Genomic DNA, 56,299 nt, shown 5'->3' with positions numbered 1-56,299 from the left:
GATCGCGCCGCCGTTCACGTTGACCCTGTCCATGTCGGCGTCGAACGCCCGCGCCCAGGACAGCACGACCGAGGCGAACGCCTCGTTGACCTCGACGAGGTCGATGTCCGGCAGCTTCATGCCTGCCTTGCGCAGCACGTGCCGGGTCGCGTCGATGGGCCCGTCGAGGTGATAGCAGGGATCGGAGCCGACCACGCCGGAGGCGACGATGCGCGCCCGCGGGCGCAGCCCGAGGTCGCGCGCCCGGCCCGCGCTCATCAGCAGCACCCCGGCCGCGCCGTCGCTGATCTGCGAGGAGTTGCCCGCGGTGTGGATGCCGCCCGGTATCACCGGCCGCAGGCTCGCCAGTGCCTCCCTGCCGGTGTCGCGCAGCCCCTGGTCCCTGGTGACGACGGCGGTCTCCCCCGTCGGCCCCTCCGGTCCCGTCACTGGCGCCTCCACCGCGAGGACCTGGCCGTCGAACCTGCCTTCCGCCCACGCCCGCGCGGCGCGCCGCTGGGAGCGCAGGCCGAGCGCGTCGGCGTCCTCACGGGTGATGCCGCGCCGCTGCGCGATCCGCTCGGCCGCGGTGAACTGGTCGGGCAGGTCCAGCGACCAGGACGGCGGGAACGGGCTGCCAGGGCCCGCGGTGACCGCGGCGCCGAGGAAGACCCGGCTCATCGACTCGATCCCGCAGCCGATGCCGACGTCGATCGCCCCGGCCGCGATCAGCCCGGCGACCAGGTGGACGGCCTGCTGGCCGGAGCCGCAGGCACAGTCGATCGACGTGCAGGCCGTGGTGTACGGCAGGCCCGCGTGCAGCCATGCCTGGCGGGTGACGTTGTTGGCCTGCTCCCCCGCCTGGGTGACGCAGCCGCCGATCACCTGCTCGACCGTCTCGGCGGCGAGGCCGTTGCGCTCGATCAGTGCCCGGTGCACCACGCCGAGCAGCTCGGCCGGGTGCAGCCCGGACAGGGCGCCGTACCGCTTGCCGACCGGTGTGCGCACCGCGTCGACGATGACGGCCTCGAACGGGGATGCCACCTTCAGCGTCATGAGGAGAGGCTAGAAATCTTCTCCGGTGCGGACACGTCCAGGTCCCGCTCAGTGGTGCGTGCCCGCGATCGCGAAACAGGGACCGGAGTCAGGCATGAGCGGACACCTCCACCATCGCGAGCACGTCGACGGTCACGCCGACGCGGGCGGCCGCCTGGGTGGCCTGTGCGATGTGGTCCTTGAACGCGCGTGCGTGCGGCTCGGTGTCGAAGACCGCGACCGTGTGCATCTTGCCGGTCTGCGCGTCCCGCATCCAATAGCCGCTGACGAAGCCCGGCCGCGCGGCGGTCTCGGGCACCACGGCGGCGCGCAGCGCCTGTTCCTGCTCGGCCCGCCGGCTCTCGTCGGCGGACCAGATCCCTACAACCGCGTGCATGGCCCGCACGCTATGGCCGGGACCGGCGCCGGGCATCCGTGCGACCACTCATCCGCGGTACCTATCCGTGTGCCCTATCGTGTGCCCTCTCCGTGTGCCCTCTCCGTGTGCCAGGAGGCGATCCGGGCCCGCGACTCGAAGCCGAGCTTCACCAGGATGTGCGCGACGTGGTTCTCGACCGTGCGCACGGACAGGTAGAGCCGCTCGGCGATCTGCCGGTTGGACAGCCCTTCGGCCACCAGGGCGGCGATCTGCCCCTCGCGCGGGGTCAGCGGGCCGGCCGGCGGCGTGACCACCACTTCGGCCACCACTTCTGCCGCCCTTTCGGCCACCGCTTCGACCGCCGCCTGGAGCGTCGCCAGCCCCAGCCGCCGCGCCAGGTCACCGGCGGCGTCGAGGTGCTCGCGGGCGGCGGCCCGGTCACCCTGGTCAAGCGCCGCGCGGGCCAGTTCGAGGTGGACGTGTCCGGTGGCCGGCGCGAACCCCAGTGCGAGGCTCGTGGCCAGCGCGACGCGCAGGTGCTCCCCGGCGGCCTCCGCGTCGCCGAGAAGCCGGGCGAGCCGGCCCAGCCGCAGTGCCACCGGACCAAGCCCGGGGCCCAGCGGATCGGCGATCACCTGCCGGTCGGCGAACGTCAGCAACTGCGTGTAGACCCACGCACCGGTCTCCCGGTCGCCGAGCGCGACGCACACGTCCGTCATCCCGGACATCGCGACGACCCACTCCCGGGCGTGCCGCGGGAACGCGCCGAGGTGCGGGACCAGCGACGGCCACATCGCCCGCACCTCGTCGATGCGGCCCATGTGCGTCAGCACGTTCACGTGCCAGGCGCGGGACAGGAACGGGCCCTGCTCGGTGAACGCGCGCACCGCCCGCTCCACCGGCTCGTATCCCTCGCCGGTGAGCTGCGCGAGCGCATCGGCATAGATGAGGTGGAAGAATTCGGCCCCCTCGTGCCCGGCGCGCCGGCCCCGCGCCTGCCCCTCCGCCATCAGCTCGGCGGCCAGGGCCAGCCGGCCCTCGCTGAACGCGACGGACGCACGCACCAGGGTCAGCCGCCACGTCCACAGCGGCTCGCGCAGCTGGTCGACGGCGCCCGCGAACTCGGCCAGCTCGGTGTCGAAGGGCACCCGGCGGCCCAGCTCGGCGAACGCGCCCAGCCGCCACAGATGGCCCCAGGCCGCGTACTCCGGGCGGCCGACCTCGCGGCCCAGCCGCACCGCGCGCTCGCCGAGCGAGAGCCGCTCCAGCACGTGCCCCGCCCCGGTCAGCTCGGTGCCGCGCGCCTGCAACGCGAGGAACACCGCGTCCGGGTCGCCGCCGTACGTCGCCTCCGGGCCGGGGCCGAACGGGTCGGCGGTGACGACCAGTTGGGCGAGGACCCGGGCGCGGCGCACCGGCTCGGTGTCGCCGAGCAGCGGCAGCGCCGCCCGGCACAAGGCGTGGATCCGCGGGGTGACCGAGGAGTCGGTGACCCCGCGCAGGACCGTTGCCGCGTCCGCGAGCACGGCCGCGTCGCCCGCGGCCCGGCCCAGGTCGGCGGCCTCCTGGCAGCAGCGCCAGGCGGCGTCCACCGCCCCGGCGCGGAACTCGCAGCCGGCGAGGTCGAGCAGCAGCCGGGCCCGGGTTCCGTCGTCCGCCCGGGGAAGCAGGCCGAGGGCGGCCCGATACTGGTATGCGGCGTCCTCGTACGCGAGCCGGCCCCGGGCCCGCTCGGCGGCGCGCAACGTGACCGTCAGCGCCTCCGCCTCGCCGCCCTGGCGCAGGTGATGCGCCACGGTCTCGATCGGGCCGTCGGCGACCGCCGCAGCGGCGCGCGCGTGCAGCTCCTGCCGCCCGGCAGGCCCCAGCTCGGCGTAGAGCACCTCCTGGGTGAGCACGTGGTCGAAGCGCAGCACGGGCCCGTCGGCGACGAGCACCCCGGCGTCCAGGGCGGCGTCGAGGGCGGCGTCGAGGGCGGGGCCCAGCCGCGTGACCGTCTCGTCGCGCGTCAGGCGCACGGTCGCGGCGAGGGTGGCCGCGTCGAACTCCCGTCCGTGTACGGAGGCCCGGCGCAGCAGGAGCCGGGTATCGGCGGGAAGCGCGTCCAGCCGCCGGCCGATCGTCGCGCGGATCCCGCGTGGGAGCCGCTCGCCGGTGCCCGCCAGCCGGGCCAGCCCCACCACGAACAGCGGGTTGCCACCGGACCGTTCGCCGATCGCGCGCAGCGTCGCCGCGTCCAGCGGGCCCGCCGCGGCCCTGGTGGCCAGTTCGGTGACGTCGCCGGCGGCGAGCGCGCCGAGGCGGATCCGGTGCGCCCCGCGCTCCCGGCCCACCGCGCTGAGCACCTCGTGCCGGTCCGTGCCGGCCTGCCCGTCGCGGAACAGCGCCAGCAGCATCAGCGGCAGGTCCGCCGCCTCGGACGCGACATGCTGCAGCAGGCGTAACGAGCCGAGGTCGGCGGCGTGCAGGTCGTCCAGGACGAGCAGCAGGCCGTCACCGGTGGCCCGGTCGCGCAGCGCCTCCACGACCGCGTCGAACCGCCGATATCGGGTGACCGAGGCGTCGGCGGGCTCGTCGAGGCCGGTGGCCGGGGCCCGGAAGGCGTGCAGGATCTGCAGCCACGGCCGGAACGGCGCGCCCGGCTCGACTTCGAGACAGGACCCCCAGGCGGTGGCGTGCCCGGCGGCTCGTGCGCGCCGGGTCAGCGCGTTCGCGAACGCGGTCTTCCCGGCGCCGGCCTCGCCCTCGACCAGGACGACGGCGCCCGATCCGGCCCGCACCCCGGATAACCGGGTCTCCGCCTCGGCCAGCTCACGCCCACGCCCGACAAGCTCCGTCACACGAATACCGTACGGGCAGCCGGCCGCCGAAATGATGTGTCCAATCAGTACGTCGAATGAGTATGCCGGATGAGTGTTTTCCCGGACGACCACCCGGCTCCGTGCGACCTACGGTCCCGGCATGGATGACCGTTCCGTCGACCGGGAGCTGCCATGAACCCGACCCTCAAGTGGGGCCTCGCCCTAGCCGTACTGCTGGGCCTGCTGGACATCGCCGGCGTGTCCGGTCTGTGGGCCGACGAAGGACCCCCGGCCGCGCTCGCGATCGGCGGCGGGGTGGTCGGGGTCATCACGATCGTGGCCGCGGCGCTCGCCCGGCGGCGCGGCGCGATCCCTGTGGTGATCGGCTCCCGGGTCGTCTCCGCACTGCTCGGCCTGCCGGTCTACTGGGCGGACGACGCCCCGGACTGGTCGAAGATCGTCATCGGGATCGCGATCGCGGTCACCGTGGCCGCGATCGTTCTGCTCGCCGTCGGCCGCCGGGCACCTCAGCCGGCCTGAGTCCCGTCCAACCGCCTGATCGGAGAACCGCGTGATCGCCAGAGTCGCACGGTGGGAACCCATGCCCACCGACGACCGTGACTGGGTCGTCGAAGCCGCCGCCTCCGTCCCCGGGGTGCGCGCCACCTACCATCTGCTGGACCCGGCCACCGGCAACGGCCTGTCGATCGCCGTTTTCGACGACGACGAGGCCGCCGCCGCGGCCGGCGAAGCGATCCGGCGCCGGGCCGCCGAGATCGGCTGGAACGACCAGCCCCGGCCGCGCTTCACCTCCGAAACCTTCTACCAGGTCATTCGCGGCACGCCGAGAGCCTCACCCGCGTACGGAACGTCGTGCGCGGGCGGTGAGGACGGGAGCGGCGACGGCCGCCGCGAGCACCATCGAGCCGAGCCCGAACCCCGCGAAAAGGTACGTGAGGATCTCCGGCGCCACGTCTGCAGCGTATGTGCCCGGAGCCGATCGGTCAGGGGGAAACTGGGCCGGCCGCCGCGTTCGACCGGGGCGCGAGCAGGAGCCGGCAGGCGATCCGGATGTCGCTCTCGGTGTCGGTGACCGACGCCCTGCCGTTGAGGCTCATCTGCAGCACGCCATACCAGCACTGCATCAGCAGCCGGATCAGCGTGACGTCGGTGACGGTGGGCTCGGCGACGCCGAGCGTGCGCAGGACGATCTTCCGGAACGTCCGGTCGATCCGGCCCACGTCGGCCACCGCGGCGGCGTTGGCGGCGCTCGCCGACTGGAGCATCGCGGTGGCGAGCGCGGGGCGGCGCAGCAGCCGCCTGCTGGCGAGCACGAGCACCTCGCCGACGGCGTCCTCGGGCGTCATCCCCGGCTCGGGCCGCGGGAGGCTCTCGCCGAACCTGTCGACCTGTTCGGCCAGCACCGCGGTGAACAGATGCGTCTTCGAGGGGAAGTAGCGGTAGAGCGTGGCGATCGCCACGCCGGCCTCCTTGGCCACCTCGTGCATCTGGACGCGCTCCAGTCCCTTTTCCGCGCCCAACCGGGCGGCGGCGCGCAGGATGCGCAGGTGACGGGCGCGCTGCTCGGGTGAGCTCGGCTCGGCCGACGCCCTGACCTCGGCGATCCTCGGCACGTCTCCCCCCTGGTCCTTCGTCCGTCGCGACGACGATACACAGCGGAGCTTCCCCGGCCGCCAGTGGTCCATACCACTCAGTGGGACGTACGGGCCGGTCAGACGCCCGGGAATGCCCTCAGATCAGGTTGTCCTCGACGGTCAGGCCGAACTCGCCCCTGCCGTACATCGCGAGTGCCCGCTCGACGTCGTTGGCCACGTGGACGCTGCCCGCGTGGGCGTCGCGCCAGGCCCGCTCGATCGGGTTGCCGCGGCTGAGCGAGTTGCCCCCGGCGGTCTTGAACAGGATGTCGATGGCCTCCAGCGCCCGCTCGGTGGCGCGCACCTGGTCTCGGCGCACCCGCAGCCGCAGCTCGGCCGGGATCGTCTCGCCCCGCACCGCGTGCTCGTACACCTCCCGCACGTTGCGGTCGGTCTGCAGGATCGCCGCGTCGATCTCCGACGCCGCCCGGGCGACCGCGACCTGCGCGAACTGGTCCTCGGCGAACCGGCCGCCGCCCAGGCTGAGCCGTACGCGGTCGCGCATCGCGGTCACGTACGACCGGTAGCAGCCGACGGCCATCCCGATGACCGGGGCGGTGATCGTGGTGGTGAACACGGTGCCGAACGGGATGCGGTAGAGCGGGCCGGTGTTCACCTTCTGGCCGGGGCCGCGCAGCTGCGCCATGTCGTGGTTGCGCATCACGCGGTGGGCGGGCACGAAGGCGTCCTCGACGAGGATGTCGTTGCTGCCCGTGCCGCGCAGGCCGATGACGTCCCACACGTCCTCGATCACGTAGTCGGAGCGGGGCACCAGCACGGTCAGGAAGTCCACCGGCCTGCCCTGGTCGCCGAGGACCAGGCCGCCCAGCATCGCCCACGACGCGTGCTCGCAGCCGGAGGAGAACCGCCACCTGCCGGACAGCCGGTAGCCGCCCTCGGCGGGCACGAGCCGCCCGACCGGCGCGTACGACGAGGAGATGAGCGCGTCCTGGTCGCTCCCCCACACCTCGTCCTGGGCGGCCTCGTCGAACAGGCCGAGCTGCCAGGGGTGCACGCCGAGCACGGCGACGGTCCAGCCGGTGGACCCGCACACCGCGGAGATCTCCCTGACCACCTCGTAGAAGCTCACCGGGTCGCTCTCCGCGCCGCCGTACCTCTTGGGCTGCAGCATCCGGAACACCCCGGCCCGGGCCAGCTCCGTGATCGACTCGGCGGGGACCCGGCGGTCCTCGTCGGTGGACCGGGCCCGTTCGGCGATCTTCGGCAGCAGCGTGCGAACCGCGTCGATGACCTCGTTGCTCATGGGGGAGTTCTCCGTGTCACGCTCGTCGGTCAGTTGCCGTCCATGATGGCGGTGCCCTGTTCTCCGACGCGCAGCCGGGCGGCGATGCCGTCGAGGACGCTGTCCAGACCGAGCTCGAACTGCCAGTCGTCGTCGTCCTTCCTGACGCCCTGGCGGATGTAGCGCTCGAAGGCGGGATAGCGGCCCGAATCCAGCAGCCACCTCATCCGGGACGAGTAGAGGGTGCGCAGGTCGTCCATCTTCTCCGCGCCCTCCTTGCGCATCAGCCTGTCCATCCTGATCCGCGAGGTGGTCGCCCCGGTGACGAACGCGGTGACCGTGCCGATGACGGTCATCGCGGTGTCGGCGTCGAGGCCGAGGCCGTCCAGCGACGCGAGCAGCCGGTCGAGGCGCGCGACGAAGTTGGGGGTCAGCGGCCCGGAGCCGGCCGTGGTGTCCACCAGCCAGGGATGGCGCAGGATGAGGGCGCGCAGCCGCAGGGCGGATACGCGCAGGACCTCCCGCCAGTCGCCGCCTTCACCGCCGCCTTCACCGCCGCCCTCACCGGCTCGCGCCTCCTCGGCGTAGACCCTGTCGACCATCAGCTCGATCACGTCGTCCTTGCCGCGCACGTAGCGGTAGAGGCCCATGGTGGCGACGCCGAGCCGCTCGGCCAGGCGGCGCATGGAGACCGCGTCGAGCCCCTCGGTGTCCGCGATCTCCACGGCCGCCGCGCCGATCTGCGCGTGGGTCAGCGCCGCGCGGGGAGGCCGGGCGGGGCGCTCCATCCGCTCCCAGATGGACTCGCGGACCGCGCCGGTCACGTCGTCAACGCCGTCCGTCTTGTTCCCGGCCATCGTCGTGCTCCTCCCGCTTCGCTGTGTACATCGTACTCGGACTTGTACATCGTACGCATCTGCGCGTACGGTGTACCCGCCGCGTACGGCGTACTCACCTCGGGAGGAATCATGTCCGGAGAAGACCGGCTCAACGTGGGAATGATCATCGGCAGCGTCCGGGACGGGAGGGTCGCGCCCCTCGTCGCGAACTGGTTCGCCGCTCAGGCCGAGCGGCGCGACGACGTGGCGCTCGACGTCATCGACCTGGCCGAGACCCGGCTCCCCGACGGGCTGCGCGGGCACCTCGGCGGCGAGAAGCCGGAGGAGGTCGTCGGGCTGCGGCCCCGGGTGGAGGCGGCGGACGCCTTCGTCGTCGTGACCCCGGAGTACAACCGCAGCTTCCCCGCCGCGCTCAAACTGATGATCGACAGCTATCACCGGGAGTGGGCGGCCAAGCCCGTCGGATTCGTCTGCTACGGCGGCATGTCCAGCGGCCTGCGGGCCGTCGAGCAGCTCCGGCTTGTCTTCGCCGAGCTGCACGCGGTGACGATCCGCGACTCCGTCGCCTTCCAGAGCCCCTGGACGCTGTTCGACGCGGAGGGGAACTGGCCGAAGGACCCCGCGGGCCCGGAAGGCGCCGCCAAGGTCATGATCGACGAGCTCGTCTGGTTCGGCCGGGCCCTGCGCCAGGCGCGGGCGGCGCGGCCGTACGGGGGCTGAGATGGGTTCCCTGCTCCGCTCCGGCCTGCGCCCGCATCGCGGCGCGGTCGCCCTGATCGGCGTGCTCCAGATCGCGCAGGCGCTCGCCGCACTCCTGCTGCCCACGATCAACGCCACGCTGATCGACGACGGCGTGCTGCGCGGCGACACCGGGCTCATCCTGCGTCTGGGCGGCGTCATGGTGGCCGGGACGCTGGCCCAGGTCCTGTGCTCGGCCGTGGTGGGCGCGCTCGCGGCCAGGACCGCCGCCGCCGTCGGTCACGAGCTGCGCGCGGCCGTCTACGCGAAGGTCCAGTCGTTCTCCTCGCGGGAGGTGGGCCGCTTCGGGGTGCCGTCCCTGATCACCCGGACGATCGGCGACGTGCAGCAGGTGCAGACGCTCGTCTTCATGGGGCTGACCGGCCTGGCCGGCACGCCCATGATCTTCCTCGGCGGGGTGGTCATGGCCCTGCGCCAGGACCTGCGCCTGTCCACGCTGCTGCTGGTCGCGCTGCCCGCGCTGTCGGCCGTCCTGTGGGTGATCCTGCACCGGCTCACCCCGCTGTGGCAGGCGACCCAGCACGGCGTCGACCAGGTCAACCGGCTGATGCGCGAGCAGATCACCGGCGTCCGCGTCGTGCGGGCCTTCGCCGCCGAGGACCGCGAAAGCGCCAGGTTCGCCGAGGCCAACGACGCGCTGCTGGGCCTCGCCGTACGCGCCGCGCGGCTGGTGGCCCTGATGTTCCCCGCCGGGATGCTGATCGGCAACCTGTGCGGCGTGGCGGTGGTCTGGTTCGGCGGGCATCTCGTCGGCGACGGCGTCACCCCGGTGGGCTCGCTGGTGGCGTTCCTCAACTACCTGGCCGTGATCCTGGGCTCCGCCCTGCTCGCGACGTTCACCGTCCTGGCCGTGCCGCGCGCCCGGGTCTCCGCCGTACGGGTGCGGGAGGTGCTGGAGACCGGGACAGAGCCGGACGCGTCACCGGCTCACAGCAGCCCCGCCCGGCGGGACCGGATCTGGATGGGCGAGGTGGAGGTCCGCGACGCGCACGTGCGCTATCCGGGGGCCGAAGAGCCGGTGCTGCGGGGCGTGCGCCTCCGCGTCCGCCCCGGCGAGACCGTCGCGGTCGTCGGCTCCACCGGCTCGGGCAAGACGACCCTGCTGAACCTCGTGGCCCGGCTGGTCGGCCCGGCCGCCGGGCGGGTGCTCCTCGACGGGACGGACCTCGCGTCGCTGCCGCCCGAGGAGCCGGCCGGCGTCGTCGCGCTGGTGCCGCAACGGCCGCACCTGTTCTCCGGCACCGTCGCCGCCAACCTCAGGTACGGCAGGCCGGAGGCGACCGACGCCGAGCTGTGGCACGCGCTGGAGGTGGCGCAGGCGCGCGACGTCGTGGAGGCGCTGCCGGAGGGCCTGGAGACGCCGCTCGGCCAGGGGGGCGCCTCGCTGTCCGGCGGCCAGCGGCAGCGCCTGACGGTGGCGCGGGCCCTGGTCGCCCGTCCCCGGGTGCTGCTCCTCGACGACCCGTTCTCCGCCCTCGACCCGATCAACGAGCGCGCGCTCGCCGACGCGCTGGCACGCGAGACCAGCGACGTCGCCGTCGTCCTGGTCGCCCAGCGGATCTCCTCGGCCCGGCACGCCGACCGGGTGGTCGTGCTCGACGAGGGCCGCGTCGCCGGAGAGGGGACCCACGAGGAGCTGATGGCCTCGTGCCCCGCCTACCGCGAGATCGTCTTCTCCCAGACGGGTCAGGAGGTGGCCGCATGACGGCCCCCAGCCGTGGAACCGTCCGGCGTCTGCTGGAGACGGCCCGCCCCGAACTGCCGCTCGCCGTGGCCGCCCTGGCCTGCGCGGCCGCCGCCGTGGCCCTGAGCGTGGCGGTCCCCCGGCTGCTCGGCGCGGCCACCGACCTGGTGCTGCCGGCCGTGTCCGGGCACCGTCAGGTGGACTTCGCCGCCACCGGCCGGATCCTGCTCGCCGCCCTCGCCTGCTACCTGGCCGCGTTCCTGCTCACCCTCGCCCAGCAGCGGACGACCGCGGCCATCGCGCAGCGGCTGGTGTTCCGGCTGCGGGAGCGGACCCAGGCCAAGTTCGCCCGGCTGCCGCTGGCCTACTTCGACGAGCGGGAGCGGGGCGACCTGCTCTCCCGCGCCACCAACGACGTCGACAACGTCGGTCAGACGCTCCAGCAGGTGCTCAGCGTGGCGGTCACCGCGCTGCTCACGCTCGCCGGCGTGCTGGTGATGATGGTGTGGACCTCGCCGCTGCTCGCCCTGGTGTCGGTGCTCATGGTGCCGCTGTCCGTCGTGGCGGCCAGGGTGGTCGGCGGCCGGGCCCAGCCGCGGTTCGCCGAGCAGTTCGCGGCCACGGGCCGGCTCAACGCGCACGTCGAGGAGATCTACACCGGGCACGCCCTCGTGAAGGTCTTCGGCCGGCGGCGCGAGGCCGTGCGCGAGTTCGGCGAGCGCAACGACGCGGTGTTCCGCGCGGGGTTCCGGGCGCAGCTGCTGTCGAGCCTGATCGGCCCGTCGATGTCGCTCGTCATGAACCTCAACTACGTGCTCGTCGCGGTCATCGGCGGCCTGCGGGTGGCGGCCGGCTCGCTGTCGATCGGCGACGTGCAGGCGTTCGTCCAATACTGCCTGCAGTTCGGGCAGCCGGTGAACCAGGTCACGTCGATGTCCACCCTCCTGCAGTCGGTGCTCGCCTCTGCAGGGCGGATCTTCGAACTGCTCGACGAGGACGAGGAGGAGGAGCCCGTCGCCGACCCCGTCCACCTGCCTGCCACGGCCACCGGCCGGGTGACGTTCGAGAACGTCTCGTTCCGGTACGTGCCGGACCGGCCCCTCATCGAGGACCTGTCCCTGGTCGCGGAGTCTGGGCAGACCATCGCCATCGTCGGCCCGACCGGCGCGGGCAAGACCACGCTGGTCAACCTGCTCATGCGCTTCTACGACGTCACGGGCGGGCGGATCACGGTGGACGGGGTGGACATCGCCCGGGTGCCCAGGCAGGAGCTGCGGACGCGGATCGGCATGGTGCTCCAGGACACCTGGCTGCGGCACGGCACGATCGCCGGCAACATCGCGTACGGCGCCGGAGACGTGCCGCGCGAGCGGATCGTCGAGGTGGCCAGGGCCACGGGCGTCGACCACATCGTGCGCACACTGCCCGACGGGTACGACACGGTGGTCGACGACGACGGCGAGGGTTTGAGCGCGGGTGAGCGGCAGCTCGTCACCATCGCCCGCGCGTTCCTGGCCGATCCCCCGATCCTGGTGCTCGACGAGGCCACCAGCGCGCTCGACACCCGCACGGAGGTGCTGGTGCAGCGGGCCATGACCTCGCTGCGGGCCGGACGCACCGGGTTCGTCATCGCCCACCGCCTGTCGACCATCAGGAACGCCGACCTGATCCTCGTGATGGACGAGGGACGGATCGTCGAGCAGGGCACGCACCACGAACTGCTCGCGGCGGACGGCGCGTACGCCCGGCTGTATCGCGCGCAGCTTCCCGGGGCCCAGCTCCCCGGGGCCCAGCTCCCCGGGGCCCGGCCGGAGCGGTCAGCTGTGTGAACCGCCGTCCACGCGGACCTCCACGCCGTTGAGGTAGGCGCCGTCCGCCGAGGCGGCGTACGCGATGGTCCCGGCGATGTCCTCCGGGCGGCCCGGCCGCGGATGAGCGTCACCTGTGCTCAATCCCATCTGCGGGCCGGGAGGCCGAGCGCCGATCCCACCGTGGCAGAACCCGCGCCCGGCCGCCCCCGCCCTCCCGCTCAGTGGGAGTCCCGCCGGGTCACCGGGTCTCGTGGCGCCGCTGGCAGGCGATGCAATACCGGGCCAGGGGCCGGATCTTCAGGCGGCCGAACGGGATGGCCCCGGCGCAGTCGGCGCACCGGCCGTAGCTGCCCTCCTCGATCCGCTCCAGCGCCCTGCGCAGCTCGGCGACCGCCCGCTCGGTGGCGGCGACGTCGGCGAGCAGGGCGAGCCTCGCGGTGTCGTCGTTGCCGCCGTCGACGGCGGCCCGCAGGTCGCGCAGCTGCACCTCCCGCCACTGGAGCTGCTCTTCAAGGTCCGCGCGCATGGCCTGCGTCTGCGGCTCGCTGATCGCGGTGAACTCGTCACTGGTGGTCATCGTCGAGGTCCTTTCGAGTGTTCTCGACTGTGGGCCGTCATGCCGACAACCGGGTCTCTCCGGCGCATGACGCGCAGACCTGCACGTGCGGCATGCGCCGGAGCCGGTCGAGCGGCAGGAACGCCTCGCATCGGGTGCAGGTGCCGTAGAGGCCGCGCTCCATCCGCTCCAGAGCCGCCTCGATCTCGGCGACCTCGATCGTGGCGGCCTCGCCCACGGCGGCGTGGAGCCGCTCCTCGAGCAGCGTGCGCAGCTCGGACATCTGCGCGGAATACCGCCGGCACTCCTCCATGAGGAGACGCGGCGACCTGATCTCTGCCATAGGCGGCATCACTCCAGGTGAAAGATGATGTGGGCGCGCGGGCGCGCGCCTTCGGCGCACCGGGGCTGCCGGTACGCGAGACGAGTACGCGGGAACGGCCCGCGTACGACGGTGATGGGAAGGCTTCGCCCGTGACAGGGCGCGGCTACGCGAAATCCCGTGTCGCAGCGCTCATGTCACAGCGCTCATGTCACAGCGCTCATGTCACAGGGCGCGGATTACAGCGCTTGTCTCAGATGGCCTGTGGCGGGCTGCGCGAGCCGGCGGTGCGATGACCGGTCTGCTGGGGGCTGAGGACGATGTCCTCGTGATGCCGGGCGGGCCCCGGCGGGGTTACGGGTGCCGCGGCCACGGCGACGCGCGGCCGGAACGGGAACGGCAGGTGCTCGGCACCGGCGGCGCTCGTGGGCAGGGTCGCCGACTGCGGCGTCCACGCCCCCGGCGTCCACACCTCGGCGGCGGCCTGCGGCGCGCGCTGGGCGGGATCGCCGCCATACCAGGCGGGCGTGGAGGCGACCAGTGCGAGGGCGAGCATCAGCAGGCCCACCACCAACGTGAAGGCGGTGGACCCGCACGTGCCACGTCGCAAGGTCGCCATGTGACCGACCATAACCCACCTTCGCGAAACGGTCATCCGCGTTTCCTGCGCCCGTGTTCTGTGCCCGTTTCTGGGCCCGTTTCTGGGCCCGTTCCTGTGCCCGTTTCTGGGCCCGTCTCCCGCGGGCACGCTCGCCCGGAACCGGCTACGGTGGCCGCAAGACCGGGCGGACGCGGGAGGGGGAGACCGTCGTGCGACGTGGGCTGACCGCCGCGCTGCTGCTCCTGCTGCACGCGATCCTCCTGACCTCCGGCGGCACGCCGGCGTCAGCGTCGGCGCACGCGCCGGCGTGGGGGACGGCGTGGGGGACGGTTCATCGCCCCGCCGCCCGCCACGTCGTGGCGGCACCGGCGCGTGACGGGGCACGGCTCACGCACACACGGCTCATGGGCACGCGCGTCTGCGCCCCTGCCCACGCCACGCGGCCGGCTCAGGGTGATCCGGCCCGCGTCCGGACGGGCGGGGCCGGCTCCGGCGCCACCGGCGGGCCGGTCGTGCTGCCCAACCCCGCGGTGCCGCGCGGCGGCACCCGGGTCACCCGGGCCGGTCCGCGTCACGACGGCCCGCCCGCCCAGCGCACGCGTCGCGCCGCCGCGGCCCGCGCCCCTCCCTCCACGGCGTACTGAGACCGCTCTCACTCGTCCCACTCGTACGCCTGTGGAGGCTTCATGTCCCGTGCGCCCCTGTGGCGCGCGGTGGCGGCGCTCGCCGTCATCGCGATCTCACTGCTGCTCGCTCTCACCATTGCGCCGCGCCTCGGCCTCGACCTGCGCGGCGGCACCCAGCTCGTCTTCGAGACGAGAGACTCTCCCACGGTCAAGGCGGACGCCGACGCCGCCGACCGTGCCCTCGACGTGCTCCGGCGCCGGGCGGACGCCCTCGGAGTCGTCGATCCCACCCTGGTCCGCTCCGGCGAGAAGCGGATCATCGTCGAACTGCCCGGCGTGCTCGACCCGCGCGAGGCCGCCGCGGTCATCGGCAAGACCGCCCAGCTCAACTTCCATCCGGTGCTGAGCGCCGCCGAGGAGGGTGACACGGACGCGATCGCGGACGAGAGCGGCCGGAAGCTGAAGCTCGGGCCGGTCGCGCTCAGCGGGGCCGGTGTCGCCGACGCCGCCGCGCGCAGCGACCCCCAGGCGGGGCCGGGCTGGTTCGTCACGATCGATTTCAAGGAACCCGGTCCCTGGCGGAAGCTGACCGGCGAGGCGGCCTGCGCGCCGCTCGGCGACCACAAGCGCCGCGTCGCCATCGTCCTCGACAACGAGATCATCTCCTCGCCGCAGGTGGACGAGTCGATCGCCTGCGGGGTGGGGATCGGCGGCGGCACCACGCAGATCACCGGGTCGTTCACCCCGCAGGAGGCGCAGAACCTCGCGGTGCTGATCAAGGGCGGCTCGCTTCCGGTGCCGCTTGAGCTGGTCGAGCAGCGTACGGTCGGCCCGACCCTCGGCGCCGACGCCATCGCGGCGAGCGCCAAGGCCGGCGTCGCCGGGGTGATCCTGACCGCGGTGTTCATCGGCATGGTCTACCGGCTGGTGGGCGTGCTGGCCGCGGTCGCGCTCGCCTGCTACGGCCTGATCTCGTACGCCGGGCTCGTGGCCATGGGGGCCACGCTCACGCTGCCCGGCCTGGCCGGGTTCGTCCTGGCGATCGGCATGGCGGTGGACGCCAACGTGCTGGTCTTCGAACGGGCCAGAGAGGAGTTCGGCGACGCGCCCCGGCGGGGCCTCAAGGCGGCACTCGACCGGGGCTTCAAGAACGCCTGGAGCGCGATCGCCGACTCCGGCATCACCACCCTGCTCGCCGCCGGGCTGCTGTTCTGGCTGGCCTCGGGGCCGGTGAAGGGCTTCGGCGTGACGCTGGCCATCGGCGTGCTGGCCTCGTTGGTCTCGGCCATGCTGATCACCCGGGTGCTCACCGCCGCGCTGATCGGCAGGATCGGCCCGCGGGCGTCCGGCATCGGCTCGATCGGCCGGGTCAGGACGTGGCTGACGCGGCGCGACCCGGACCTGATGCGGCGCGGGCGGCTGTGGCTCGCCGTCGCGGCCGGGCTGCTCGTGGTCGCGGGCGCGGGCCTGGTCACCCGCGGCCTCAACTACGGCGTCGAGTTCACCGGCGGCCGGATCGTGGAGTTCGGCACGAGCAGGCCCGTGGACGTCGCGGCGGCCAGGCAGGCGGTGGCGGACGCCGGGTTCCCCTCGGCCGTCGTGCAGCGGTCGGACGACGCGCTCTCGGTGCGCACCGGGCAGATCAGCGCCGACGACGTGGTCCGCATGGAGGAGGCGCTCGACCGGCGCGTGGGCGAGGTCGCCAAGCAGCGCGACGAGCTGATCGGGCCGAGCCTGGGCGAGGAGCTGCGCCGCAACGCGATCATCGCGCTCGCTGTCGCGCTCGCCGCACAGCTCGTCTATCTGGCGCTCCGGTTCCGGTGGACGTTCGGCACGGCGGCCGTGGCGGCGCTGTTCGTGGACGCGGCCGTCGTCGTCGGCGCGTTCGCCTGGATGGGCAGGCCGATCGACGGGGTGTTCCTGGCGGCGATGCTCACGATCATCGGTTATTCGGTCAACGACAAGGTCGTGCTGTTCGACCGGGTGCGCGAGCTGTGGCCGGTGCGCCGCCGCGAGCCGTTCGGCCGGGTGGTGAACGCCGCGATCCTGCAGACCGCGCCGCGCACGGTCAACACCGGGCTCGGGGCGCTGTTCATCCTGGCGGCGCTGGCGGTGTTCGGCGGCGACTCGCTGCGCGACTTCGCCGTCGCCCTCCTGATCGGCATCGTCGCCGGCACGCTGTCGTCGTCGTTCGTGGCCGGGCCGGTGGCGATCGCGCTGGAGCGGCGCTCCGGCCAGGCGCCGCCGGCTCCCGCCGCGCCCCGGGTCAGGCCCGTACGCCGCGACGACTCCGGCGCGGTGGTCTGAGGCCGGTACGGCTCCCGGCGCGTCCCCCGGGGCGGGCGATCCGCCCCGGGGGACGCCGGGCTGTCGGCGGCGCTGCCAGCGGCGTTATCGGCGGCGTTATCGGCGGCCGAGCGCGCGCAGCTGGGCGGGCGTCAGCGAGGAGACGTTCTGGTCGATGGGCTCATCGGTGTACTGGTGGATGGCCCAGGTCTTCCAGTCGGCGGGCGGCGTGATGTCGCCGGGGGCCTTGCTGTAGTGGGCCACCCACAGCGGGTACTGGCCGAGGCCGCGGCCGTACTTGTTGGCGAAGTTCCACCCGCTGTAGAACATCGGCCTGGTGCCGGTCTTGGCCGTCACATACTCCAGCCAGGTCTTGGCCCACTTGTTGACCTGCTCGACGGACTCGCCGTCCGCGGTCTCCAGGTCGAGGACCAGGATGTCGCCGGGCTTGCTCGGCTGCGAGTTCACCACGCTGAGGAAGTGGTCGGCCTCGGCGATGGGGTCGTTGGAGGGGTGGCCGTAGTGGTAGGCGCCGCGGACGATGCCCTTCTTGGCCAGCTCCCGCCAGTGCCGGGGGAAGGACGAGTCGACCCAGTCGGTCCCCTCGGTGGCCTTGATGAAGCCGAACTGCGCGCGGCTGTTCATCCAGTCGTGGTCGGCCTCGTAGCCGGAGACGTCCTGACCGTACGTGTGCGGGTTCGCGTACGCCGGGGCGGCGGGCAGAGCCACGGCCGCGGTGATGCCGGCCGTGGCGGCCGAGACCGCGAGGGTCGCCGCCGCGAGGGCGGAGCGCAGGCGCCGGCGCGAGTGCCGGCCCCCGAGGGAGAGCCGATGGGTGGACATGACGAGGTTGACTCCTTGCTTCCATGCCGCCTACCGGGTTAGCTGACGGGTTCGGGCAGGAAGTGCCCTACGGGCGCATCTGGGGGCCTGCGCTCCGATTCACCCCAAAGAGAGTGGGTCCCCGGCTCCACATGACGCGGATTCGGCGGCCGCGCGGTCATGGGACCACGCGGACCGGGCAACGACACGGCAAGGGATGGGTCGCCGGAGGCGGGTCGTTACCCCATACCGTGTGCCCTAAAGGTACACAATCCACCAGAATGGTGTAAACAGGACAAAACACGCCTTTACCTGGCACAACGCGGCAGCACCTGGTCCGGACCCGCTCGAAGTAAAAGCCGTGGCTAACAACGGTAAGTAGTCGATCTCTCACCGACTGTGCAAGTCTCGTCGCCGTGAGGGTGAGAAGCGTCCCCCGTCATGTGGCGTGCGTCATGGACGGGAACGGCAGGTGGGCCGCGCAGCGGTCCCTGCCCCACACCGAGGGGCATCGGGCGGCCGAGGCCGCTGTCCACGGCGGCCGCCGCGACATCGTCGAGGCCGCCAGGTCGCTGATCCGCGACGGCGTGCCGCCCGAGCAGGTCACCGAGGAGAGTTTCGCCCTTCGTCTGCCCCACCCGACATGCCGGAGGTCGACCTCGTCATCCGCACCTCCGGCGAACAGCGCATCTCCAACCTCATGCTCTGGCAGGTGGCGTACGCCGAATGGGTCTTCCCCCGGGTGCTGTGGCCCGACTTCCGTGCCGGGCACTTCTGGGAGTGCCTGGAGATCTACCGGCGGCGCCACCGCCGGTTCGGCGCCACACCGGCACCGATCTCGGCACCGATCTCGGCACCGGTCTCGGCACCGACACCGACAGGAAAGGGACGTCGATGAGTGACGCAGCACCGGGATCCATGCTCCACGAGCTGACCCGGCAGACGCGCTGGGGGCTGGTGGCGACCCGGGCCATCGTCCTGGAGGCCGCGCACCCGCAGATCGGCGCGGCGCTGATCACCAACTCGACCTTCGTCGCGCCCCCGTGGCGCCGGCTGCGCAACACCGTGCTCAGCGCGCAGCGCATAGTGGACCCCGACATCCGGGTGCGGCAGCGGGAGGCGGCCCGGCTCAACCGCCTCCACGCGCGCATCACCGGCACCGACGCCGAGGGCCGCCCGTTCAACGCCGCGGACTCCGAGGCGCGCGCCTGGGTGGTGGCGACGCTGTTCGAGTCCACGGTCACGATGTGCCGGTTGAGCGGCGAGTCCCTCGACGGTCCGGTCCTGGAAAGGCTGTACGCCGAGTTCCAGTCGTTCCTCACCCTCATGGACCCCTACGTGGGCAGGCTCCCAAGGCGGGGGCGCTCCTGCGCCTCCTCACACCCGGCCCGGAGGCGGCCGGCACCGCCACCACCTCCGCGGCCGCCACCGGGGGCTCCGCCGTACGATCCGCCGCGCGGTTCTTCTCCGAGGTCCTCGACCAGACCGGCGACGGCCACCTCGACTGGCCCGACCTCGCCGCGATGGCCAGGGAGATCGCCACCCGCCTCGACCTGGAGACTCAGGACGAGGACCGCCTGTTCGCGGCCTTCGCCGACTGGTGGCGGGAGCTGCAGCAGGAGCTGGACACCGACGGCGACGGACGCATCACCGGCCACGAGTACGCCGCGGCCTCCGCCGCCCTGGCCGGCCCGGCGCTCATCAGGATCGCCGAGGTACTGTTCGACGTCACCGACACCGATGACGACCAGACCATCGATGCTGAGGAGTACCGGTCTCTCTTCCGTACGGCGTTCGACCACGACTCGGGCGACGACGATGATGACGGGCGGCTGACCCGGGGTGAATTCGTCCGCCGGTTCCTCGGCTTCATGGCGGGCCGCCGGCACTCCGGCGGCTACGACCAGATGTTCGCCCAGGCCTGACGCGCTGTCGCCGCGGCCGAAGTCCAGGTCCCTGCCCGTGCGTGCGAAGGCGTAGAAGCGCTCGACGGTCTCGGCCAGCGCGCCCGCCGGGACACCGATCCGGCCCGCCAGCTCGGCGAAGGTGTCCGCCCGGAAAGCGATGCCCTGGCCGTAGAACTCCTGCGGCACCGGCATGCCCGGCATGATCTGCGCGAACGGATAACGCGCCCGTGCCTAGGCGTCCATCACGAACCAGGCCGGGACGTGCCCGCCCGCGCCCTGGTCGTGCACGAAGTTCACGTACGGCACGGACTCGTCGGTGAACCTCCTGCCGTCCGCCGAGACGATGATCGACGGCGGGATGCACCGCTCGGACACCAGCGCGATCGTCTCCCCGGCCGGGTGCGTACGGCCCGCTGTCGTACGCGGCCAGCGCGGCGGCCATGCCTCCGCCCCCGCTGCCGACGATGACGATGACGATGACGATGACGAGGTCGAACTCCTCATCCCACGCGGTCACCGCTCCTCCTTCCGCGTGTTGCCCCGCGACCAGTAGGGCGGGGTGTCCGGCTTCGCAGCGGGGAGCGTCTCCCGCTCGGAGTGCAGCACGCCGTGCTCGGTCGCGAGTTCCCGTAGGGTCGACTCATAGGTCAGCTCCGTCATCGTCCATGCCGAATCACCGGAGTGCCGGACTCGTGACGCTAACTGGACAGACACACCGAATAGGGCGATCATCCCGATGAGCGAGATCGGGACAGGCAGGCTCGGTGACCTGCCCGGACCACGCTCCCGCCGGTACGTGCCTTCGGTTGACCGGGATCCCCTTGCGGGCCGCACATGAGGGGGTTTGTAAGTTCGTCACCTGAGGCATCGACACGCACGCGAGGTGAGTCCATGACCGCTGTACCCGCCGACCCCGAGTTCACCGAGCCGGCACCGCCCACACCCGCCGAGTTCCGGCGCGCGCTGGGCATGTTCGCGAGCGGTGTGACCGTGGTGACGGGCCTTGACGACGGCGAGCCCGCCGGTTTCGCCTGCCAGTCGTTCGCGTCGGTGTCCCTCGAACCGCCTCTGATCCTTTTCTGCGCCGACCACAGGGGCCGCGCCTGGCCGCGTATCAGGAGGTCGGGCCGCTTCTGCGTGAACGTCCTCGGGGAGGACCAGGTCGATCTCTGCGGCCGGTTCGGGTCCAGTACGGGCGCGAAGTTCGCGGGCCTCGACTGGGACCTGTCGCGATGGGGCACCCCGTCCTTGCGGGGAGTGCTGCTGCGCGTCCACGGCGAGATCCGCGACGTGCACGTCGCCGGCGACCACGACGTGGTCATCGGCCACGTCAACGAGCTCGAACCCGTCGTCACCGAGCAGCGCCCCATGCTGTTCTTCCGCGGCCGGTTCGGCCTCGACCAGGACGACCCGGCCGCCGCCCTCGGCCCCAACCTGTGGGGCTGGGGCGACCATTGGGGCTGATGATCCCCTCTTCTCTACGGCCCATACAGCGAGCCGCACCCCCTCTTCAACAACCCGCGCCCGCCTCGCCGGACGAACGCCCCCAAGCCGCATGACACAAGTCCGTGGCGCGCGCGGTGCCGGCCGAGCGCCCCTCACCCGTATGACACGAGTTCCTGGCGCGCGGTGCAGGCCGAGCGCCCCTCACCCGTATGACGCAGGTCATGGCGAGCGGTGCCGGGCAGCAGCCGCGCCCCGCCTCGCCTCGCCGTACGGATATCCCTCACGGGCCGCATGATGCGGGTCATGGCAGGCGGTGCGGAGGCAGCAGCCGTACCCCACCTCTCCTGACAGGCGCCCCCCGCCACTTGGTGCAGGGCGCGGTAGGTGCTGCGCCGACCTCAACAGCCCCTTTGCCCCGCTTGCCTCGCCGGGCGGACGCGCAGCGCATCATGCAGGCCACAGCAGTGGTGCACCGCCAGCAGCAGCGCCCGTTCCCCCCTCACCGACGGGCGGCCGAACTCGTCCGCACACCGCACGCCGTCGAACGCACCTCCGCGTTATCGAACGGACCTGCGCACCGTCGAATACGCATAAGCGTCGTCGAATGCGCCGTTGTCGCCCGATTCCGAGCAGCATCTTCACCGCCTTCGGGGAGGCCCTCAGACGGCCGACACCCCCTTCCCTGGATAACTTGCGGCCCCCAACCGTTCGCTTCGCACGGTTGCCACTCGCTCACGGAGTGTGAGAGAATCCATACATCAGTTCGAATCAATCGAGGCGGGTGTGATGGATCTGTTCGACATCGATCCTGAGCGCCTTCGTCATTCGAACGGCCCTGATGACGGCTGGTGGGACCGTCTGGTCGCCAATTCGCCGCTGTGGTCGTCCGACGGCTCGTCCGCCCGCGAGCCCTTCCCGATCATCAACTTTGCGCCCCGGCAGCCCGCCAACGCGTCCCGCGCCGCAAGCACGGACGCCCCAGGCACCGATACCGGCAGCGCAACTAACGACGGCGCGGATCCCACAAGAGGTGCTGCCGCCGGTACGAATGCCGCTGGCGCGAACGCCGCGCGCTGGACTGCCAACAGCGCGGGATCGGACACAGGTGCCACCCACGGGGCTGCCGATCGTGCGGCTGCCGCCGGTGCGGACGCCGCTGGCGCGGATGGTGCTCGCGCGAACGCCGCGCGTGGGGCCGCCGACAGTGCGGCATTCGCCGGTGCGAATGTGGGTGGCGCGAACGGCGCTAGCGCGAATGCCGCCCGTGAGACTGCCGAGGACGCGGCTCCCGCCGGTGCGAATGGCTCCGGCTCTGGCGCTAGCGCGGATGGCGCTGGCGCGGGCGGCTCTGGCGCGGGCGGCTCTGGCTCGGGTGCGGGCGCAGGTGCGGGTGCTTCCGGCGGTGTGGGTGGGCGTGATCGTGGTCGTGGTCGTGGTCGGGGTGGTGTGCGGTCGTCGTGGGTGGTGGTGGGGTCGGTTCGTGAGGTGGCCCAGGAGCTGGCGCTGACCCCGCTGCCCGACGATGTGGACATGTGCCTGGCCGAGGCGGAGGAGTTGCTGTTCGCCCGGGACCGGATCACCAGCGCCCTGGCCGACCGGGTGGGGCGGGTCCATCGAGCGGGGCAGGCCAGGCAGCATGGGCATGCCTCCACCCGCTGCTGGTTGCGCACCAGCGGGGGGATGACGGTGGGCGGTGCGGGCCGCCTGCTCACCCTGGGCGCGGAACTGCCGCGCCTCCCCGTCGTGCGGGAGAAGTTCGCCACAGGGGAGCTGGCGGCCGGGGTGGTGGAGGCCATCTGCGCCGCTGTGGCCGGACTAACCGACGAGCAGGCCGGCCTGGCGGAGCCGATCCTGGTGGACCTGGCGGGCAAGGCCGGGGCGGCGGAGGTCGCCAAGGCCGGCCGCCATCTGCGGGCGGTGCTGGACCCCGATGGGGAAGAGCGGGATGAGCGGGCCGATTACGGGCGGCGGTTCCTGCGGGTCCGCCCGGGCAAGGGCGGCGGCGTGGAAGGGGAGTTCTACCTGCCGCGTGAGGCCGGCGCCCGGTTGATGGCGTTGTTGCAGGCGTACGCCAAGCTGAGGGCACAGGGGGATGACCGCCCGCTGACGGTGCGCCAGGCCGACGCGCTGATCGCCCTGCTGGAGCAGAAGATCGCCGCCGAACTCCTCGTCGTGGTCAGCGCCGAATCCCTCCCCACCGACCCCACCAACCCCACCGACCCCACCGACGACAACCCACACCCCGCCGACCCGGCCACCGAAGAGACCGACCCGGCCACCGAAGACCCTGCTGACCCTGCCGCCGACGACGAGGTCAGCGACCACTTCTCAGACCTCGGCGACAGCGCCCCCAGCGACTACGTCCCCGACCCCGCCGGAAGCACTGACGAGCCGAGCCAGGCCGACGACACCGCCGACCACGCCGAAGACGCGCGGGACGCCGAGGACTTCGAGGAAGGCCAGGACGACACGGGCGACCCGACGCCCGCTGACGCCGACGACCTCGACACCCCGGAGGAGTTCGCCACTGCCAAGGCCGGGACCGAGGCAGATGCCAGTGCGGGAAGCGATGCCGGTGCGGGAAACGATGCCGCTGCCCCAAGCGCTGCGCACGCCAGTGCCGAAAGCACCGACGACGCTCGCGAGCCCGCACAGACCGGCCTCGGTGACGTGCGCGAAGCCGCGGCCGACCCCGCCACTGATTCCGCCACCGCGCCTGTCACCGGCCCCTCCCCTGGCTCCGGCTCCGGTTACGCCGCGACCCGACTTCTCGATGAGGAGTTTCGCGGCTGTGGAACCGGTGAGCGTAGGGCTCGCGAACGGCGGCCCGGGGAGTGCGACCCGCCGGAGGCGGCGTGGCCGGATCCTCCTCCCGAGGACGCCTCCGCACATCACACCCACGCCGGGCCTCGGCCTGCGGGGGACTACCGGCATGGCCAGAGCACCTACCGGTGCGACAGCGAAGCGCACTGTCCCTACGCGACGCAGGCGCCGGGGACGCCGGGACTGTCGGAAGCGACACCCGTCGGACCTGGACCGGAGCAGAAGACACCACCCGGGAGGGCATCAGGAACAGCACCGGGAGCCGGGCGTCGGACGCTGGGGACGGCGCAAGCAGCGGCGCAGGGGGCGTCATCGGGAGCAGCTCCGGGAGGGGCGGCAGGCACGCTCCCCGGGACGGCGCAGGAGGCTGCGCAGGGAGCGGCTCCGAGTGCGTCGGCGGGCACGATGCCCGGGGCGATCCTGGGGTCGGCGCTGGGAGCGTCGGCAGGCACGCTGCTGGGTGCGTCGTTGGGGATGGCACCGGGGACAGCGCCGGGGTTGCTGCTGGCGACCGGGCAGGTGCTCCCGCTCTCCAGCGTGCACCGCCTCGCCCGCACCAGCACGTTGGTGCGGATCGTCATGAACGCCGAGGGACAGGTGCTGGACATGGGCCGCAAGGTCCGCCTGGCCACCCCCGCCCAACGCCGGGCCATCTACGCCCGGTACGCCACCTGCTGGATCGACGGCTGCCCACTCCCGGCGACCATGTGCCAGATCGACCACGCCGACAACTGGAGCACCGGCGGCCTGACCGACCTGAAGCTCCTCGGCCCGGCCTGCCAGTTCCACAACCGCGACCGCTACCAGCACCCCGACCGCTACACCCGCCGCAAAGAAGGCGAAGACCGCTGGGCCTTCACCTACCACCGGATCGGGAGCAGGCGGCCGCGCGAGTGAGGCGGGGGCACGGAGAGGTGGGCCGACGCGCGGACAGGCCCGGTGACTACGCGAGTAAGGCCGGAGGCACGGGGTGGGCGACGCACGGGCCTGCCCGGGCGACGAACGGACAGGCCCCGGAGGCTGCGGGCGTGAGGCGGGAGCCACAGTGGGCAACGCACAGGGCAGGCCCGGGCGACGCGCGCCGCAGGGCTCGGCGGCTGCGCGTCTGTACGGAGCCGGACTGGTGTGCCGGACCGGGGCCGGCTCGCACTGGGTCGTGCAGGTCAAAGGCCGTGCAGATCAAAGGCCGCGCAGATCAAAGGCCGTGCGGGTCGGAGCGCGTGCAGATCAGCGGGCGTGTGGATCAGAGCCAGTCGCCGTTCTGGGCGACGGCGAGCAGGCGGTTCATGGGCCCGGAGGACCAGGTCTCATCGGCCACCCGGTGGAGGGCGCGGGCCCTGCGCTGGGACGCCAGGCCGGGGAACAGGGCGAGCGAGACCTGACGCGCGGCGTCGGCCACGAGCGGGGCCACCTGCTCCAGCGGGGTGCGGGCGTCGCCGACCAGGGAGATGCCGGCCACGGGCCCCTCGTGACCGCGTACGGCCGCGGCGACACAGGAGATGCCGGGGAAGCGCTCCCCCCGTTCGAAGGCGAGCCCGCGGCGCTGCCGGATGCGGTTGAGCTCCTGATGCAGGGTGCCGATGTCGCCGATCGTCCGGTTGGTGAGGCGGCTGATGTGCCCGTCGATGAGCGCCTCCACCTGCTCGGGTTCCAGCCAGGCGAGCATCGCCTTGCCGAGCGCGGTGAAATGGGCGGGTGCCCGGCCTCCGACGCGGGTCGGCACCGACAGGGCGAAGCGCCCGCCGACCTTGTCCAGGTAGTAGACCTCGGCGCCGTCGAGCACGGCGAGGTGCACGACCATCCCGGTCCTGATCTGCAGGCGGTGCAGCAGCGGCGCGGCCGCCTCGCGGATCTCGCCGTGGCCGCCGTCCCGGCCGCCGAGGCCGAGCGCCCGTTTGCCCAGGCTGTAGCCGGACGACGTGTGGTCCAGCCAGTCGAGCCGTACGAGCTGGTCGAGGATGCGATGAGCGGTCGAGCGCGGGAGGTGGGTGCGACGGGCCACGTCCTCAAGGGTGAGGCGGGTGGAGCGACCGGTGAACGCGTCCATGATCAACGTCATCCGTTCGACCATCGACTGCGGCAGCGGCGCGGGCGTCGCCGCCTCCTCGGCATGGAGAGCGGTCATCACACCTCCCAGAACTGAAATGAATTCTCGATTCGGAATCTAGCAACGCAGCACGCCCCCGGAAAGGGGCGCCAATATGCTGGGCTCCGTCCGGTTGCGGGCGGCGGGACGAGCAGCGGCAGGGACGCAGGGCGTCCACTAGAAGGTTTTCTGCCATGCGTGTCCGGTGATCGACGAGGGCGCGGGAGTCGAGGTCGCCGACGCGTGGGGCAACGGGCGCAATGCGATCCTCGCCGCCGGCCCGGCACCCGCGACGGGCGATAGGCTGCCCGGTGCCGCTCGGCAGGGTGAGGGGATGCCTTGACACAGACGTCTGCCCGATGATCGGGCCCCGATGACCGTCTCCTATCGCATCGACGTTCCCGACGCGTTCGCCGCGTCCTACGGCGGGCGCGGCGCCGAGGAGCGTGCCTGGATCGCGGAGCTTCCCCGCGTGGGGGGCGAGTTCCTGGAACGCTGGCGACTGAGACCCGACGGCGCGGCGGCCCATGGCATGGCCTCCCTGGCCCTGCCCGTGATCCGGGCCGACGGGACACCCGCGGTGCTCAAGCTTCAGCGGCCCCGGGAGGCGACCGCCGGTGTGGCCGCCGGCCTGCGGGCGTGGAACGGCGACGGCGTCGTACGCCTGCTCGACCACGACGAGCGGACCGGCACGCAGTTGCTGGAACGGCTCGACTCGGCCCTGCCCCTGTCGGCGGTGGCCGACGACCTCACGGCCCTGCGGATCCTGGCCGAACTGCTGGCCCGTCTGACCGCGGTGCCCGCGCCCGAGGGGATGCGGGGGCTGGCAGGGGTCGCCGCCGCCATGCTCGACCAGGTCCCGCGTGCCGTACGCGCGCTGCACGACCCGGCCGAGCGGCGGCTGGTGCGCGTCTGCGCGTCCGCCGTGGCCGAGCTGGTGGGCGAGCCCGGCGACCGCCTGCTGCACTGGGACCTCCACTACGACAACATCCTCGCCGGGGAACGGGAGCCGTGGCTCGCCATCGATCCGGAACCGCTGGCCGGCGATCCCGGGTTCGAACTGCTGCCCGCCTTGCGCAACCGCTGGGACGAGGTGGCGGCCACCGGCGATGTCTCCCGCGCGGTGCTGCGCCGCTTCGATCTGCTGACCGAGGTCGTCGGGCTCGACCGTACGCGGGCGGCCGGCTGGACCCTCGGACGCGTGTTGCAGAACGCGCTGTGGGACGTCGATGACGGCAGGACGGCGCTCGACCCCGTGCAGGTCGCCATCACCACGACGCTGCTCCCCCGGTGGGGCTGACGGCTGGGAGCACCACGAGCACCTCGTCGGGGGGAACCGGCCGGTCTCGGCGTGCAACGCGTACCGCGCCGCGAGGCCGGTCAGCGCGGCGGCGGATCCGCTCACGCAGGGACGCCCGCAACGTGACCCGTTCGTGACCTTGATAACCTGCCTGCTCCGATGAGCCATGCGGTAGGCCATTGAACAGATGCGTGGATCGGGGAGCTTGATGGGGGAACGACAGCGGCTGCGTCTCAACGCGCCGCTGGACACGGCCGGGATCGTCCTCGCCGCCGCCTTCTTCTCCCTGTCTCTCACGCCGTCGCTGCTGCCCCGGCCCTGGACGCTGCAGGGGATCATCGCGGGCGTCCTCGCCGCCACCGGCTATCTGGTGGGAGTGCTCGCCGCCGCACTCGTACGCCCGGCCGCGACCCGGCTCCCGGCGCGGTGGCGCGCGGCATGGCAGCGCACGGGAAGGCGGCGGGTCCGGCGGCTGGTCGCGACGTTCGGCTGCGGTCTCGGCGCGGTCTCGCTGGTCTTGGGTGTGCGCGCGCAGCGGGACATCTACGTGCTGATGGGGCTGAAGCCGCCGGAACGGCTCAACTACCTGGGCGTCCCGCTGATCGCGGCGGCCCTGTTCTTAGCCCTGCTGGCCGCCGCCCGGGCGCTGCGGATCGCGGCGCGGGCGCTGGGCCGCCTCCTCGGGCGGCGGTTCCCCACGACGGCCGCGCGGTTCGCCGCCGGTCTCGGGGTGGGCGTGCTGGCCGTCTTGCTGACCGACGGGATCCTCACCGAGGCCCTGCTCAAGGGGGCCGATCACAGCTTCGCCGCGATCAACACCGAGACCGCTCCCGGCATCACCCCGCCGACGGCCGCCACGCTGTCGGGCAGCCCCTCCTCACTGGCCTCCTGGGCGTCCCTGGGTCTGGAGGGCCGCGCCTTCGTCGCGCAGGCGCCGACGGTGGGCGAGCTGAGCCAGTTCACGGGGCGGCCGGCCGTTCCCCCGATCCGGGTCTACGCGGGGCTCGACTCCGCCGCGACCGTACGCCAAAGGGCCGCCCTGGCCGTACGGGAACTGGAGCGCACCGGCGCGTTCGGCCGCAAGGTGCTCTGCGTGATCACGACGACCGGCACCGGCTGGGTGGACCCGCAGGCGGCCGCCGCCCTGGAGTTCATGTACGGCGGAGACACCGCGCTGGTCTCCATGCAGTACTCCTATCTGCCGAGCTGGCTGTCGTTCCTGGTGGACCGCGAGCGGGCCAGGGCGGCCGGGCGCGAGCTGTTCGACCAGGTGTACGCCCGCTGGTCGGCGCTGCCCGCCGGGCACCGGCCCAAGCTGCTGGTCTTCGGGGAGAGCCTGGGGGCGTTCGGCGCGGAGTCGGCGTTCGACGGCGACCGGGACCTGCGTGAGCGCACCGACGGCGCGCTGCTCGTCGGTCCGCCGGACAGCAGCGCGCTGTGGCGGCGGCTCGTCGACGACCGGGACCCGGGCAGCGGGGAGACGCTGCCCGTCTACCGGAACGGCGAGACCGTGCGCTTCGCCAACCGTCCCTCCGACCTGGACGCGCCCGCGTCGCCCTGGAACGCGCCGCGGGTGGTCTACCTGCAGCATCCCTCCGACCCGATCGTGTGGTGGACGCCCCGGCTCATCCTCGCCCGGCCCGACTGGCTGGAGGAGCGGCGCGGCGACGACGTGCTGCCCTGGATGCGGTGGTATCCGTTCGTGACGTTCTGGCAGATCACGGCAGACCTGGTCTTCTCCCTCGACGCGCCGCCGGGGCACGGCCACGACTACGACGGCGAGGTGATCGCGGCGTGGGCGCGGATCGCCCCGCCGGACGGGTGGGACGACGCGCGGACCACGGCCCTGACCACGCTGCTCGCGAAGCGTACGGCAGGCTCGGACGCCGGATGAGCCTCCCCGGGCGGCGCGGTGGATATCGCAGTGAGTATCGCGGTGGGCATCACAGCGAGTCGAGCCAGCCGATCAGCCGGGCGCCCTCGCGCGTCATGATCTCGGGGTCGCGCAGGGCGTTGGCCAGCAGCGACATGCCCTGATAGCCGGCCACCAGGGTCAGGGCGAGGCCGTCGGGCTCGGGCAGGCCGAGCTCGCGGAACTGCTGCTCGACCCAGTCGAGCAGCAGCCGGATGACCCTGCCCGCCTCCGCGTCCAGGCCGCCCTCGTCGCGTTTGTCCAGCTCGGCGGCGAGCGTGCCGGTCGGGCATCCGTAGCGGGCCGCGACGTCACGCTGGCCGACCCAGGTCTCCACGAGGCCCTTGAGCCGCTCCCGGGGGTCCGGCAGCCGCTCCAGCCGTTCGGTGAGATCCCGCAGGTGGCGGGCGTGCTCGTCCAGCGCCGCGGCGACGAGCTCGTCCTTGGTCTTGAAGTAGTAGTACACGTTGCCGACCGGGACGTCGGCGGCGCGGGCGATGTCGGCGATGGTCGTGCGCTCGGCGCCCTGCCGGTGCACGACCTCGGCGGCGGCGGCCGTCAGCCGCCGCCGCTTGGCGCTCGCGGCCCGCACCCGGGCGTTCGTCGAGTCAGTCACCCGACTCACTATAGGGCGGGTCCCCAATGGGCCGGGCTGTAGGGCGGGTCACCAGTTGGCCGGCAGCCCCGGAGTGGTGGGCGGCAGGGGGCGGTTCTTCGGGTGGATGACGTACACGATCCCGCCGCTGCCGGTGCTGCGGAGCCAGACGTTCTCGAAGTTGGCCCGGGGGTAGACGTGGCGCACCGCGTCGTTGTCCGGCGATGCGGGGTCGTTGGCGATCACGTCGCCGTCGGCCGTGAAGCCGATGATGACCATGAGGTGGCCGTTGGTGCTGTATCCGGCGCCGGGCAGTTCCTCGGCCTTGAACGACTGCGAGGTGACGACCGGGATGCCGGCCCGGATCAGCCGCTCCATCTCGGTCAGCGAGCGGAGCCGGGTGACGAACCCCTCAAGCCCATATCGCCCGGCGTAGGCGGCGTTGAACGGCCAGTTGCCCGCTCCCTCGTACGCGTAGTCGTAGGTGTATCTGGCGGCGTAGTCGACCTCGGGGTCGGGGTCGGCGGGGTCCACCCAGGAGGTGTCCTGCTCGCTGGGCCACTTGCCCCAGTAGCCGAGGACCATGGTGGTCGAGGTCGGGCTGCACCATGCCTCTCCCCCGCCGTCCCACTCGGGGTAGTGGCCCTCGTGGACGTTCTGCGAGCGGCGGGGCACCGGCAGCTCGACGCCCCAGGCCGTGCCGCCGGGACTGACCGGCACGGTCGCCCGGTCGGGCACCGCGGAGGCCATCGCGCCGAGCGTGCGCACGACCGGCTTCACGGCCGAGCCGGGCGTGCGGTAGAGGGTGACGCGCAGCTGGTAGGAGGTGATCGCCTTGCCCGCCGCGGCCACGAACGTGTCGACCGAGACGGTGCCGTCGGCGTCCCGCTGCCCGGACAGCGACGTGCGGCGGATGTCCTCGTCGCCGTACGCCCAGCGGCCGAGCACGTACCACTTCGTCTGCCCGGCGGCGTGGCGGCCGCGCATCTCGACCTGCAGCCAGCTTCCGGCGGGCACGTCGGCGTTCCAGGAGGCCACCAGCTCGGTGGCGGCGAAGCCGATGGGCCGCTCGGGGCCGGTCCACCGGGCGTACTCCCAGGTCTTGGTGCCGAGCGCGTCGGTGTAGGAGGTCGTGCCCACGGGGGCGGCGAACGACAGGGTGTCGCCCGCCTTCACGCCCTCACGCAGGCCGGGGCCGAAGTGGGCCCGCTGATAGACGACGTCGACGGCGGACTTCGGCGGGGGCTTGGCCGCGGCCTCGGCGGCCGTGGAGGTGACGGTGAGAGCGGAGGTCGTCAGGAGGGCGGACAGGAACACGGGCAGGAACGCAGGCAGAAACGCGGTCGGCACGCGCATGCTTCACCTCGGGGTCTCGTCGGCGCCCTCGACGCTAGAGACCCCGGCCCGCCCGGCGCATCGGCAGGAATACGTATCCGCACCCGCGCTTTCGCGCGGACGCGCGCCTGGGCGGAACGCGGTCCACAGTTCAGCGGGAACGGGTCCGAGAATTCCCTTCGATCTCTCACGTCACAGGCGTTTCGCCGCTTTGCTGATATTTTGCGAACTTTCGCCTTACCTGCCCGAATATTCATGGCACGCTGATTCGCATGTTCGCCCCAAAGTTCTCCCTTGGTGTCGCCATGGTCGCCTTTGCCCTGGCCACCGGGGTGGCATCACCGGCTCTCGCCGCTCCCACCCCGGCCTCCCCCCGCCTGACGCAGCACGTTTTCACGGACGCGCCGGCCGTGCACGGGCGGGCCGTCTATCTGTGGGACGCCACGACCGGGCAGGACCTGCTGGACAAGAACGCCGGCAAGCGCATGCCGGTCGCGAGCCTCACCAAGATCATGACAGCGTACGTCGTGCTGCGGGACGCCAAGCTCGACGACAAGGTCACGATCAAGCGTGAGGACCTTCAGTACGCCTGGGACAACGACGGCTCGACGGCCGACCTGGAGGCCGGCGACACCCTGCCGGTCAGCGAGCTGCTGTACGCCCTGCTGCTCCCCTCGGGCGCGGACGCGGCGCACGCCCTGGCCCGCGTGTACGGCCCCGGCGTGCCCGGTTTCGTGAACAAGATGAACGCCGCCGCACGCCAGCTCGGCTTGAAGGACACCCTGTACGTGAACGCCGACGGGCTCCCGACGTCCCACGGCGACGGCTACTCCACGGCGCGCGACCAGGCCAGGCTCGCGGCGATCGCGCTGAAGAACCCGGTGTTCAAGAAGGTCACCTCGACCAGCGAGCACTCGACCGACGACGGCCGGTACGACTGGTCCAACACCAACCACATGCTCGGCCTGCCGGGCGCGATCGGCGTGAAGACCGGCTCCACGGACGCCGCCGGGTTCTGCCTGGCGTTCGCCGCCGACCGGAACGGCCACCGGCTGATCGGGATCATCCTCGGCGAGAACGTGGCCAACCGCCGCTGGGACACCGCCGAGACGCTGCTCGACTGGGCGACCGACAACCTGACCTCCCAGCCCTCCGCATAGAGCCCTCCACCTAGAACAGGGCGCGGGCGCGCAATACCCCGGCGGGCCAGAAAACAGGGTCTTTCCGTATCGGTCAAACCCAGTTAAGTTCCCGATCAGTGCCCATCGGGGGGTGGGCCACTGAGACCGTTCGGACCGTCATTGGACCCGAAGGAGAGCCCAATGCGCGCCTCGCTCGGCATGCGGGCCGCCGTCGCCATCGCGACGTCCGCCCTCGTGCTTCCCCTGCTGCCGGCCGCGCCGGCGAACGCCGATCCCGACCCCGGGAAGATCGCGCAGACCGTGGTCGCGTCGGCGGTGAAGAAGCACCTGCGCAAGCTGCAGGACATCGCGAACGCCAACGGCGGCACGCGCGCCGCCGGCACCCCCGGTTTCGCGGCCTCCCGCGACTACGTCGCCGGAGTGCTGAAGAAGGCCGGATACACGGTGAAACTGCAGGCGTTCGAGTTCCCGTTCTTCAAGGAGAACTCCACCGCGCTCCTGCAGCGGACCGCGCCCTCCCCCAAGACGTACGCGCCCACCCCGCCGGACGGCAGCAGCGTCGGCGAGTTCGCCACGATGACCTACTCCGGCTCGGGAGACGTCACGGGCGCCGTCGCCGACGTCGACCTCATGCTGCCTCCCGGACCCGAGGCCAACGCGTCGACCTCCGGGTGCGAGACGAGCGACTTCGCCGGCTTCCCCGCGGGCGCGGTCGCGCTGGTCCAGCGCGGCACCTGCACCTTCCAGGTGAAGGCGGAGAACGCGCAGGCCGCGGGCGCCTCCGCGGTGATCATCATGAACGAGGGCCAGCCCGGGCGCACCGACACCCTGCAGGGCACGCTGGGCGAGCCCACCGTGCACATCCCCGTCGTGGGCGTGAGCTTCGCCGTCGGCCAGGAGCTGTCGGCCGCCGGCACCACGGTGCGCGTGACGACCGACACCACCAGCGAGATCCGTACGACCCACAACGTCATCGCCGACTCCCGGTGGGGCGACGCGAACAGGGTGGTGCAGCTCGGGGCGCACCTCGACAGCGTGCTCGCCGGGCCCGGCATCAACGACAACGGCTCGGGCAGCGCCGCGATCCTGGAGGTCGCCACGGTGCTGGGCAAGATCCCGACCCGCAACAAGCTGCGCTTCTCCTTCTGGAGCGCCGAGGAGCTGGGCCTGCTCGGTGCCGAGCACTACGTCGCGAGCCTGTCCCCGGCCGACCTGGCGAAGATCAAGCTGTACCTGAACTTCGACATGGTCGGCTCCCCGAACTACGCGCTGAAGATCTACGACGGTGACGACTCCGACGCCACCGGCGCGGGTCCCGGGCCGGAGGGCTCCGCCGAGATCGAGAAGCTCTTCGAGAAGTACTTCGACGCCCTCCACCAGCGCCATAACGGCACCGACTTCGACGGACGGTCGGACTACGGGCCCTTCATCGCGGCCGGGATCCCGTCCGGCGGGACGTTCACCGGCGCCGAGGGCGTCAAGACGGCCGAGGAGCAGGCGATGTTCGGCGGCACCGCCGGCCAGGCGTACGACCCCTGCTATCACCAGGCCTGCGACACCATCGCCAACATCAGCGACAAGGCGCTCGCGCTGAACACCGGCGCGATCGCCACCGCCGCGGCCGTCTACGCCTTCAGCCGCGACCTGCCCGGCCCGGACAACCGCACCACCGCCGCCGCCGCGCGCACCACTGCGGCCACCAGTGCGGCCACCAGTGCGGCCACCGCCGCGGCCACCACAGCCGCCGCGGGCGGCACCGCCGCGACGCGATGAACCACGCGGGCCCCGCCGGACGACGTCCGGCGGGGCCCGTTTCACGCCGGGTGTCAGCTCGCGAAGTTCACGTCGCTGCAGAAGAAGAACGTCTGGTCCAGGTGCGAGGCCTGCCAGATCGTGCAGACCACGGCCCGGCCGCTGCGGCCCGAGGCGCTGAGATCGACCGGGTAACAGTCGGCGGGGGCGTACATCCCGGTCTTGGTGAGCAGCTGCAGGTCGTTCCAGCCCACCGCCCGCCGGGTCGGGGCGAAGCCCGGCTTGGTGACATAGACCATCAGGTAGCCGGCGCCGTGATGGGCCTGGTCCCACAGTTTGATCGTGAAGTCGTTCCGCGGTGCCCTTTCGAGCGCGACTCAACCGGGGTCGGGCGAGGCCTGCTGGCCCTGCTCCGACTTCGCCAGGAACGGCGAGCGGCCGAGGATCACGATGCCCACCACGAGCGCCACCAGACCGCCGACCTCCCCGGCGAGGGCCGGGGGATCGACGCGCAGGCGCTCGCCGAACATCGCGACGCCCAGGACGATGCCGACGATCGGCTCGGTCGCCGTGGTGGCGGGCAGCGAGACCCGCAGCGGCGCGGCGTCGAACGCGCTCTGGTTGAGCAGGATGCCGGTCACGGCGATCACGGGCAGCAGGTAGGGCTCCCAGGAGGTGAACAGCGCCGCCGGTCCTTCCGCGAGCGTCAGCAGGGACCCGCGGGTCAGCGCGTCCTGGAGGCCGTACAGCGCCCCCGCGGCGGCGGCGAGCAGCATCGCCTTGGTCTGCAGGGGCGCCCGCAGCGCCACGGCGACCATGCCCGCGGCCACGCCCGCCACGACCAGCACGGCGATCCACACCATGGAGCCCGACGCCGATATCCCGCCGCCCTGGGGGCGGCCGGCCAGGAGGAAGGCGGCCACGCCACCGCTGACCAGCACCGCGCCCAGCCACTCCGCCGCGCCCAGGCGCTCCTGGTAGAACAGGGCCGCCGCGGCGAGGGCGAAGATGAGGTTGGTCGCCAGAAGCGGCTCCACTGAGGCCACGTCGGCACGTTGCAGGGCCAGTGCGCCGAGGACCTGCCCGCCGACCATCGCGCCGATCCCCGCCAGCCACACCGGTTTGCGCGCCAGGTCGAACAGCAGGCGCACGTGCAGCATCTCGCCCAGCGGCTCGGTGTAGGCGACGTGCTGCTGCGCGACCCAGCCAAGGCCGAGGAGGGCCGCGGCCGCCAGGCCGAGAAGCACCGTGACGATCACGTCGGTCACTCCCCTCGGCGGCGGTGGCGGTCATGTATCCGCCCATCCCCCGCCACAGCGGCCTCATGTCCGGTGATATGGTTTTGGTCAATCGTCCAAATCATTCGTCCAAGGCGAGCGTTCAAGGCAATCGTTCAAGGCAATCGTTCAAGGCGAGCGCCCAGGGGGGGAGCACGGAGAGATGGCGGAGGCATCCGCGGACCGGGGCAGGACCACGCGGCAACGGCTGCTCGGCGCGGCCGCGGCCCTGATCGCCGAGGCCGGCTGGGGCGCGGTCAGCACGCGAATGGTGGCCGAGCGTGCCGGGGTCGCCCCCGGGGTGGTGCACTACCACTTCGCGTCGCTGCCCGATCTGCTGATCGCGGCCTCGACCGGGGTCGCGCGCATGATGCTGGAGGAGCTCACCGCGCGGCTGGCGGAGCAGCCCGATCCCGAGACCGGCGTCGAGTGGCTGCTGGGCGAGCTGTCCCGTTACACGGGCACCGATCCCGCCTCGCTGCTGCTCGTCGAGATGTACCTGGCCGCCGCCCGGCTGCCCGAGCTGCGCGACCGGCTGCACGAGATCGTCGCCGACTCCCGCACGCAGATCGCCTCCTGGCTGCGGGATCGCGGCCACGCCGATGACGCCGACGCCGTCGCCGCGGTCCTGGTCGCGGCGGTGGACGGCCTCATGCTGCACCGCGGGCTCGACCCCGATCTCGATTTCACCGCTCTGGCCGGGCCGCTGCGGGCGCTGGTGCGTACGGATCGAACGGATCGAACGGATCGACACGAGGAGGGCAGCGGGACATGAAAGCGATCGTCTGCGGCGCCGGGATAGCGGGCACGGCCCTGGCCTGGCACCTGGAGCGCGACGGCTGGGGCGTCGAACTGGTCGAGCGCGCCCCGGTGTTCCGCGAGGGCGGATACATGATCGACTTCTATGGCCCGGGGCTGGAGGCGGCCGAGCGGATGGGGCTGCGCCCCGGGCTGGAGGAGGTCCGTCACCCCGTCAACGAGATCGGTTACGTCGACGGCTCCGGACGGGAGACCAGCCGTCTCGTCGTCAAGGCCGGTTTCGCCGAGGTGGTCAGCCTGCTGCGGGGCGACCTCGCCCGCGTGCTCGCCGAGCAGGTGCGCGCGCCGGTGCGGTACGGCACGACGGTCGCGGCCGTCCGGCAGGACGACAGCGGCGTCGAGGTCGAGCTGACCGACGGCACCCGGCGCGAGGCGGACCTGCTGGTCGGCGCCGACGGCGTGCACTCGCGGGTCAGGGAGCTGGTCTTCGGCCCCGAGGAGCGTTTCATCCGCTATCTCGGCCACCACGTCGCCGCGTACGTGGTCGAGGACGAGGACCTCAGCCGGCTCGTCGGCCCGCGCTACCGGATGCTGACCGTGCCGCATCTGATGGCCGGCGCCTACGCGGTGGGCGAGGACCGGCTCGCCCTGCTGTTCCTGCGCCACGAGCCCGACCCCGCCGTTCCCGCCGATCCGGCCGCCTCGCTGTGCGAGCACTTCGGGCATCTCGGCTGGATCATGCCCGAGGTCCTCGGCAGGTGCCCGCAGCCACCGGAGCTGTACTACGACCAGGTCACCCAGGTCGAGGCGCCGCAGTGGAGCAGCGGCCGGGTGGTCCTGCTCGGCGACGCCTGCCAGGCGGTCTCTCTGTTCGCCGGGCACGGCGCGTCGCTCGCGGTGGCCGCGGCGTGGGTGCTCGCCGGCGAGCTGCGCGCGGCCTCCTCCGGTGACCTGTCCCCCGCGCTCGATCGGTACGCGGCGCGCATGCGGCCGGTCGTCACCGACGTCCAGGCGTTCGGCCGCCGCTTCCTCCCCTGGATGGCGCCACCGAGCCGCCTGCGCATCACGGCCCGCGACTGGATGCTCCGGCTGGCCTCCCTTCCCGGGGCAGACCGGCTCTTCATGAACTCCTTCACCCCCGGCGGGCACCGCCTGATCACATGACGCACCGGACGGCATCACGCGGCGTGACGCACTGGTAACGGAGTTTTATTCCGGATGCCGTGGTCCGGTAATCCGGGCGGACTGAAGTAGCCGTCATGGAATCGGCGGCAGAGCCCAGCACACCGGCCGGCACACCGCGGATCGCCGGTGCCCACTATCCGGTCGCGGTCGTCGGCGGCGGCCAGGCCGGGCTGTCGATCAGCCACTGCCTGGGCCGGCGCGGCATCGAGCATGTCGTCATCGAGGCGCGGCGGATCGGCCACGAGTGGCGTGAGCGCCGCTGGGACTCCTTCTGCCTGGTCACCCCCAACTGGCAGTGCGACCTGCCGGGCTTCCCCTATCGCGGGCCCGACCCGGACGGTTTCATGGTCCGGGAGGAGATCGTCCGCTATCTGGAGGACTACGCCGCCTCCTTCGGTCCCCCGCTCGCCGAGGGCGTGCGCGTCACACGATTACGCAGGGCCGCGAGCGGGACGTTCGAGCTCGCGACCACCGCCGGGGATCTGACCGCCGACCAGGTCGTGGTGGCCACCGGCCCCTACCACGCGCCCGCCGTACCCCGCCTGGCCGAGCGGCTGCCCGCGGAGATCACGCAGGTCCACTCCTCGCGGTATCGCCGTCCCGGACAACTTCCCGAGGGCGCGGTGCTCGTGATCGGCACCGGGCAGTCGGGCTGCCAGATCGCCGAAGACCTGCATCTGGCCGGGCGGCGGGTCCACCTCGCCGTCGGGAGCGCGCCCCGGGTCGCCCGCTTCTACCGGGGCCGGGACTGCGTGGCGTGGCTGCACGACATGGGCCACTACGCCAGGACCATCGACGAGTTCGACGACGCGGACGCCGTACGCCTGCGGGCCAACCACTACGTCACCGGACGCGACGGCGGGCGCGACATCGACCTGCGGGCCTTCGCCCGCGACGGCATGCGCCTGTACGGCCGGCTGACCGGCGTCACCGGCACCACGCTGGAGTTCGCGGACGACCTCAAGGACAACCTCGACAGGGCCGACGCGGTGGCCGAGGGGATCAAGGACGCCATCGACGCGTACATCGCCGATCGCGGCATCGACGCCCCCGCCGAGCCCCGCTACGTGCCCGTGTGGGAACCGGGCGAGCCGGTACGCGCCCTCGACCCGGCGGCGGCCGGGATCACCTCGGTCGTCTGGGCGACCGGGTTCACCCGCGACCACCGCTGGATCGAGATCCCCGCCTTCGACGGCCGGGGCTATCCGATGCACTGGCGCGGCGTGACGAGCTGTCCCGGGCTGTACTTCCTCGGTCTGCCCTGGCAGCACACCTGGGGCTCCGGCCGGTTCGAGGCGGTGGGCCGGGACGCCGAGTTCCTGGCCGGTCACATCGAGGCGTCGCGGCGGCTCGCCGACGTCTGCGGCGCGCTGACCGGCGCGCCCGCCGAGCTCTCCCCCGCGCTTCCGGTCGGGTGAGAAGCCGATGACCTCCGACATGATCTGCGACGCGCACCGGCACATCGGCGTGCTGCCCGCCCATCCCTTCTACGGCGGCCCCGCGGTGAACCCCGACGTGACCGCGCGGGCCACGGTCAAGCAGCTGATCGCCGACCTCGACGCGGAGGGCACGGAGCGCGCGCTGGTGCTGCCCAACTACGGCGTGCCCGACCCGGCGGTCGCCTTCGCGCTCAACGACCTCGTCCTGGAGGCGGCGCAGGCCGACGACCGGATCCGCGCGGGGCTGTGGGTCTCGCCGCTGCCGCGCGACGAGGAACGCACCACCCGCGCCCTCGCCCTGGCGGGCGAGCGGGGCGTCCGGGCGCTGAAGCTCAGCTTCCTGCTCGGCGGACGGCCGGCCGACCCCGCCTGCCGTCCGGGGCTCGACCGGATCTTCGCCGCCGCCGAACGCCACGGGCTGGTGGTGCACGTGCACACCTCGCCCGGCGCCGCCTCGGACGTCGACGAGGTCGGACACCTGGTCGAGTGGTACGCCGACCGCGTCCCGGTGCACCTCGTGCACTTCGGCGGCGGGATGAGCGGCCACATCAAGCTGGCCGGCTCGCGGTTCTTCGACTGGATCGCGGCCGGCAAACGCGTCTACACCGATCTGTCCTGGGCCATCGGCTTCGCGCCGTACTGGCTGGCCGGGGAGATCGAGCGGCGCGGCATCGGGCACGACCGCGTGCTGTTCGCCAGTGACCAGCCGTGGGGCGACTTCGCGGGCGAGCACGCCCGGATGCGCGCCGCGGCCGGGGACGGCGAGCTGGGCGCGCTCGTCTTCCGCGGCACCTTCGCCTCCCTTTACACCTGACCCCGCTCACCTACGCAAGGAGAAGCACATGACCGTCGACATGACCGACCTGGAGAAGAAGAGCATCGAGGAGATCCCCCACCCGTCCCTGCCCGAGGGCTCCACCATCTACGGCACGACCAAGGTCTTCCCCGACTACAAGGCCGAGAACGGCGAGTCGTACTTCACGCTCGTCCACGGCATCGCGCACGAGTCGTCGGTCAGCTTCGTGGCCGTGCTGCAGGCCACCCGGGCGCTGCGCAAGGGCTTCGAGACCGCCATCTACTTCTACGGCCCGGGCTCGCTGAACTGCCTGGCCACCCGCGGCTTCCCGACGACCGGCAACTCGGCGTTCCCTGGCGAGCACAACATCAACAACCAGCTCAAGACGTTCATCGCCGAGGGCGGGAAGGTCTACTGCTGCCGGTTCGGCCTGTCGCTGCACGGCGCCCGTGAGGAGGACCTCATCGAGGGCGTGATCCCCACCCACCCGCTCGACGTGCAGGACGCGCTGATCCACTACGCCCGCAAGGGCGCCATCATCAACTCCACCTACCAGCTGTAGTGCCGTGACCGTCGATCTGCGGATCATGACCCGCGCCGAGCTGGCCCTGCGCGGCGTGGCCTTCGACACGCCCGTACGCCGGCCGGACGGCGCGGGGCCCAGCGGCGACGGCCACGTCCTGGTCGACGGCGTGGGCGCGGCGCTGCCCATCGATCCCGGCAGCCCCTACACGGTGCGCGACGGCATGGTCTGGCTCGGCGACCAGGACACCGGGGTCTCCCTGGTGCCCGTGCGGCGGCCGAGGTTCTACGACCTGACCACCGCGGACGGCGTGCCGTACGAGAAGATCGCCCGGCTGCACGGCGCGGACGTGCTCGCCACGACCGTCGTGCAGACGTGCATCAGGTATGGCGAGGCCGACCGGTGCCGCTTCTGCACGATCGAGGAGTCGCTGCGGTCGGGCGCCACGGTCGCCGCGAAGACGCCCGCCCAGCTCGCCGAGGTGGCGGAGGCGGCGGTGCGGCTCGACGGCGTACGCCAGATGGTGATGACCACGGGCACGACCACCGGGCCCGATCGCGGCGCGCGCACGCTGGCGCGGTGCGTGCGGGCCGTGCTGGACGCCGTGCCGCGCCTGCCGATCCAGGTGCAGTGCGAGCCGCCGGGCGACCTGGCCTGGATCGGCGCGCTGCGCGAGGCCGGGGCCACCGCGATCGGCATCCACGTGGAGTCGCTGGACGAGGAGGTGCGGCGGCGCTGGATGCCGGGCAAGTCGTCGGTGCCGCTCGCCGAATACGAGGCCGCCTGGGACGAGGCGGTCCGGGTGTTCGGGCGCAACCGCGTCTCGACGTACCTGCTGGTGGGGCTGGGTGAGGACCCCGACGAGCTGATCGCGGGCGCGGGCCGTCTCATCCAGCGGGGTGTCTACCCCTTCGTGGTCCCGTTCCGCCCGATGCGGGGCACGCTCGCGGCCCGTGACGGGATCGGCGCCCCCGATGCCGGCCTGCTGACGTACGTCACCGAGGGTGTGGCGGCGCTGCTGCGCGCGGCCGGCATGCGCGGCGCGGACCAGGGGGCGGGCTGCGCCGCGTGCGGGGCGTGCGGCGTGCTGAGCGCGGCGGGCGGGTGAGGCGACGATGCTCCTCGACGGCGACACCCAGGCGCCTGCACGGGAAGAGGCGCAGGACATCCTCGCGTTGCTCGGCGACCGCAGCACGCTGGCCCGGCGGCCGCCCATCCGGATCGAGCAGGCCGACGCCGCCGCCGTCCGGGCCTACCGGCGGCTGCGGCACGAGGCGTTCGTCCGGGAGCAGGGGTTGTTCGAAGGGCACGACCTCGACGACAGGGACGACGATCCCCGCACGATCACGCTGGTGGCCAGGGACGCGGCGGGCACGGTGGTCGGCGGCGTTCGGCTCGGACCGGCCTGCGACGGCCCCGACATCGGCTGGTGGACGGGCGGGCGGCTGGTCGCGGCGCGTGGATCTGGCGGCATGGGGGTGGGCGCGGCGCTGGTGCGGGCCGCCTGCGCCCGCGCCGAGGCGGAGGGCGTGCTGCGGTTCGAGGCGACCGTGCAGGTCAGGGCCGAGGCGTTCTTCCGCCGCCTCGGCTGGGCCCGGGTGCGGCCGGTGACGGTCGCGGGTGCGCCGCACGTGCTGATGCGCCACCCGATCGGCCGGATCGAGGGACAGGCGGCAGCGGCCAAGTCGGCGCTCGGGCCGCTGCTCGCCGTCCTCGCCGGGCAGGGCCCGCACGCCCTGGGCGGCCCGGGTTTCGTCGGCGACGACGCTGCGCCGGTGCCCGGGGGCGACCTGGTCGCCGCCTGCGACGCCATCGTGCCGTCCATGGTCGAACGCGACCCGGAATGGGCAGGCTGGTGCTCGGTCCTGGTCAACCTCAACGATCTGGCCGCGATGGGCGCCGCCCCGGTGGGGCTGCTCGACGCGCTCGCCGCCCCCGGCGCCGCGCACGCCGCCCGGGTGCTGGACGGCCTGGCGCGGGCCGCCCGCGCGTACGGGGTGCCGGTGCTCGGCGGGCACACGCAGCTCGGGGTGCCGGCCGCGCTGTCGGTGACGGCCCTCGGCCGCGCCGCGCGTCCCGTGCCGGGCGGCGGCGGACGCCCCGGCCACGCCGTGCGCCTCACGGCCGACCTCGGCGGCGGCTGGCGCGCCGGATATCGGGGCCGCCAATGGGACTCGACCACCTCCCGGCGTACGGACGAGCTGCGGGCGATGCTCGGCGCGGTCGCGGCCGGCCGCCCCGCCGCCGCCAAGGACGTGTCGATGGCCGGGATCGCCGGCACGCTCGGCATGCTGGCCGAGGCGGGCGGCTGCGCGGCCGTGCTGGACGTGGCCGCGGTGCCGCGCCCGGCGGCCGCCTCCATGGGCGACTGGCTCACCTGCTTCCCCGGCTTCGCGATGCTCACGGCGGACGAGCCGGGCGCGTCCGCGCCCCCGGCGGGACCGGCCGTCTCGGCGGTGTGCGGAGAGTTGACCACCGGCCGCGGCGTCTCGCTGCGCTGGCCCGACGGAGAGGTCACGGAGGCCGTCGGCGGCCCGGTGACCGGATTGGGGACCGCGTGAGCGCCCTGCGCATGGCGGCGGTGTCCGCCGCGTTCGGCCGCGACCTCGGCGAGGACGTCGCGATCGTCGAACGCCTCGTCAAGGAGGCCCGCAACGAGGACGTACGGCTCCTCGCGCTGCCCGAGGCGTGCCTCGGCGGCTACCTGCTCAGCCTGGACGGCGACGCCGCCGACGCCGGGCCGCCCCCGCTCGCCGTGGACGGCCCGGAGATCCGGCGGCTGGCCGCGCTGGCCGGTGACATGGTCGTGATCGCGGGCTACTGCGAGGACGGCGGCGACGCCCGCTACAACAGCGTGGTGTGCGTCAGCGGCGACGGCGTGCTGGGCAACCACCGCAAGGTGCACCAGCCGCTCGGCGAGAACGCCAGCTACGCCTCGGGCGACGGCTTCCATGCCTTCGACACGCCCGTCGGCAGGATCGGCATGATGATCTGCTACGACAAGGCGTTCCCGGAGGCCGCCCGCGCGCTGGCCCTCGGCGGCGCGCAGATCGGGGTGTGCGTGTCGGCCTGGCCGGGCTCGCGGACGAACGCGGCGCCCGATCTGGAACGCGACCGCTGGAAGCGGCGCTTCGACCTGTTCGACCGGGCGCGGGCGCTGGAGAACCAGATCGTGTGGCTGTCGGCCAACCAGGCCGGGACGTTCGGGTCGCTGCGCTTCGTCGGCAGCGCCAAGGTCGTGGACCCCGGCGGCGAGATCGTCTCGGCCACGGGCGTCGGGCCGGGCATGGCCGTCGCCGAGATCGACGTGCCGCGGGCGCTGGAGACCGCGCGCCGGTCGATGGGCCATCTGCGCGACCGCCGGCCGGAGGCATACGGGACGGCATACGGGACGGCGAACGGCACGGCGAACGGCACGGCGAACGGGACGGCGGGGCTCGCGGGGTGAGCGTTCTGCGGATCGCCGCGGCGGCCGCCCACTTCGGCCGCGACCTCGCCTTCGACCTGGCCCGCATCGCCAAGCTGATCGGCGACGCCCGAGCCGCGGGCGCCCGGCTGCTCGTGCTGCCCGACGCCGCGCTCGGCGGCTACCTCGCCGACCTGCGCAGGCCGGACCCCGAGGCGCTGCCGCCCGCGCTGAAGCCGGACGACCCGGCGATCGCGCGGGTGGCGGCGCTGGCCGCCGAGATGGTGGTGTGCGTCGGCTTCTGCGAGGACGGCGGCGACGTCCGCTACAACGCGGCGGTGTGCGTCAGCGGCGACGGTGTGCTCGGCCTGCACCGCAAGGTGCACCTGCCCGCGGGCGAGACCGCGGCCTACGCCCCGGGCGAGCGGTTCGACGCCTTCGACACCCCGGCCGGGCGGATCGGCATGCTGATCGACTACGACAAGACCTTCCCCGAGTCGGCCCGCAGCCTCGCGCTCGACGGCGCGCAGATCCTGGCCTGCCTGTCGGCCTGGCCCGCCAGCGTCACCAACCGCGCGCCCCGGATGGCCCAGGACCGGCAGTCGCGGCTGTTCGACCTGTACGACCAGGCGCGCGCCGCCGAGAACCAGGTCGTGCTCGCCTCCTCCAACCAGACGGGGGTGATGGGCGGCATGCGGTTCCTCGGCCAGGCCAAGGTCGTCGGGCCGGGCGGCGACGTGCTCGCCCGCACCTGGTCGAAGGCCGGGCTGGCGGTGGCCGAGCTCGACGTCGCCGCCGAGATCGACCGCGCCCGGCGGATCCTCCATCACCTGCACGAGCGCAGGCCGGGCGTCTACCGGGAGGTGCGTGCGTGAGAATCGCCCTGCTCAGCTACTCGACCCGGCCACGCGGCGGGGTCGTGCACACCCTCGCCCTCGCCGAGGCGCTCGCGGCGGCGGGACAGCACGTGACGGTGTGGACGCTCGGCCGGGGCGGCGACTCCGGCTTCTTCCGCCCGGTCGATCCCGCCGTCCGGCTGCGCGTCGTGCCGTTCCCCGACATCCCCGGGGAGGGCGTCGGGCCGCGGGTGCTGCGGTCGATCGCGGTGCTGCGCGGGGCGTTCGCCGCGGAGGCGGCCTCCTATGACGTCGTGCACGCCCAGGACTGCATCAGCGCCAACGCGGCGGGCCACTGCGTGCGGACGGTTCACCACGTGGACCACTTCACCACCACGGAGCTGGCCGTCTGTCACGAGCGCGCCATCGTCACGCCGTACGCGCACGTCTGCGTGTCGGAGGCGGTGGCGGCCGAGCTCAAGGCCGGGTGGGACATCGCGGCGACGGTGATCCCCAACGGCGTGGCGTACGAGCGCTTCGCGTCCGCCGACCCGGCGGCCGTCGCGCGGTGGCGCGGGTGGCTGGGCGCCTACGTGCTGACGGTCGGCGGCATCGAGCCGCGCAAGGGCTCGCTCGACCTGCTGGAGGCGTACGCGCTGCTGCGGGACGCGCGCCCGGACATCCGGCTGGTGATCGCCGGAGGCGAGACGCTCTTCGACTACCGCGACTACCGGGCGCGGTGGGATGCGCGGGCGGCGGAGCTGGGCGTCGAGCCGCTGGTGCTCGGCCCGGTCCCCGACGCGGAACTGCCGCCGCTCGTTGCGGGCGCCGCCGCCTTCGCCTTCCCGTCGGTGAAGGAGGGCTTCGGCCTCGCCGCGATGGAGGCCCTGGCGGCGGGCGTCCCGCTGGTGATGCGCGACCTGCCGGTCCTGCGTGAGGTCTTCGGCTGCGCCGCGCGCTTCGCCGTCACGCCCGCCGGGCTCGCCGACGAGCTCGCCGACGCCCTCGCCTCCCCCGATCCCCGCAGGCGTACGGCGGGGCGGGAGCTGGCCGCCCGGCACACCTGGCAGGCCGCCGCCGAACGGCACATCGCGCTGTACGAGTCGCTCGCGTCTTAGGCTCGGATTTGTGACCAGGGAATTCGACGCGGTGCTGTGCGACTTCGACGGAGTCCTGAAGTTCGTCGATCTCGGCCGGCAGGCGGAGATCGAGCGGGCGTACGGGGTGGAGCCGGGGACGGTGGCCCGGGTGACCGGCGAGTCGGCGCTGGCGGTCCCGGCCCTGACCGGGCTGGTGACCCGCGAGGAGTGGCTGGAGTCGGCGGTTCCCGTCCTCGCCGGGCTGGTTGGCTCGGCCGCACGGGCGAGCGCGCTGGCCGCCGAATGGGTGGCCGCCCGCACCTGGGTGGACGAGGAGGTCGTCGCGCTGCTCGCGCGGGCACGCGCCCGCGTCCCGGTCGTGCTCGTCAGCAACGCGACCTCCGAGCTGGCCGCCCACCTGCGCGAGCTGGAGCTGCACGACGCCTTCGATCACGTCGTGAGCAGCTACGACGTGGGGGTGGCCAAGCCCGACCCGCGGATCTTCGAGATCGCCGCCGGTCGCGCCGGAGCGCCGTTGGAGCGCTGCCTGTTCGCCGACGACCGGCCGGAGAACGTCAGGGCGGCTTCGGCCCTCGGTATGACCGCGCTGCTCTACCGCGCCCCGGCCGACCTGGAGAAGGCGCTGCTCCCGCTGTTCGAGGAGGCTTCGTGACGATGGTGCGGCGGGTGCTGGCCTTCGTGGACCGGCCATGCGAGCGGTTCGAGGAGGCGGCGGCGTTCTGGACCGCCGTGACCGGCACGCGTCTGTCCCCGCGCCGGGGCGACGACGGGGAGTTCGCCACGTTGCTGCCCGAGTCGGGCGACGCCTGGGTGAAGATCCAGGCCGTGGGCGACGGGGGCGGCGCCCACCTCGATCTGGAGGTGGGCGACGTCCGGGCGGCCGTGGCCAGGGCCGAGGCGCTCGGCGCCGCCGTCGCCGCCGACCACGGCGACTGGGCGGTGCTGCGCTCCCGGGAGGGCAGGGCGTTCTGTCTCGTCTCCGGAGAGGTCCCCGGAGAGGTCCCCGGAGAGGTCCCCGGAGAGGTCTCCGTAGGAGGCACGACATCGGCACGGCGGCCGCCCGTCTTCGCCGGCACCCGCCTCGACCAGGTCTGCCTCGACATCGCCCCCGGCGCGTACGAGGAGGAGGTGGCCTTCTGGGCGGCGCTGACCGGATGGTCCCCGCGTCCCGGGTCGCTGCCCGAGTTCACGGTGCTGGCCGCGCCGGGAATGCCGGTGCGGATCCTGCTGCAGCGGCTCGGCGAGGGTGCCGGCCGGTCGGCCCACGTCGACCTGGCCTGCGCCGACCCCGAGGCCGCCCGCGCGCTGCATGAGCGGCACGGCGCGGCGTTCGTGGCGCGGGGGCGGCGCTGGATCGTCATGCGCGACCCGGCCGGTGGGATCTACTGCCTCACCGAGCGCGACCCGGAGACGTGATCAGGCGGCGGGGCGCAGGTGCCGCAGCGCGGGGGCGAGCCGGGCGAGTTCATCCAGCATCGTGTCCGCCGCCGTGTTCATCACGTCGTTGGGGTGCAGGCGGCCCTCCTCGTCGAGGAACTGGGTGACGAAGGGGATGGAGACCGCGTCGAACACGGGCACCATCTTGAGCGTGGTGACGACCTGCTTGAGCATCTGCACCGCCCGCGTGCCCGCGGCGACGCCGCCGTAGCTGACGAATCCGACCGGCTTGTAGTGCCACTCGTGGTGCAGGAAGTCGAGGGCGTTCTTCAGCACGGCGTTGAAGCCGTAGTTGTACTCCGGCGTGACGAACGCGAACGCGTCGCCGCGCTCGATAGTGGCGCTCCACTCCTTCGTGTGCTGGTGGACGTACTGCCGGAGCCGCGGGTGGTTGGGCTCGTCCATGAACGGCAGGTTCACCTCGGCGAGGTCGACGAGCTCGACCTCGAAGGCGTCCTTGGCGACCGCGCGCTCGTGGAACCACTCCGCCACCGGCAGTCCGACGCGCCCGGGACGCGTGCTGGCGATGACGATCTGCAGAACGGGCTTAGCCACAATTCCCCCAAAACATCACGAAACGGGGCATAACGCCCCTAATAGTATGCCGTGATCGTTAAGAACACCGGCCGAGGCGTGTGGCTTCCCGCTCCGCAGGTAGATCTCAGCGGGCGAGATGGCGGCTGATGACGAGGCGCTGGATCTGGTTGGTGCCCTCGAAGATCTGCATGATCTTAGCCTCGCGCATGTAGCGCTCGACGCGGAACTCGCGCGTGTAGCCGTACCCGCCGAAGACCTGGACCGCGTCGGTGGTGACCCGCATCGCGGTGTCGGTCGCGACGAGCTTGGCGACACTGGCCTGCCTGCTGTACGGCAGGCCGGCGTCGCGGCGGCGGGCCGCGTCGAGATAGGTCGCCCGGGCGCAGTCCACCCCGGCGGCCATGTCGGCGAGCAGGAACCCGAGCCCCTGATGGTCGATGATCTTCTTGCCGAACGTCTCGCGCTCCTTGGCGTACGCCACGGCCTCGTCGAGCGCGGCCTGGGCGAGGCCGACGGCGCAGGCGGCGATGCCCAGCCTGCCCGAGTCGAGCGCGCCGAAGGCGATGGGCAGGCCCTGCCCCTCCTCGCCGATGAGGCGGTCGGCGTCGATCAGCACGCCGTCCCAGTGGGCGGTGGTGGTGGGGATCGCGTGCAGGCCCATCTTCTCCTCGGGGCGGCCGAAGGTCAGGCCGTCGGCGTGACCGGGGGCGAGGAAGCAGGAGACGCCGCGCTGGCCGGGGCCGGTGCGGGCGAACAGCGCGTAGAAGTCCGCCAGGCCGCCGTGGGTGATCCACGCCTTGGTGCCGGTGATCCGGTAGCCGCCCTCCGTCTTCTCGGCCTTGCAGGTCAGGGCCGCCGCGTCCGACCCGGCCTGGGGCTCCGACAGGCTATAGCCGCCGATCCGCCGCCCGGCGAGCATGTCGGGCAGCCAGCGCTCCCGCTGCTCCGGCGTGCCGTACACGGCCAGGGGCAGGCACGAGAGCGTGTGGACGCTGACCGCGACCGCGACGGCGGCCCACCGGGCGGCCAGCTCCTCGAGCACCTGCAGATACACCTCGTACGGCTGGCCTCCGCCGCCGTACTCCTCCGGGTAGGGCAGGCCGAGGAGCCCGGCGGCGCCGAGCGTGGCGAACAGGCCCTCGGGATAGGTCTCCGCGCGCTCGTGCTCGTCGACGCGGCGGGCGAGCTCCTTGTCTGCGATCTCACGGGTCAGGTCGATGAGGTCCCGGGCGTCCTCGCCGGGCAGCAGGCGGTCGACGGTCACGATGACTCCTGGAGGAAGGGCTCGTGGGCGGACTCGTGGGCGGGCTCGTTCAGCTCGGCGAGAAGGGTGGCGGCGCGGTCGCGGAACTCCGCGACACGGGCGAGCTTGATGTCCTCATACCCCCGGATCAGGTCCGGCAGGGCGGCGATCTCCGCGACGGCCGCGGCGGTCGCGGGGGTGAGCCGGTCGAGCGCGCGCCGCATCAGCTCGCGATACTCCACGACCAGCGTACGCTCCACCCGGCGGACGGCGGCGTGCCCGAACACGTCGAACGCGGTGCCGCGCAGCACGCGGGCGGCCCGCAGCCCGCGGAACACGACCCCGGCCGACCGGCGCAGCCTGATCTTGCGCTTGAGGCCCATCGCCCGCAGCAGCGGCGGATGCAGCAGCACCGACACGGTGGCCCCGGGGCCGAACTCCCGCTCGCGCCGGGCCCGTTCCACCGGGTCGAGGTGCAGCCGGGCGACCTCGTACTCGTCCTTGTAGGCCATGAGCTTGTGCAGCCCCCGGGCGTACGCGAGCCCGATGCGCGCGCCGGCCTCCTCCCCCGCCCGCTCGGCGGCCAGCGCGGCCACCTCGCGCACGTCCTTTTCGTACGAGCGGGCGTAGGCGGCGTTCTGGTAGCCGGTCAGGTCGGCGATGCGTACGGCGAGGGTCTCCTCCAGCCCGTCGGCGACGGGCGGCGCGGCCGTCTCCTGCCGGGGGAAGCCGGCCCCGAACGCGGCCCGGGACACAGCCGGGAACGCGGCCCGGGACACGGCCTCGTGGTCGATCACGGCGGCGCGCCCCCAGCGGAAGGCGGCCAGGTTCTGCTCCACGGCTGCACTGCTGGAACCACCGTTGAGGCGGATGGCGCTCTCGATCGCGTCGGCCGAGATCGGGATGCAGCCGTGCTGGTAGGCCGCGCCGACGAGCACGAGGTTGGCGGGCATGTGGTCGCCGAACAACGCCTCCGACAGCGCCCCGGCGTCCAGGTGCAGGACGTCCTCCGAGGCGGTGGCCGACGCGATGCGGGCGACCGCGTCCCCGGGCCCGGAGAGCGCGGCGCGGCCGGTGACCATGGCGGCCGTGGGCACGATCGCGGTGTTCACCACGGCGACCGTGCGCCCCGGAGCGGCGACGGCGAGGGTGTCGTCGGCGGCGGCGCCGAGCACGTCGAAGCAGACGAGGACGTCGGCGGTGCCGCGGGCGGCGCGGACCGAGCCGGTGATCGGCCGCGGCGAGATCCGCACGTCGCTGACGACCGGGCCGCCCTTCTGGGCCAGCCCGGTCTGGTCGAGCCCGGCGGCGTGCAGGCCGTCGAGGTGGGCGGCCATCTGCAGGATCTGCGAGACGGTCACCACGCCCGTGCCGCCGATGCCGGGCATCCGCAGCAGCACCGAGCGGTCCGGGAAGCGCGACACGGGCTCGGTCAGCGTCACCGGCGGCGGTCCGGGCACCGGACGCGAAGTCCGGGGACCTGGTTCGACGAGCAGGAACGACGGGCAGTCGCCCTTGAGACAGCTCAGGTCGGAGTTGCACGACGCCTGGTGGATGCGGGTCTTGCGGCCGAACTCGGTCTCCACCGGCTGCACGGACAGGCAGGTGGAGGCGTCCCCGCAGTCGCCGCAGCCCTCGCACACCCGCTCGTTGACCACGACCCTGGCCGTCGGCGTGGGCAGTTTGCCGCGTTTACGCAGCCGCCGTTCCTCGGCCGCGCAGCGATCGTCGTGGATCAGCACGGTCACCCCGTCGATCGCGGCGAGCTCCTTCTCCACCTCCGCGAGATCGTCGCGGTGCCGTACGGACGCGATCGGGGCCAGCCGGACGGCGCGGTAGGTCTCCGGCTCCGGCGTGGTGACCACGATCCGGCGCACGCCCTCGGCGGCCAGCGACCGCGTCAGCGCCGGGACGTCGAGGCGGCCCTCGGCGCGCTGCCCGCCGGTCATCGCCACGGCGTCGTTGTAGAGCAGCTTGTAGGTCATCGAGACGCCGGCCGCGACGGCGGCACGAATGGCCAGGGAACCGGAGTGGTGGAAGGTGCCGTCACCGAGGTTCTGGGTGAAGTGGCGGTCGGAGGTGAAGGGGGCAAGGCCGAACCACTGGGCGCCCTCGCCTCCCATCTGCGTCATGCCGACCTGCCTGCCGCGCCCGTTCCCGTCCAGGGCGATCATGGCGTGGCAGCCGATGCCCGCGCCCACCAGCGTGTCGTCGGAGGCGCGCGTGGAGGCGTTGTGCGGGCAGCCCGAGCAGAAGTACGGCGTGCGGGCGGCGACCAGCGGGAGCAGACGGCGCTTCTCCCTGCCGGTGGCCGGGCCGCGCGTGAGGACGGCCGCCTGCCGGGGAAGGCGGTCCGGACCGAGGCAGGTGGCGAGCGCCCCGGCCACGTCCTCCGCGCCGAGCGTGCCGCGCGCGGTCAGCAGTTCCCGGCCGAGGACGTCGGGACGCTGACCGGTGTCGTACAGCGCCTGCTTGAGGTGCCCCTCAAGGAACGGCACCTTGTCCTCCACCACGAGCACCCGGTCGAGCCCGTCGGTCATGGCGGCGAGATCGTCGTACGCGAGCGGGAACGGCATGGCGAGCCGGATGAGCCGCAGGCCGAGGTGGTCCATCGCGGCCTCGTCCAGGCCGAGATCGGCGAGCGCGCGCAGGACGACGGCGTAGGAGGTGCCGGACGCGAGCAGGCCCGTCGTGGCCCGCGGCGCGTCGTGGGTCACCCGGTTGAGGCCGTGCGCGCGGGCGTACGCGCGGGCCAGGCCGAGCCTGCGGGTGAGCATGTCGTGCTCGGCCTCCAGCGAGGCCGGGCCGACCAGGGTGGGCGGTGCCCCGCGGTCCACGCGTTCCGGCGCCGGGACGCCGGTGCGGATGGTCTCGCGCAGCGCTCCGAGGTCGACGGTGGCGGAGGAGTCGGCGACGTCGGCGACGATCTTCAGCCCGGCCCAGAGGCCGGTGGCCCGCGACAGCGCCACCGCGTGCAGCCCGAGCTCGACGACCTCCGCCACGGAGCCGGGGGCGAGCAGCGGCATCGACAGGCTCTGGCACATCGGCTCACACGAGCTGGGCACGGTCGACGACTTGCTGCCGGGGTCGTCGCCGATCCACGCCACCGCCCCGCCGAGCGGCGCGGTGCCGGCGAGGTTGCCGTGCCGGATCGCGTCGGCGGCCCGGTCGAGGCCCGGGTTCTTTCCGTACCAGAACCCGGTCACCCCCTCGTGCCTGCGGCCCGGCACCTGGGCGAGGAGCTGGGTGCCCGCGACCGCCGTGGCCGCGAGCTCCTCATTGAGGCCGGGCCGGGCCACCACGCCCGCCTCCTCGAGGAACCGCGCGGCCCTGGCCATCTCCAGGTCGACCCCGCCCAGCGGCGAGCCGGGATATCCGGAGACGAAGACCCGGGTGTCCAGCCCGCGCTCCGCGTCGAGGCGGCGCTGCTCCAGCGTCAGCCGTACGAGGGCCTGGACGCCCGAGATCAGCACGGTGCCGCGCTCGGCGGCGTACTTGTCGTCGAGCGTGACGGGAGGCCTGGACACGGCGAACCTCCTGGGGTCGGGGAGTGACCCACAGCACACCAACCCTCTGGGCGTACGCGCAAGCATCACGCGAGAACCGGCCGATAAGACGCAAAAAGATGGAGAAGTCCGCCTCGGGCGGCTACGGTTCTTTGCGTCGGCGCGGGTCGGAGAGGGAGATGCCATGGCGGAGATCGACGACATCGACCACCGGCTGCTGCGCCTGCTGCGCGAGGACGGGCGCAGGACGTTCTCCGAGATGGCCGCCGAGATCGGCCTGTCGGTGGCCGCCGTCAAGCGGCGGGTCGACCGCCTGCGGGAGATCGGCGTCATCACGGGCTTCACCGTGCGGATCGACTACGCCAAGCTCGGCTGGGGCATCGAGGCGTTCACCGAGCTGCGCTATCCGGGCACGACCCCGGTCGGCAAGATCGTCCGTACCGCCACGGACGTGCCGGAGGTGCAGGAGGTGTTCACCATCGCCGGAGACCCGGACGCGCTCATCCACGTCCGGGTCCGCGACCTCGGGCACCTCCAGCAGGTCATCGACCGCCTGCGCCGCGCGGGCGACGTGACCGGCACCAAGACCCTGCTCGTGCTCGGCACGTGGACCCGCGACCTCGGGCCGGTCGAGGACCTCAGTCGTCGTCCTTCCGGTCCTACCGCCCGCTGATGCCGGTGGCGTTCAGGAAGTCGACCAGCGGGCCGTCGGCGATCCTGCCGGCCTGACGCGCCTGCCGGAGCTTGATCAGGATGTCGCGGACGCGCCGCGCGGCCTTGTCGCTCCTGTTTCCTCCCCGGCCTCTGCCCGGGCCTCTGGACATGTCCCTGGCCGTCTTCCTGATCGCCTCGTGGGCGTCGCGGGCCAGCCTCGGCTCGATGCCGCCCCGCCGCTCCTGCTCCTGCAGGGCGTGCTCGAAGGCGGCCAGCCACTCCTGGTAGTTGCGGTAGACGGGGCGTGCGGGCGGCGTGGGAGACGGCCTCGGGGACGGTATCGAGGACGGTTTCGGGGATGGTTCGGAGGACGGCCGTGGTGACGGTGTCCTGGTCGCCCGCGTCGGGCTGGGCGAGACCTTCCCCGGTGACGTCCCGGTGGGGCTGGGCGCCGCGGCCGCGGGCTCCGCCTGCCCGCCGTCGTCGGACAGGGCCGCCACCCCGATCGTGACCACGGCGAGCCCCGCCACCGCGGCGCCGAGCCGGAGGAGCGTGCGCCGCTCGGGCGACATCCCCGCCGTACGGCCCGCCGGGCCGACGGGCGGCGGGGCGTCGAGCAGCGGGGCGTCGAGCAGCGGGGTGTCGAGCAGCGCCGTGTCGCCCGCCCGCGCGCCGCCGGCGTACGGTGCCGGAGGCGGAGCGGGCGTTCCCGCCTCCCACGCCGGCCGTCGGGCCGAAAGGGCGACGGCCGCGAGGATCCGGCGGGCGACCTCGGCGTCGGCGGGCCGGGCGGCGGGGTCCTTGGCCAGCAGCGCCATGATCAGGCGCTCCAGCTCGGCGGGGATGTCGGGCCGGTGCCGGCCGGGCGGCACCGGGGCCTGGTGGATGTGCTGATAAACCAGCTCGGGGGCCGACCCGGTGAACGGGGGGTGCCCGCACAGCAGCTCGTAGCAGACGCACCCCAGCGCGTAGAGATCGCAGGCGGAGCCGCCGCCCCTGCCGTCGATCTGCTCGGGAGCCAGGTAGGCGGCGGTGCCGACGACGGTGCCCACCATGGTCAGCCGCGCCGCCTCGGTCGCCACCTGGGCGACGCCGAAGTCGACCACCTTGAGCAAGCCGCTCGCGGTGAGGTGCAGGTTGGCGGGTTTGACGTCCCGGTGCACGACCCCGGCGCGGTGCGCGGCGTCCAGGCCGGCGGCGGCCTGGCTCATGAGGTGGCACGCCTCCGCCACGCCATAGCTGCCCCGGTCCTGCAGCTCGGCGGCCAGGCTGCGGCCGGTGAGCAGCTCCATCACCAGGTAGGGCCGCGCGTCCTGCTCGCCCACGTCGAGCACCGTCACCACGTTCGGGTGGACGACGCGGGCGGCGGCCCTGGCCTCGCGGGCGAAGCGCTCCCGCGAGGCGACCCCGGCGACCTGCGGCGTGAGGATCTTCACCGCCACGGGACGGTGCGCCCGCAGGTCCCGGCCGCGCCAGACCTCGCCCATCCCGCCCTGGCCGATCAGCTCCTCCAGCTCGTAACGCCCGCCGAGCGTGGACGGCACCACGTCCCGCACCTCCTCATGGCCCTCATGGCCACGCGCGCCCCTGATGATCGGGAGCCAACCTATCCTCTCGGGCAGGCCAGGTGAGAACGGCCGGAACCCCGTGAACAGGACGTGACGGGGCTGCGACTACGCGGGGGTGTCCGCCGGCTGGGCCCGCTGCTCGTGTCGCCGTTCGCCTCGCTGCTCGTGTCGCCTCTCATGGGCGGCGGCGAGGATGAGGTAGGCGCTGGCCGTCCAGGTATAGGCGCGGTCGCGCAGCCCCTCGCCGGTGCGCGCGTCGAAGTTCTCCGCGAAGCCGGACCGCTCGCAGAGCCCGCGGAAACGGGCGCTGATCTCGTCGGCGAGCTCGGCGTGCCCGGCGCGGCGCAGGCCGTCCTCGATGAGCACGGTCGAGGGGGCCCAGATCGGCCCCCGCCAGTAGCCGTCGTCCTGGTAGTGCTCGGACTCGGGGTGCTCGGTGGCGGGCCCGAACGCGGTCAGGTGCGCGGCGATGCGTGCGGCGAGCGCCGTGTGCACCGGCTCGGGAAGCTCGTCGCCGAGCACGATGGGCATGAGGTCGAGCAGGCTGGAGCTCGGCCAGGTGCGCCCGGAGTGCGCTCCGCGGGCGACGAAGCGGTCCCCCGTCCACAGCTCGGCGAGCAGCGCGTCGCGCATCCGGTCGGCGGCGCCGGACCAGCGGGCCGCCGCGGACGGGTCCGGGGCGCGGCGGGCCAGCTCGCGCATCTGCAGGACGAGGAACGCGGCCAGGTCGGCGGTCTCCACGACGCGTTCGGGGTCGAAGGTGGTGGCGTTGTCCCAGCCGCTGTCGTTGCCGTGCTGGTAGTGGGGCAGTTCGCGGCCCGGGACGCGCCGCGCCGTGAGCCAGAATCCCGTCCAGCGTTCCAGCAGCCGGTAGACCTTCTCCGGCTCGGCGGCGGGCGGGAGGTGGCGCAGTGCCCAGCCGTGGATGGGCGGCTTGACGAAGTTGTAGAGGATCTCCGAGTGGGTGACGGAGTCGGGCAGCGCGCCCGCCTCGTCCTGGTGGTCGAAGGGCAGCCGGAACTGGTCCCACGCCAGGCCGGGCAGGCCGTCCGCGAGGGCGATGGCGTTGAAGCAGTGGTCCCAGCTCCACACCTTGTCCATCCAGTGCTTGGACATCAGCACGGCCGGCCGGGTGACGAACCCGGCGGGGCGCACGGTCGCCGACCACAGGACGTAGGCGGCCAGCTCGGCCGCGGGCGTCCGGTCGCTGCGCCAGGGGGCGACCGCCGCCGTGAACGCGTCGAACTCGGCCCGCGCCGCCTCGGCCACCCGCTCGAAGTCGTCCGTACGTGTGTAGGGGGCGCGGGCGGTCTCGTACTCCTCGACGGCGATCTCCCACTCGCCGCTCAGCACGACGCCCCGCTCCGCGGTGCCGAGCACCTGCGTGCCCCGCGCCTCGGCCTGCCCGGCGAGCACCGTCACCCGGTAGCGGCGGCCGGTCTGGTAGACGGTGAAGACGAACGAGCCGTCCGCCGGGTCCTGGTAGAAGTACGGACCGCTGAACGGCGTCAGGACGGGGTCGGCGGCCAGGAGGCTCAGCCCGAGGCCCCGGCCACGCAGCCGCACCGTGTCGGCGTTCTCGTACGCGAGGTCGATCCGGCCGTCCGCGCGGCTCCAGGTGAGCCGGTGGGGCGTGGCGGTGACCTCGCTGTCCGCGGACGGCGCCAGCCGCAGGATCGGATGCATGCCGGTCTGATGGGAGACCAGATGCACGTCCCGCGCGTAGGTGTTCTGGGCGACCACCGGCGAGAAGCCGAACCAGGAGCCGCGATAGCTGAACGGGATTTCCCGCAGGGAGAACACCGGGCCTGAAGCGGCGACGGTCATGAAGAGGGGGTCCCTTCTCGAAAAGAGGCTCAGTCCTTGACGGCGCCGGCGGTGACCCCGGCGGCGACGTAACGCTGAGCGACGATGAGCAGAACGGCGGCCGGGATGGAGGCGACCACGGCGGTGGCCATGATGGCGTTCCACTCCTGGTTGTTGTTGCCGATGTAGTGGTAGATGCCGAGCGTGATCGGCTGGTGGGCGCCGCCCTGGTCGAGGGTGGAGGCGAAGACGAAGTCCGACCAGGCCCACAGGAACGCGAACAGCGACACCGTGATGACCGAGTTGCGGCTGACCGGCAGCACGATCGAGACGAACGTGCGCAGCGCGCCCGCGCCGTCCACCCGGGCCGCCTGCATCAGCTCCTCGGGGATGCCGGACATGAACGTGGCGAGGATCAGCACGGCGAACGGCACCGCGAGGGTGGAGTCGGCCACGATCAGCCCGGGGACGGTGTTGAGCACGCCGGTGCTCAGGAAGATGGCGTAGAAGCCCATCGCCATGATGATCCCC

Annotated in this window: 52 protein-coding genes, 1 pseudogene and 1 riboswitch (1 of these 54 cut by a window edge); of the genes and pseudogenes, 28 read left to right on the top strand and 25 right to left on the bottom strand. The window is 73.0% G+C overall.

Translation table 11 applies throughout. The features are described from left to right. The 3 genes from HCK04_RS17655 to HCK04_RS17645 all read right to left on the bottom strand — a co-directional run. A protein-coding gene (locus HCK04_RS17655) for a steroid 3-ketoacyl-CoA thiolase (protein WP_142648439.1) crosses the window boundary here: on the bottom strand, positions 1-1,035 show its 5' portion. Its footprint begins 147 nt before the window's first position; only the first 1,035 of its 1,182 coding nucleotides appear in the window; the start codon lies at positions 1,033-1,035; the stop codon falls past the left edge of the window. An 88-nt stretch (positions 1,036-1,123) separates the two neighbouring features. Further along, complete coding sequence (locus tag HCK04_RS17650) at positions 1,124-1,411, bottom strand: hypothetical protein (RefSeq protein WP_142648438.1); 288 nt, start codon at positions 1,409-1,411, stop codon at positions 1,124-1,126. A gap of 74 nt (positions 1,412-1,485) precedes the next feature. Continuing rightward, positions 1,486-4,233, bottom strand: a complete 2,748-nt coding sequence (locus tag HCK04_RS17645; RefSeq protein ID WP_168066023.1) for an AAA family ATPase — start codon at positions 4,231-4,233, stop codon at positions 1,486-1,488. A 153-nt stretch (positions 4,234-4,386) separates the two neighbouring features. Between HCK04_RS17645 and HCK04_RS17640 the strand changes: the two genes are divergently transcribed. Then, complete coding sequence (locus HCK04_RS17640) at positions 4,387-4,734, top strand: hypothetical protein (protein WP_142648436.1); 348 nt, start codon at positions 4,387-4,389, stop codon at positions 4,732-4,734. A 464-nt stretch (positions 4,735-5,198) separates the two neighbouring features. Here HCK04_RS17640 and HCK04_RS17635 read toward each other — a convergent pair whose 3' ends face one another. The 3 genes from HCK04_RS17635 to HCK04_RS17625 form a co-directional block, all read right to left on the bottom strand. After that, on the bottom strand, positions 5,199-5,828 hold the full coding sequence (locus tag HCK04_RS17635) for a TetR family transcriptional regulator (RefSeq protein ID WP_142648435.1): 630 nt from the start codon (positions 5,826-5,828) through the stop codon (positions 5,199-5,201). Between the two features lie 118 nt (positions 5,829-5,946). After that, complete coding sequence (gene hsaA / locus HCK04_RS17630; RefSeq protein WP_142648434.1) at positions 5,947-7,113, bottom strand: 3-hydroxy-9,10-secoandrosta-1,3,5(10)-triene-9,17-dione monooxygenase oxygenase subunit; 1,167 nt, start codon at positions 7,111-7,113, stop codon at positions 5,947-5,949. 29 nt (positions 7,114-7,142) lie between these two features. Then, positions 7,143-7,949: a TetR/AcrR family transcriptional regulator gene (locus HCK04_RS17625; RefSeq protein ID WP_142648433.1), complete on the bottom strand. Its 807-nt coding sequence runs from the start codon at positions 7,947-7,949 to the stop codon at positions 7,143-7,145. 111 nt (positions 7,950-8,060) lie between these two features. On the opposite strand from HCK04_RS17625, the gene HCK04_RS17620 reads away from it, so the two are divergent. From HCK04_RS17620 to HCK04_RS17610, 3 genes are read left to right on the top strand one after another with little or no spacing between them, the layout of a single operon-like run. After that, positions 8,061-8,651, top strand: coding sequence for an NAD(P)H-dependent oxidoreductase (locus HCK04_RS17620; protein ID WP_142648432.1), 591 nt, complete (start codon positions 8,061-8,063; stop codon positions 8,649-8,651). 1 nt (position 8,652) lies between these two features. Then, positions 8,653-10,395: an ABC transporter ATP-binding protein gene (locus tag HCK04_RS17615; protein ID WP_142648431.1), complete on the top strand. Its 1,743-nt coding sequence runs from the start codon at positions 8,653-8,655 to the stop codon at positions 10,393-10,395. Then, positions 10,392-12,203 (top strand): ABC transporter ATP-binding protein, encoded by a 1,812-nt coding sequence (locus HCK04_RS17610; RefSeq protein ID WP_142648430.1) that lies wholly within the window; start codon positions 10,392-10,394, stop codon positions 12,201-12,203. The genes HCK04_RS17615 and HCK04_RS17610 overlap by 4 nt, the downstream gene beginning before the upstream one ends. On the opposite strand, the gene HCK04_RS17605 is transcribed toward HCK04_RS17610, so the two are convergent. From HCK04_RS17605 to HCK04_RS17590, 4 genes are all read right to left on the bottom strand, one after another. Then, a complete protein-coding gene (locus HCK04_RS17605) occupies positions 12,192-12,332 on the bottom strand; it encodes a hypothetical protein (RefSeq protein ID WP_240971531.1) in 141 nt (46 codons plus the stop codon). The genes HCK04_RS17610 and HCK04_RS17605 overlap by 12 nt on opposite strands. A 91-nt stretch (positions 12,333-12,423) precedes the next feature. Next, positions 12,424-12,762: a TraR/DksA family transcriptional regulator gene (locus HCK04_RS17600; protein ID WP_142648429.1), complete on the bottom strand. Its 339-nt coding sequence runs from the start codon at positions 12,760-12,762 to the stop codon at positions 12,424-12,426. 37 nt (positions 12,763-12,799) lie between these two features. Then, on the bottom strand, positions 12,800-13,084 hold the full coding sequence (locus HCK04_RS17595) for a TraR/DksA C4-type zinc finger protein (protein WP_168066021.1): 285 nt from the start codon (positions 13,082-13,084) through the stop codon (positions 12,800-12,802). A gap of 232 nt (positions 13,085-13,316) precedes the next feature. Then, on the bottom strand, positions 13,317-13,682 hold the full coding sequence (locus HCK04_RS17590; protein ID WP_142648427.1) for a hypothetical protein: 366 nt from the start codon (positions 13,680-13,682) through the stop codon (positions 13,317-13,319). 191 nt (positions 13,683-13,873) lie between these two features. Here HCK04_RS17590 and HCK04_RS17585 point away from each other — a divergent pair, with 191 nt between their 5' ends. Both HCK04_RS17585 and secD read left to right on the top strand, forming a co-directional pair. Further along, positions 13,874-14,308 carry a hypothetical protein gene (locus HCK04_RS17585; protein ID WP_142648426.1) on the top strand — a complete coding sequence of 145 codons (435 nt, stop codon included), beginning with the start codon at positions 13,874-13,876 and terminating at the stop codon, positions 14,306-14,308. A gap of 42 nt (positions 14,309-14,350) precedes the next feature. Next, on the top strand, positions 14,351-16,597 hold the full coding sequence (gene secD, locus HCK04_RS17580) for a protein translocase subunit SecD (RefSeq protein WP_142648425.1): 2,247 nt from the start codon (positions 14,351-14,353) through the stop codon (positions 16,595-16,597). 96 nt (positions 16,598-16,693) lie between these two features. Here the strand turns inward: secD and HCK04_RS17575 are convergent, their stop codons facing one another. Next, the gene (locus HCK04_RS17575; RefSeq protein WP_142648424.1) at positions 16,694-17,419 is read right to left on the bottom strand and encodes a GH25 family lysozyme; all 726 of its coding nucleotides are present in this window, start codon (positions 17,417-17,419) and stop codon (positions 16,694-16,696) included. A gap of 12 nt (positions 17,420-17,431) precedes the next feature. Beyond that, positions 17,432-17,577, bottom strand: a riboswitch (cyclic di-AMP (ydaO/yuaA leader). A gap of 260 nt (positions 17,578-17,837) precedes the next feature. After that, positions 17,838-18,005 (bottom strand): hypothetical protein, encoded by a 168-nt coding sequence (locus HCK04_RS42465; RefSeq protein ID WP_240971530.1) that lies wholly within the window; start codon positions 18,003-18,005, stop codon positions 17,838-17,840. 36 nt (positions 18,006-18,041) lie between these two features. On the opposite strand from HCK04_RS42465, the gene HCK04_RS43635 reads away from it, so the two are divergent. Both HCK04_RS43635 and HCK04_RS42455 read left to right on the top strand, forming a co-directional pair. Further along, the gene (locus HCK04_RS43635; RefSeq protein ID WP_277351480.1) at positions 18,042-18,296 is read left to right on the top strand and encodes an undecaprenyl diphosphate synthase family protein; all 255 of its coding nucleotides are present in this window, start codon (positions 18,042-18,044) and stop codon (positions 18,294-18,296) included. 349 nt (positions 18,297-18,645) lie between these two features. Beyond that, on the top strand, positions 18,646-19,323 hold the full coding sequence (locus HCK04_RS42455; protein WP_240971529.1) for a hypothetical protein: 678 nt from the start codon (positions 18,646-18,648) through the stop codon (positions 19,321-19,323). 213 nt (positions 19,324-19,536) lie between these two features. Here the strand turns inward: HCK04_RS42455 and HCK04_RS41190 are convergent, their stop codons facing one another. Both HCK04_RS41190 and HCK04_RS17555 read right to left on the bottom strand, forming a co-directional pair. Continuing rightward, on the bottom strand, positions 19,537-19,680 hold the full coding sequence (locus tag HCK04_RS41190; protein ID WP_205830387.1) for a hypothetical protein: 144 nt from the start codon (positions 19,678-19,680) through the stop codon (positions 19,537-19,539). Between the two features lie 138 nt (positions 19,681-19,818). Further along, positions 19,819-19,965 carry a hypothetical protein gene (locus tag HCK04_RS17555; RefSeq protein ID WP_168066019.1) on the bottom strand — a complete coding sequence of 49 codons (147 nt, stop codon included), beginning with the start codon at positions 19,963-19,965 and terminating at the stop codon, positions 19,819-19,821. 231 nt (positions 19,966-20,196) lie between these two features. On the opposite strand from HCK04_RS17555, the gene HCK04_RS17550 reads away from it, so the two are divergent. The 3 genes from HCK04_RS17550 (at position 20,197) to HCK04_RS17540 (ending at position 24,471) form a co-directional block, all read left to right on the top strand. After that, entirely contained in the window at positions 20,197-20,769 is a 573-nt protein-coding gene (locus HCK04_RS17550) for a flavin reductase family protein (protein ID WP_142648423.1), read from the top strand. 1,282 nt (positions 20,770-22,051) lie between these two features. After that, the gene (locus tag HCK04_RS17545) at positions 22,052-22,258 is read left to right on the top strand and encodes a hypothetical protein (protein ID WP_142648422.1); all 207 of its coding nucleotides are present in this window, start codon (positions 22,052-22,054) and stop codon (positions 22,256-22,258) included. Then, on the top strand, positions 22,237-24,471 hold the full coding sequence (locus HCK04_RS17540; protein ID WP_142648421.1) for a DUF222 domain-containing protein: 2,235 nt from the start codon (positions 22,237-22,239) through the stop codon (positions 24,469-24,471). The genes HCK04_RS17545 and HCK04_RS17540 overlap by 22 nt, the downstream gene beginning before the upstream one ends. 346 nt (positions 24,472-24,817) lie before the next feature. Here HCK04_RS17540 and HCK04_RS17535 read toward each other — a convergent pair whose 3' ends face one another. Beyond that, positions 24,818-25,699 carry an IclR family transcriptional regulator gene (locus tag HCK04_RS17535; protein ID WP_142648420.1) on the bottom strand — a complete coding sequence of 294 codons (882 nt, stop codon included), beginning with the start codon at positions 25,697-25,699 and terminating at the stop codon, positions 24,818-24,820. A 334-nt stretch (positions 25,700-26,033) separates the two neighbouring features. Here HCK04_RS17535 and HCK04_RS17530 point away from each other — a divergent pair, with 334 nt between their 5' ends. Next, the gene (locus tag HCK04_RS17530) at positions 26,034-26,960 is read left to right on the top strand and encodes an aminoglycoside phosphotransferase family protein (protein WP_142648419.1); all 927 of its coding nucleotides are present in this window, start codon (positions 26,034-26,036) and stop codon (positions 26,958-26,960) included. Between the two features lie 208 nt (positions 26,961-27,168). Further along, entirely contained in the window at positions 27,169-28,854 is a 1,686-nt protein-coding gene (locus tag HCK04_RS17525; protein WP_142648418.1) for an alpha/beta hydrolase, read from the top strand. A 49-nt stretch (positions 28,855-28,903) separates the two neighbouring features. Here HCK04_RS17525 and HCK04_RS17520 read toward each other — a convergent pair whose 3' ends face one another. Continuing rightward, positions 28,904-29,488 carry a TetR/AcrR family transcriptional regulator gene (locus HCK04_RS17520; RefSeq protein WP_142648417.1) on the bottom strand — a complete coding sequence of 195 codons (585 nt, stop codon included), beginning with the start codon at positions 29,486-29,488 and terminating at the stop codon, positions 28,904-28,906. Positions 29,489-29,536: 48 nt separating this feature from the next. Then, entirely contained in the window at positions 29,537-30,823 is a 1,287-nt protein-coding gene (locus HCK04_RS17515; RefSeq protein ID WP_142648416.1) for a C39 family peptidase, read from the bottom strand. 251 nt (positions 30,824-31,074) lie between these two features. Between HCK04_RS17515 and HCK04_RS17510 the strand changes: the two genes are divergently transcribed. Beyond that, positions 31,075-31,962, top strand: coding sequence for a D-alanyl-D-alanine carboxypeptidase family protein (locus HCK04_RS17510; protein WP_142648415.1), 888 nt, complete (start codon positions 31,075-31,077; stop codon positions 31,960-31,962). 162 nt (positions 31,963-32,124) lie between these two features. Then, positions 32,125-33,717: a M28 family metallopeptidase gene (locus HCK04_RS17505; RefSeq protein WP_142648414.1), complete on the top strand. Its 1,593-nt coding sequence runs from the start codon at positions 32,125-32,127 to the stop codon at positions 33,715-33,717. 53 nt (positions 33,718-33,770) lie between these two features. Here HCK04_RS17505 and HCK04_RS17500 read toward each other — a convergent pair. Then, a pseudogene (locus HCK04_RS17500) lies at positions 33,771-34,040 on the bottom strand (lytic polysaccharide monooxygenase); the annotation flags it as partial. A 33-nt stretch (positions 34,041-34,073) separates the two neighbouring features. After that, positions 34,074-34,955: a DMT family transporter gene (locus tag HCK04_RS17495; RefSeq protein ID WP_205830385.1), complete on the bottom strand. Its 882-nt coding sequence runs from the start codon at positions 34,953-34,955 to the stop codon at positions 34,074-34,076. Positions 34,956-35,136: 181 nt separating this feature from the next. On the opposite strand from HCK04_RS17495, the gene HCK04_RS17490 reads away from it, so the two are divergent. From HCK04_RS17490 to HCK04_RS17435, 12 genes are all read left to right on the top strand, one after another. After that, the gene (locus tag HCK04_RS17490; RefSeq protein ID WP_142648412.1) at positions 35,137-35,748 is read left to right on the top strand and encodes a TetR/AcrR family transcriptional regulator; all 612 of its coding nucleotides are present in this window, start codon (positions 35,137-35,139) and stop codon (positions 35,746-35,748) included. Further along, a complete protein-coding gene (locus tag HCK04_RS17485) occupies positions 35,745-36,896 on the top strand; it encodes an FAD-dependent monooxygenase (RefSeq protein WP_142648411.1) in 1,152 nt (383 codons plus the stop codon). The genes HCK04_RS17490 and HCK04_RS17485 overlap by 4 nt, the downstream gene beginning before the upstream one ends. 95 nt (positions 36,897-36,991) lie before the next feature. Beyond that, positions 36,992-38,335, top strand: coding sequence for an MSMEG_0569 family flavin-dependent oxidoreductase (locus HCK04_RS17480; RefSeq protein WP_142648410.1), 1,344 nt, complete (start codon positions 36,992-36,994; stop codon positions 38,333-38,335). Between the two features lie 7 nt (positions 38,336-38,342). Beyond that, a complete protein-coding gene (locus HCK04_RS17475; protein ID WP_205830384.1) occupies positions 38,343-39,170 on the top strand; it encodes an amidohydrolase family protein in 828 nt (275 codons plus the stop codon). A gap of 28 nt (positions 39,171-39,198) precedes the next feature. Continuing rightward, the gene (locus tag HCK04_RS17470; RefSeq protein ID WP_142648409.1) at positions 39,199-39,714 is read left to right on the top strand and encodes an MSMEG_0572/Sll0783 family nitrogen starvation response protein; all 516 of its coding nucleotides are present in this window, start codon (positions 39,199-39,201) and stop codon (positions 39,712-39,714) included. Positions 39,715-39,718: 4 nt separating this feature from the next. Further along, positions 39,719-40,783, top strand: a complete 1,065-nt coding sequence (locus HCK04_RS17465) for an MSMEG_0568 family radical SAM protein (RefSeq protein WP_205830383.1) — start codon at positions 39,719-39,721, stop codon at positions 40,781-40,783. Positions 40,784-40,790: 7 nt separating this feature from the next. Next, entirely contained in the window at positions 40,791-42,236 is a 1,446-nt protein-coding gene (locus HCK04_RS17460; protein ID WP_142648408.1) for an MSMEG_0567/sll0787 family protein, read from the top strand. After that, a complete protein-coding gene (locus HCK04_RS17455) occupies positions 42,233-43,123 on the top strand; it encodes a carbon-nitrogen hydrolase family protein (protein ID WP_142648407.1) in 891 nt (296 codons plus the stop codon). The genes HCK04_RS17460 and HCK04_RS17455 overlap by 4 nt, the downstream gene beginning before the upstream one ends. Beyond that, complete coding sequence (locus HCK04_RS17450) at positions 43,120-43,956, top strand: carbon-nitrogen hydrolase family protein (protein WP_142648406.1); 837 nt, start codon at positions 43,120-43,122, stop codon at positions 43,954-43,956. The genes HCK04_RS17455 and HCK04_RS17450 overlap by 4 nt, the downstream gene beginning before the upstream one ends. Next, a complete protein-coding gene (locus HCK04_RS17445; protein ID WP_142648405.1) occupies positions 43,953-45,035 on the top strand; it encodes an MSMEG_0565 family glycosyltransferase in 1,083 nt (360 codons plus the stop codon). Before HCK04_RS17450 ends, HCK04_RS17445 begins: the two co-directional genes overlap by 4 nt. 10 nt (positions 45,036-45,045) lie before the next feature. Continuing rightward, entirely contained in the window at positions 45,046-45,669 is a 624-nt protein-coding gene (locus HCK04_RS17440) for an HAD-IA family hydrolase (protein WP_142648404.1), read from the top strand. 2 nt (positions 45,670-45,671) lie between these two features. Further along, complete coding sequence (locus HCK04_RS17435; protein ID WP_142648537.1) at positions 45,672-46,433, top strand: VOC family protein; 762 nt, start codon at positions 45,672-45,674, stop codon at positions 46,431-46,433. Here HCK04_RS17435 and HCK04_RS17430 read toward each other — a convergent pair whose 3' ends face one another. The 3 genes from HCK04_RS17430 to HCK04_RS17420 form a co-directional block, all read right to left on the bottom strand. Then, entirely contained in the window at positions 46,434-47,009 is a 576-nt protein-coding gene (locus tag HCK04_RS17430) for an NAD(P)H-dependent oxidoreductase (RefSeq protein ID WP_142648403.1), read from the bottom strand. It abuts the gene before it with no gap. A 106-nt stretch (positions 47,010-47,115) separates the two neighbouring features. Further along, a complete protein-coding gene (locus HCK04_RS17425) occupies positions 47,116-48,255 on the bottom strand; it encodes an acyl-CoA dehydrogenase family protein (protein WP_142648402.1) in 1,140 nt (379 codons plus the stop codon). Further along, positions 48,252-51,761, bottom strand: a complete 3,510-nt coding sequence (locus tag HCK04_RS17420; protein ID WP_260617311.1) for an indolepyruvate ferredoxin oxidoreductase family protein — start codon at positions 51,759-51,761, stop codon at positions 48,252-48,254. Before HCK04_RS17420 ends, HCK04_RS17425 begins: the two co-directional genes overlap by 4 nt. Before the next feature lie 163 nt (positions 51,762-51,924). On the opposite strand from HCK04_RS17420, the gene HCK04_RS17415 reads away from it, so the two are divergent. After that, the gene (locus HCK04_RS17415) at positions 51,925-52,413 is read left to right on the top strand and encodes an Lrp/AsnC family transcriptional regulator (protein WP_142648401.1); all 489 of its coding nucleotides are present in this window, start codon (positions 51,925-51,927) and stop codon (positions 52,411-52,413) included. Here HCK04_RS17415 and HCK04_RS17410 read toward each other — a convergent pair. From HCK04_RS17410 to HCK04_RS17400, 3 genes are all read right to left on the bottom strand, one after another. Then, entirely contained in the window at positions 52,400-53,941 is a 1,542-nt protein-coding gene (locus tag HCK04_RS17410; RefSeq protein ID WP_142648400.1) for a serine/threonine-protein kinase, read from the bottom strand. The two genes, HCK04_RS17415 and HCK04_RS17410, sit on opposite strands and share 14 nt — an antisense overlap. Positions 53,942-54,067: 126 nt before the next feature. Then, positions 54,068-55,789 carry a glycogen debranching protein gene (locus tag HCK04_RS17405; protein WP_168066017.1) on the bottom strand — a complete coding sequence of 574 codons (1,722 nt, stop codon included), beginning with the start codon at positions 55,787-55,789 and terminating at the stop codon, positions 54,068-54,070. Between the two features lie 29 nt (positions 55,790-55,818). Further along, a partial coding sequence (locus tag HCK04_RS17400) for a carbohydrate ABC transporter permease (protein ID WP_142648399.1) occupies positions 55,819-56,299 on the bottom strand: 481 nt, incomplete at its 5' end.

The sequence above is a fragment of the Microbispora sp. CL1-1 genome, from assembly GCF_012034195.1.
Taxonomy (GTDB): Bacteria; Actinomycetota; Actinomycetes; order Streptosporangiales; family Streptosporangiaceae; genus Microbispora.
The sequence above is the reverse complement of the archived record's forward strand: the minus strand, read 5'-3'. Positions and strand labels throughout refer to the sequence as shown.

Excerpts from the sequence above, each read along its gene's own strand:
- HCK04_RS17480 (WP_142648410.1), top strand. The coding sequence starts at position 36,992 with ATGGAATCGGCGGCAGAGCCCAGCACACCGGCCGGCACACCGCGGATC.
- HCK04_RS17590 (WP_142648427.1), bottom strand. The coding sequence starts at position 13,682 with ATGGCGACCTTGCGACGTGGCACGTGCGGGTCCACCGCCTTCACGTTG.
- HCK04_RS17595 (WP_168066021.1), bottom strand. The coding sequence starts at position 13,084 with ATGGCAGAGATCAGGTCGCCGCGTCTCCTCATGGAGGAGTGCCGGCGG.
- HCK04_RS17525 (WP_142648418.1), top strand. The coding sequence starts at position 27,169 with ATGGGGGAACGACAGCGGCTGCGTCTCAACGCGCCGCTGGACACGGCC.
- HCK04_RS17405 (WP_168066017.1), bottom strand. The coding sequence starts at position 55,789 with ATGACCGTCGCCGCTTCAGGCCCGGTGTTCTCCCTGCGGGAAATCCCG.
- HCK04_RS17470 (WP_142648409.1), top strand. The coding sequence starts at position 39,199 with ATGACCGTCGACATGACCGACCTGGAGAAGAAGAGCATCGAGGAGATC.
- HCK04_RS17485 (WP_142648411.1), top strand. The coding sequence starts at position 35,745 with ATGAAAGCGATCGTCTGCGGCGCCGGGATAGCGGGCACGGCCCTGGCC.
- HCK04_RS17615 (WP_142648431.1), top strand. The coding sequence starts at position 8,653 with ATGGGTTCCCTGCTCCGCTCCGGCCTGCGCCCGCATCGCGGCGCGGTC.
- hsaA (WP_142648434.1), bottom strand. The coding sequence starts at position 7,113 with ATGAGCAACGAGGTCATCGACGCGGTTCGCACGCTGCTGCCGAAGATC.
- HCK04_RS17575 (WP_142648424.1), bottom strand. The coding sequence starts at position 17,419 with ATGTCCACCCATCGGCTCTCCCTCGGGGGCCGGCACTCGCGCCGGCGC.
- HCK04_RS17535 (WP_142648420.1), bottom strand. The coding sequence starts at position 25,699 with ATGACCGCTCTCCATGCCGAGGAGGCGGCGACGCCCGCGCCGCTGCCG.
- HCK04_RS17435 (WP_142648537.1), top strand. The coding sequence starts at position 45,672 with ATGGTGCGGCGGGTGCTGGCCTTCGTGGACCGGCCATGCGAGCGGTTC.
- HCK04_RS17600 (WP_142648429.1), bottom strand. The coding sequence starts at position 12,762 with ATGACCACCAGTGACGAGTTCACCGCGATCAGCGAGCCGCAGACGCAG.
- HCK04_RS17625 (WP_142648433.1), bottom strand. The coding sequence starts at position 7,949 with ATGGCCGGGAACAAGACGGACGGCGTTGACGACGTGACCGGCGCGGTC.
- HCK04_RS17415 (WP_142648401.1), top strand. The coding sequence starts at position 51,925 with ATGGCGGAGATCGACGACATCGACCACCGGCTGCTGCGCCTGCTGCGC.
- HCK04_RS17555 (WP_168066019.1), bottom strand. The coding sequence starts at position 19,965 with ATGACGGAGCTGACCTATGAGTCGACCCTACGGGAACTCGCGACCGAG.
- HCK04_RS17545 (WP_142648422.1), top strand. The coding sequence starts at position 22,052 with ATGGCTCCGGCTCTGGCGCTAGCGCGGATGGCGCTGGCGCGGGCGGCT.
- HCK04_RS17550 (WP_142648423.1), top strand. The coding sequence starts at position 20,197 with ATGACCGCTGTACCCGCCGACCCCGAGTTCACCGAGCCGGCACCGCCC.
- HCK04_RS17490 (WP_142648412.1), top strand. The coding sequence starts at position 35,137 with ATGGCGGAGGCATCCGCGGACCGGGGCAGGACCACGCGGCAACGGCTG.
- HCK04_RS17610 (WP_142648430.1), top strand. The coding sequence starts at position 10,392 with ATGACGGCCCCCAGCCGTGGAACCGTCCGGCGTCTGCTGGAGACGGCC.
- HCK04_RS43635 (WP_277351480.1), top strand. The coding sequence starts at position 18,042 with ATGCCGGAGGTCGACCTCGTCATCCGCACCTCCGGCGAACAGCGCATC.
- HCK04_RS17530 (WP_142648419.1), top strand. The coding sequence starts at position 26,034 with ATGACCGTCTCCTATCGCATCGACGTTCCCGACGCGTTCGCCGCGTCC.
- HCK04_RS17640 (WP_142648436.1), top strand. The coding sequence starts at position 4,387 with ATGAACCCGACCCTCAAGTGGGGCCTCGCCCTAGCCGTACTGCTGGGC.
- HCK04_RS17605 (WP_240971531.1), bottom strand. The coding sequence starts at position 12,332 with ATGGGATTGAGCACAGGTGACGCTCATCCGCGGCCGGGCCGCCCGGAG.
- HCK04_RS17510 (WP_142648415.1), top strand. The coding sequence starts at position 31,075 with ATGTTCGCCCCAAAGTTCTCCCTTGGTGTCGCCATGGTCGCCTTTGCC.
- HCK04_RS17460 (WP_142648408.1), top strand. The coding sequence starts at position 40,791 with ATGCTCCTCGACGGCGACACCCAGGCGCCTGCACGGGAAGAGGCGCAG.
- HCK04_RS17515 (WP_142648416.1), bottom strand. The coding sequence starts at position 30,823 with ATGCGCGTGCCGACCGCGTTTCTGCCTGCGTTCCTGCCCGTGTTCCTG.
- HCK04_RS17620 (WP_142648432.1), top strand. The coding sequence starts at position 8,061 with ATGTCCGGAGAAGACCGGCTCAACGTGGGAATGATCATCGGCAGCGTC.
- HCK04_RS17505 (WP_142648414.1), top strand. The coding sequence starts at position 32,125 with ATGCGCGCCTCGCTCGGCATGCGGGCCGCCGTCGCCATCGCGACGTCC.
- HCK04_RS17650 (WP_142648438.1), bottom strand. The coding sequence starts at position 1,411 with ATGCACGCGGTTGTAGGGATCTGGTCCGCCGACGAGAGCCGGCGGGCC.
- HCK04_RS17475 (WP_205830384.1), top strand. The coding sequence starts at position 38,343 with ATGACCTCCGACATGATCTGCGACGCGCACCGGCACATCGGCGTGCTG.
- secD (WP_142648425.1), top strand. The coding sequence starts at position 14,351 with ATGTCCCGTGCGCCCCTGTGGCGCGCGGTGGCGGCGCTCGCCGTCATC.